Raw genomic sequence first — 57671 nt, 5'->3', positions numbered from 1 at the left:
CACCAACAAAGCCTCACCCATTTCATTCGCCGCGCCCGCCAGCTCGCTCAAGATGAGCACGCCATCCTCCTGCGCCCGGCTCGCGACATATTCCTTTGCCACCAGGTTCATGCCATCACGCAACGGTGTGATCAACGCGGCATCCGCTGCTTCATATAATGCACAGAGCTCATCAAAGGCCAGGTTGCTATATCTGTATATAATAGGCTGCCACGACAACGTTGAGTGTTTGCCGTTGATACTGCCCACTTGCTCTTCAATTAATTTCAAACGCTCGTTGTACTTGGAAATGATCTGCCGCGAAGGCACGACCACCAATACAAATACGACGCGCTCCTTCCATTCCGGATAAGCCTCCAGGAATTTCTCAAATCCCACCAGACGGTGCGTAACGCCTTTGGTATAATCCAGACGATCCACCGAAAATATGACCTTTTTATCCTGGAAGTTTTTACGAATCGTATCCCGTTGCTCGATCACGGCGGGCACATTGGCTGCATCGTGAAATTTCGTATAGTCGATCCCCAGCGGGAACAAGTCAGCTTTAATAATGCGATTATCTACTACGATGGAGCGGAACTGGTGATCGTGCCCCGCTACCATACGTACCGTCTTCAAAAAGTGCTGGACATATTCATGCGTATGAAACCCAACCAGATCCGCGCCTAACATACCGCGAATGATTTTCTCCTTCCAGGTGCGGTGTAACATCCGGAAGATCTCATACGAAGGAAAAGGTATGTGTAAAAAGAATCCAATGGAGATGTCAGGCAGTTTCTGACGGATCATGTCCGGTAATAACAGCAACTGATAATCGTGGATCCATAACGTATCACCGGGTTGCAAGAAGGAGAGAAGCATATCGGCGAATGCCTGGTTTACGGCTTCATACGCCTGAAAAGTTTCATCATCATACTCCACGTAAGAAGGAAAATAGTGAAACAGCGGCCAGAGAGTGGCGTTGCAAAAGCCGTTATAAAACTTATTATAGGTTTTTTTCTCAATGAAGATCGGGTCGATCTCAAAGGTCGCTTCGGTATTCTCTTGTGCCTTGAATTTTTTCCAACGCTTTTCGGGGAAATCCGCAGCCCCCACCCAGCGCTTTTCAATAGCACCACCCTTGCGGGCTTCTTCTTCAAAATAGCTTTTCAGGGCCGTTACCAGACCACCATCACTTTGCCGGAGGGTAACTTTACCCTCACTCTCCTGCACTTGGTATGGCAGGCGATTGGATACAACGATGAGTCTCTTCATAGGTTAAATATTTTACCGCTCCGAGTTTATACAGCCGAAATAAGCTGGCGAAGCAGACGGGTTAACTACTTACAGGAGGTTTTCAACCATGCGTGTGATGGGCTACTCCTGCATTTACACCGGCGAACAGACCGGTCAAACATAAATAGTTTTTAAAAGATCGTACCTACTTGGGGTAAAATACGTGTAGCGGACTCAACAATGCGGTTTCCAAAAAGGTCACCGCATAGTGAGTCGATGATTTTTGTGGAGAAAAATACACGCTGCCGGGCAATAGACCAGCCAGCAATTGATGAGATGGATAGGAATAACGTGGCACAAATCAGCGTGTGGCCACTACGTTGGACCTATTGCGGTTGTCGCAGTTTATGAATAGCCGTTTTTAAAGCACTGGATGCGCTGCGTACAGAGGTCTGCCAATCCATCGCTGCCTGCCCATCCGCGCCGTCCGATATATACTTCAGACACAAGAATGGAATCTGTTCTTTCATTGCCACCCAGGCCAGGGCATACGCCTCCATGTCGATTACATCATACGCCGTAGCAGCGTGATCCACTTCAAAGCTATCGCCACTGCCGCAAATACCTTCAGGCAAGCCCGGCGCAGTCAATCCGTAATGCAATACTGCAGGCTGATCGGTAAACGGTGTGGTATACTTCTCAAATCCCAGCGCCGTCACATCCATATCGCGTTGAATAAACTGCGTACAGCACACCACCGTACCCCGCGCGTGTAGCTGACTCCCCGCCGACCCCAGGTTGATGATGATGCTCGGCCTCCGCACGGCGATCTGTCGCATGAGACTAAAAGCAGCATTCAGCTTACCAACACCGACAAACAGAGGCTCAAACTCAGTAAACTCGTGAGTGGCTTCTTCCTGAATGGCAAAAGCAAACAGCGGGGTATGTGTTAACAGGTCGTACATGACAGGGTTAAGCTAATAAAAAAAGCCACTCGATTGAGTGGCTTTTTTGTGGGAGCTGAGGGGTTCGAACCCCCGACCCTCTGCTTGTAAGGCAGATGCTCTGAACCAGCTGAGCTAAGCTCCCATATTTTGGGACTGCAAAGGTAGTAGAGGAACGGATTTTTCCAAAGCAGGAGACACAGCTAAGTGAAAAAAAATTGAAAAATCTTTCTGGCTAATATGCCGGCCTCAAAACAAGCTTCTAATTATCATTTACTTAGGTGAATTTCTGCCGAGCTTAAAAAGCATAAAAAATCCCGAAGGGATATCCTTCGGGATTATGGGCCATGCTATAGAGCTCTGATTCCTATGGATTCGGCGCGGTTTCTTTGCGCAGGGAATTGATCCAGGTGGCAATCTTAAGGGCTTCGGCCTTCGGTACCTGTGGCATCGGTGCCATAGGCGTCTCGTGTTCGGGCCAGTTCTTCGGCTCGGGATTATAGATCAGCTGTACGATGCGCTCGTTGCTGTACTTACGCTTCGCCACATCGGCAAAGGAGGGGCCCACCTGGCGCTTGTTGACCTGGTGACAGGCGGTACACGTGTTCTTCACCAGCAGCGGTTCGATCTCAGCATATGTGGGAGCTTTCTTAGAAGCGGTAGCGGCTGTCGCGGCCGTTGTTTTAGCCGGAGTCGTTTTAGCGGGGGCTGCCGCAGCAGACTTTTTCGTGCTGTATTGACCCGGAGTCAGACGTGCGCCGTCGGGAATGTTGTTGAGGGTATAGAACGCCGTGGCATGCAATACCGGCAAGCCGTCTTGCGAGCGGATGCCCGGCAAGGTGAGCTCATGCAGGTAATACTGACGCAGATTGTCGATCACCAGTCGCACGGTCATCGCGTCATCAGATACTTTAACACCTTTAATGGCCAGCTTCTCGTCGTTGATTGTCGGGCTGCCGTATACAGAATGATACTTATAGATAAAGCTGCGGCCTTCGTATGACGACAGGTCTTCAGCTTTTGCTTTGTCAACCGGTTTGGTAAACTCGATCTCGAAGCCATCCGGCATTGCGCGCACAGTCTTCATTTCCATCGGCACAGCGCCCATCCAGAGCAAGCGTTGGAAGCCAGAAGTTGTGGTGCCGGCAGAGCCCCAGCCCCGGTTTGTTTCACCTACAAAGAGCGAGCCGTCGTGGCCCCAGTTCATGCGCAAGACACCTGACTGAAAGCCAGAACGGAAGTCAAAAGCCACGCCCTGGAACTCGCCCTTTACTTTCTCCATCACCACCCGCATGATCTTGCTTTGGCCCTGGTCGCCTACAAAGATCTGACCGGCAAAAGGACCGAAGCCACCTGCCGTTTCGTCGCGGAGGATTTCAGAGTTAGAGATACCCAGCACACCGTGTGGCAGCCATACTGCCGGCAGGCGTACTTCCGGGAATTGTTTCTTAACCTCGAAAAGAAGGTTGGGATTCTTTTCGTCAGCAATGTTTTCAGGCTTTACCGCCTGACCGTTCTGGCGAATGCGGCGCTCGTCGAGCTTGGCAAAGAACTGATCCGCAGTGAGCTTAACCGGCGAGTTGGGTTGGCCTGTCCAACGAAGGCCGGCGGGGTGACCCGTAAAGCTTCCTTTGGTTACGTGGAAGATGGCGCCTGAACCTTGCCAGTCGCCCTGGTTGTCGTCGTAAAAAAGCTCGCCGTCGATCATGCCCAACCCACAGGGTGAGCGCATGCCCGTAGCCCAGGGTTCCATCGTGCCGTTCGGAAGAATGTGCATCGTCCATCCACGCCCCGGCTGGCGGCTTTCGCCACGCCACCACTCTTCGTCGCCAAAGGCTACGTTACCCGTCACGAAGAAGCTACCGTCAGGCGCGATCTTTGGACCGAAAGAATATTCATGATAGTGGCCGGAGAGTGGCCACGCATAGATTGTTTCGTAGACGTCGGCTTTGCCGTCGCCGTCGGTGTCGACCAGCTTGGTGAGCTCACCGCGTTGGGCAGCATAGAGGGCGTTGTCTTTATACGCAAGCCCCAGTGGCTCGTGCAGGCCGGTAGCGAAGAGGGTATAGCTGGGCACACGGCCGTCGACCATGGCAGCATTTTCAATCACCCATACATCGCCGCGGCGTGTAGACAGGGCAACACGTCCGTCGGGCAGCGTGGCTACGCCACCGACTTCGAGCAGTATACCTTCCGGAGTGGGAATGGTGATGATCTTATAATAATCGTCTTCTGTGGGGGCTTTTACTTGTGCCTCCGCCAGCAGGAGGCTACAACCCGCCAGGCCCAAAAGGAATAATTTCTTTATCAGCTTGTTCATGATGATCGTGCGATTTACCAAATGACAGAATATTTTACCGTGTTACCGGTTACAGGTACAACCAGCTCTTTCTTACCGCCAACTTCGCGGATGGTAGCTTGCCCCGTAGGTTTTACATAGTACTGCTTATCGTCGATGGCATAGCTGCCGTCGGGCAACGACAGGATACTGCTGCCTTCCGCCAGCTTGTAGTATAAACCGGTTTGAGTACCGCGATCTTTGATCGTCACTTCGTGCGTGAGGATACGCTCATTGTCTTCGGGGTATACTTTGTCACTTACTTCCAGGCCCTTGTACAGGAACTTAAATACCGGGCGGCCCGTGGCAGGGTCTACGGTATAACCTTTCGAGCGATATTCGTTGGCTGTTTCGGGGAAGGCGTCATTCGCATTAGGCAGGAAGGCCAGCGGCTGGCCGATGAATAAATATTGGACAGCGCCCAGCGGACGGAACGAGCCGTCGCCACGGTCATGCCACATAGGAGTAGCGTCTACGAAGTCACCGCGCCATACAGCGGCCAGGTTGCCCGAGCCCAGGTCGTATACATAGTTAATGCCGCCAGGTTCACCTACGCCGATGGTGTGGGTGAGGCGTTTGCTGCGACGGCCATCGAAATTGATAAAGGCACGGAGCAGCTTAGGCTGTGATCCGACAGCGATCAGGATCGGAGTGGTGGGCTCGTCGTCCGGCGGAAACGAGTTATAGGCATTCAGGGTCACAGGATATGTGCCATCCGTTTGTACGGTCAGGCCGAGGCGGGGGGGCATCCACGAAGCATCTTTGAAGTTAGCAATTACAAACGGATACGAACCGGCCTTCAGGGTAACGGAACCTTCGTTCCAGCCGCCTGCATCAGGGCGTTGCACGTCGACAAGGGTTTCGTCGTTAACGGTAAATACAACGCCACCGGTATAGCCCAGGCGGAAAGTGTATTTGCCGTCGGTCGGCACCGTAACTTTACCGGTATAGACAATACCGTAGCCGTTCTCGTCGTCCAGTACATCGCACGTGAGTGACGGCGAAGTGCCGGTCTTTACCGGTTTAGCAGTGGCGAATTCTGATACAGCCTTGAAGTTGCCTTTGTAGGCTTTGAAAGCGACGTCGCTAACCGCCGCCGCACCTTCTTTCATCAGCTTGTAGCGGACGTTGCGGAAGGCCACGGCACCGTGGTCGCCCTGAATCATGATGGGCCCCTTGGCCGTCTCGTTGTTTTCAACGGGGCCACCGGTGGGCAGCGGCACTTCTACGTTGTCATGTATTTTAACGCCGTTCAATTCAACGGATACAAAACGAGCGTTAGCAATTTTCTTACCATTGGTATCGAACTTCGGCGCACGGAAAGAGATTTTCAGCGTCTGCCACAGCCCGGGAGCCTTAGAGGGGTTGCTGAGCGGGGCTTTGCCGAGGTATATTTTGCCGGGCTCGTTTTCCCAGTTACGGTAGATGCCGCCAATGTCGGAGTACTTGGCGCTCTTCGCTCCCCAACTGTCAAACAGCTGTACTTCGTAGCGTCCCTGCAGGTATAGGCCCGAGTTGGAGCCTTTGGGAAGCATAACTTCCAGTGACAATTCAATGTCGCCGTGCTCGAAGTTGGTGACCAGATTATCTTTTTTGGTGTTGTCGTTCAGATTCAACAAGATGCCTTTGCCGGCGGTAAAGCGTACCGCTTGTGGGGCAGCGGCCACAACTTCTTCTTTCTTGCCTTTTTTCTTTTTGCCGGTTTCGGCAGCCGGGGCGGCGTCTTCGTGGTGTACGTCAACGGTGCGGTCGATGACCACGTCGCCGACAATCTGCCAGTTACCCGCCTGGGTTTTGAATGCCGACATGTCGTCGAGCTTCAGCGTTTCCATTCCGTCGCGCTGCTGGGCGAAGGCCACTGAGCACGACAGCATCGTGAACGCCGCGAAAATGTTTGTGCGTAGGTACATTAAGGTTAGAATTTTTTGAAATGAAAGGTCCGAATATGCGAGGATAAGTTTGTATTCACAAAGAATGTTTGATCAAGGGTTTGGCAACCGGCTGGCGGGTTCCATCACACCAGACAAAGAAATGCCCCGAAACCCTAACAAATACTCTCCAAAAGCGAAAAAAGATCATCAAATCAGTCGGTATGCAGAATAAAGGATATTCTTTTTCAATCTGACCGGGTAGCGTTACTTTTGGAAGCACGATTAGAAACCATGAGTCTCCTTGAAAAAATAAAATCACTGTCGCAAGCGCACAGTGCCCAAACCGTAGCCATCCGCCGTCACATACACGCCAACCCGGAGCTCTCCTATCAGGAAGTAAACACAGTGAAGTATGTGGAGGAACAACTACGTTCGTTTGGCATCACCAGCATTACACGCATGGCGGGCACCGGCCTGGTGGCCGAAGTTGCGGGTAAGAACCCTACACGCAAGACCATCGCCCTGCGCGCCGACATGGATGCGCTGCCCATTGTAGAAGCAAACGACGTGCCCTATAAATCCACTAACCCGGGGGTGATGCACGCCTGCGGACACGATGTACATACTTCTTCACTGCTGGGCACGGCCCGCATTCTGAACGAAGTAAAAGATCAGTTTGAAGGTACCGTACGTCTTTTGTTCCAACCCGGAGAAGAAAAAAATCCGGGGGGAGCTTCCTATATGATTCGCGATGGTGCGCTGGAAAATCCCCGGCCGGCCGGCATCATCGGCCAACACGTATTCCCCCTGCTGCCAGCCGGTAAGATCGGCTTCCGCGAAGGTATGTATATGGCAAGCGCTGACGAGATTTACCTGCGGGTGATTGGCAAGGGTGGTCACGGTGCCGCGCCGGAGCTGGCCATAGACCCGATCGTGATTGCCTCGCATATCATCATTGCCCTGCAGCAAATCATCAGCCGCAACGCCAGCCCCAAGCAACCTACCGTACTCACCTTCGGTGACATCGTGGGCAAGGGAGCGACGAACATTATTCCCGATGAAGTACGGATCGCCGGTACCTTCCGGGCCATGAATGAAACGTGGCGCGCGTCGGGCTTGCAGAAGATCCAGAAAATGGCCGAGAGCCTGGCGGAAGGCATGGGCGGACGTTGCGAGGTAGAGATCTCCCACGGTTATCCATACCTGGAAAACAACCCTGAACTTACCCGTCGGTTGCGGGCCGCCGCCGAGGCCTATGTGGGCCAGGAAAATGTACACGACATCGACATTACCCTGGGGGCGGAAGACTTTGCCTACTATTCACAGGTGATCCCGGCGTCGTTCTACCGGCTGGGTACACGTAACGATGCGAAGGGCCTTACTTCGTACGTGCATACACCCACCTTTAACATTGATGAAGACGCCCTGGCCATTGGTCCCGGCTTAATGGCTTGGATGGCCATAAACGAACTGGTGGGCTAAGCCGCCTGGCGTGCGTGTATGTTAAAACTATATTAATTATTTGGGCGACACAGTATAGATACCTGCGCCACGATGTATTTTTACACCTACTGTAAACAACTCTTTGGAAACTGCGCTACCGACTGATCCTGGAAAAAAGATTCGTGACAACGTCTGGATCGTACTGTCCATTATCGGTGCGCTTTTGCTTTTCATCTTTGCCCTCGACCTGATGGTATCATCGTTGCAGCACCTCAGCCGCAACGTTACCGAAACCATTCTGCTGGCCACCGCCAATCCGTTCACTGCGCTTTTCATCGGCCTGCTGATAACGGCCATGCTGCAAAGCAGCTCCACTACCACCTCGCTGGTGGTAGCCCTGGTTGCTTCGGGGGCAATCACCCTGCAGAGCGCGATTCCGATTATCATGGGCGCCAACATTGGAACGACCATTACCAGCACTATTGTGGCGCTGGGCTTTATCAATCGTCGCAAGGAGTTTAAGCGTGCCGTGGCGGCGGGTACCTATCATGACTTCTTTAATATCCTGACAACGGTCGTACTCTTCCCGCTGGAGTATTATTACGGGTTTCTGTCGGGTATTTCTGCCTGGCTGGCGCAACGTTTCTTTACGCCAACGGCACATCCCGTGGAAGAGGCCATCAAACCGGCGGGAAGTATTTTCGGGCCTGTGGTACGGCCGTTGCTGGAACTTATACCGAGTCCGTTTGTGCTAGCCCTGCTGGCGGTGATTATGTTGTTCTGCTCCATCCTGATCTTCCGTAAGCTGATCTCCGATTTACTCAAGGCCAAGTCGCCGGAAGTATTCAGCCGGTTCTTTTTCAAAAATCAGCTCAAGTCGTTTGGCTGGGGGCTGTTGACAACGGCAGCCATTCGTTCCAGTACCATTACTACTTCGGTGGTAGTGCCTATTGTCGCCAAAAAGATCGCCACGCTGCGGCAAGCGGCGCCGTTCATTATGGGGGCCAACGTTGGTACAACTATTACAGCATTTATTGCGGCGGCATTGAATGCCAATACGTCCAGCGCCATCAGCATTGCCATTGCACACTTCCTTTTCAACTTCATTGGCGTACTATTGTTCTTCCCTATTCCCGTGTTGCGCCGGTTGCCGATGGAGCTTGCCAGCGGTTTGGGCAAGCTTACGCTGAAGTATCGTTTAGTAGGGTTTGTATACTTGTTGCTCACCTTCTTCTTTATACCGTTCTCGCTGATCTACTTCAACCGCGATGCGACCGAGAGTCTGCACCTGACATACGCCGCCACGGCGCCCGGCGAGCCGAAAGTATATTACCGTGTGGTAACGCAAATGAACAAACGCACGCAGAGCGGCGAGTGGGTACGGTATGAAGGCAATGCCGAGACGATTACCGACCAGGAGCCGTCGCTTATCTATCCGGTATATGTGAAGAATGCCACCCTCTTTGTGGGCGACCAGATGTTCTTGTTTAATCGGCCTGGTTTCTGCTGGGACGGCGAGGACGGGCAAGGAAAATACCGTGTGTGCATTGACCAGGTGTTACAGCATATGGCATTAGCAGATATTTCGTTCGACTCTGTTTATGTGTACAAACAGCACTACGTGGAAGGCAGCAAAGCCCGGTCTGACCACCGTTATTATTACAGCGCGGCGCATAAAATTCTACTCCAACACGAGGAATTAGTTACGCCCGACAGCGCCGTGGTGCGCGAAAAGCTGCTGAAGTTTGAGCCTCAATAGCGGTCTTTAATTCCAATCTTCTCTCTATATTGCGGTAAACTGGATACAGTGTGCTGAAGGAATCGATTTTGAAGATGTTGAAACTGGATAACCTCATTAGTAACGTCACCGGCTATGTAGAGACGCGTATCGAGCTGATGAAACTGGAGGTGAAAGAAGACCTGGCAAAAGCCATTGCCAAGATGGCCCTGTTTATTATCATCGGTTTTATTGTCACGCTTTTTGTCCTGCTGATCAGTATGGCTGTAGCCTATAAGATCGGCGAGTCTCTCGGCAACTTTGGCGGCTTTGCCATGGTAGCGGGATTTTATTTTATACTGGCCCTGGCCCTGATCCTGGGCCGGGATACTGTTCGTGATACCCTGGAAAAACGATTATCAGAAAACTTGAAGCAAAAGAAAAAGTAGCGTATGGAACTGCTGGAATCGAATGACATGAAGAGCGAGCTGCTCAAGAAATCAGCCAAACATCGTGCGCAGTTGGAGGAGGAGGTAAAACTCATCTCCGAACGCACTAGCAAGGTGGTGATCAATACGCTCGTCATAGGCGGCACATTGGCTCTCTCCTACTTGTTGGTACGGCAGCTGGCGGGCGGTGGTAAAAGCAAGAGCAGACGCCGCAAGGTCGTGCACGCCAAGCCGGTACGCGTGATCCAATCCAATGGGCACGAGCCCATCGAAGAAGTGAGCTACGAGTCCGCGGTGCCCGGCATCGTGACGCAGATCGGTACAGCCCTGGCAAGCCAGGCTACCGTCTTTCTGCTGGGCCTTGCAAAAGAAAAGCTCGCCGAGTATTTACATTCTTCTACAGAAGATAAGAAGGAAACAAAAGAATGAGCGTTCTCACGTCCCTGCACGAGCGCCGGCAGCGTGGGAAAAAATCCATCGCCGTGCTGGTCGACCCTGACAAAATAGAAGACCCCGCGCGGCTTACGCAATTGATCAACCTGGCCAGCGAAAACTGCGTCGACTATTTTTTTGTCGGTGGCAGCCTGGTCACGACCAGTAACCTGGCACAGATCGTGCGGCAGATCAAAGACCTTGTAAAAATCCCCGTTGTACTCTTTCCAGGCAACTCAATGCAAATTGAGCCCACCGCAGATGCATTATTGTTTTTGTCACTTATCTCCGGTCGCAATCCCGAGCTGCTCATCGGCCAGCACGTGGTCGCAGCGCCCATCATTCGCAATACAAAACTGGAAGTGATCCCGACAGGGTATATGCTGGTCAACAGCGGCCGCATTACTTCGGCTGCCTATATCAGTAACACCATGCCCATTCCCGACGACAAGTATTCACTTGCGGCCTGCACGGCCATGGCGGGTGAAATGCTGGGCTTGCAAGCCATGTATATGGATGCAGGCAGTGGTGCCGAAAAAGAGATTAGCGTCAAGATGATCGCCGCCGTGCGCAAAGCAATACAAATACCCTTAATTGTGGGCGGTGGGATCAACACCAGTCAGAAAGCCCTGCGGGCATTGGAAGCTGGCGCGGATATGGTCGTGATCGGTAATGCGCTGGAAAAAGATCCTGAGTTACTGATCGGCATTGCCGACAAAGTATACGAGTGGAATCAGGGCTAACACCCTGGACTATTGCTCAAACTCCAACCGAAAGCCCACGCCATGATAGTTTACGATCCGAACACTGGGATCTTCTTTCAGGTATTTGCGTAGCTTGGAAATGAACACATCCATACTGCGGCCCATAAAGTAGTCGTCGTCTCCCCACACATGTTTTAAAATCTCCTCGCGTTTTAACACGCGCGTGCGATGCTGATACAGCAACTGTAACACTTCAGCCTCTTTCTGTGTCAGGGTTTTTTCAGTATCGTGTAGCCGTAGCGTATAGGTCGTGTAATCAAAATGATACCGGCCCAGGGAGAACGTACGCTCGGGGGCAGGCATAGGCTCGCTGGTGCGGCGCAGGAATACCTCCATGCGATACAGTAACTCTTCGAGGTTGAAGGGTTTGGTGATATAATCGTCGGCGCCGGTTTGAAAGCCGGTCAGCTTGTCTAAGGTCATCGACTTGGCCGTGAGGAAGAGAATGGGGATTTCCTTGTCGCTTTCGCGCACGGTACGGGCAAGCGCAAAGCCGTCCTTCTTCGGTAGCATGACATCGAAAATGCAGAGATTAAAATTGCCTGTCAGGAAGGACCGCTCGCCGGCTTCACCATCCGTGCACAGCGTAACAGTATACCCCCGCATTGTCAGGTTGTCTTTGATGACAAAGCCCAAACTGGGATCGTCTTCCACAAGCAGTATTTTCTTTTCGGCTATCATGCAGTACGGTTTGGTGGCGTTCGGTTAAGCAGGGATAAACACCCGGAATACACTGCCCTTGTCGAGCTCGCTGTGCAGGGTTACATATCCATCATGGGCTTCAACGATCGTCTTCACATAGCTTAACCCTAAGCCAAAGCCCTTTACGTCGTGTACATTGCCGGTAGGAACACGGTAAAATTTCTGAAATACACGCTTGTGATTCTCATGCCCAATGCCGATACCATTGTCCTGGACTTCGATCAACACACCCTTGTTATAGTCGGTGGTCGAAACAGTAATCAGCGGTATATCGCGGCAATACTTGATGGCATTGTCCAGCAGGTTGGTCAGCACGTTCGTAATGTGTAAGCGGTCGGCCTGTAGCTCATGAATGGTGGCGTGAAACGCCGTGCTGACAGCGCCCTGCTTTTCGCGCAGGGTCATCGACGCATTGTGGATGGCGTCACCGATGATCTGGTGCACGTTTACCGTTTCTTTCTGTAGGGCGATGTCGCCCTTGTCCAGGCGGGCCACTTGCAGCACGCGCTCGACTTGTTGCTTGAGCCGCAGATTTTCTTTTTCGATGATCGAGGCATAGTTCAGCAGTCGCTCGGGCTGATGTACAATGCCAGGATCTTTTAAGACTTGAGTCGATAGCGCGATAGTAGAGATCGGTGTCTTAAACTCGTGCGTCATATTATTGATAAAATCCTTCTGGATCTCTGACAGCCGCTTTTGCTTGAGGATAATGAAAATAGTATAGCTAAAGAAAATAAGCACAACCAGGAGCACCGCGGTGGAGAATGACCAGATGCCCATTTGGTTTAGCAGGTGGGCGCCGCGGTTAGGAAATTGCACACCGAAATAATAGCCGTGGTTGGCCCACTCGGGTAAATTGCGGTCAGTAATTTTACTCTTGGCAGTCTTGAGCGGTATATAATTTCCATAGAGCATACATTCGCTCAAACAATCATAGACGCCATATTCAAAGTCGATAATGATATTGCGTCGCTCAAATTCCGTGCGTAGCAGGAACTCCAGCAGACGTGCATCCAGTTGATTGTTGACCGATACGACAAAATAGTTGGAAGAGAGTTGCTTCACCGGGTTGATCGCCGGCGCGGGTGTGTTGTTGATATCGTATACCTGCTGGGCGACATTATAGAGGGCAGTTGTTACCGAGCGCTCAAACTCGGCTTCCTTCAGGTTGAAGGCACGGCGCACCCAATAGATCTGCGTGATCGTAATGCCCACGATCGAAAGCGTGGCCAGAATGACGATAAGGCGTATGGTCGAGTTTCTCACGGTTCAGAAAGGTACGATATTGTTTCCCCCGGTGCTGTTAGATTAACAAGTCATTAACATTTTTTAGGCATCGTTTAACACCGTTTCGCGAACGGTATGCGCAGTTTTGTATCGTTCGAACAGCAATACTTTTACAAACTTTTAAACCGCATTACAACGTATGAGAAAAACTGCTTTTATCCTGGTCGGCGCTTTTTTCGCGCTGGCAGCTTTGACCCAAACCCGTGCCGCGCACGTAACAGGCGTAACCGACTTTTTCGGAACACCTGCATTTAACTGGGTAGCCACCACCTTCAACTTTGGTAAGATCAAAGTCAACAAGCCGGTCAACCACACCTTTACATTTACCAATACCGGAAGCGAGCCGTTGGTAATCACCTCCGTAAAAGCCTCTTGCGGTTGCACCGTAGCGGAGTACTCCAAAGACCCGATTCCGGTAAACGGAGAAGGTTTTGTGAAGGCCACCTACAATGCCGCCAACAAAGGTGTTTTTAACAAGACCGTCACCATCATTGCCAATACGGAGCAAAGCGAGGTAGTGTTGACCATAAAAGGCGAAGTGGTCGATTAAACCATTAAACCGCAACCACCCAATAGGGTGCGCAGGAAGTGGAGGAGTGCCTCGCTTTCTGCCCCCTTTCTTATTCCGTAAACGTTTTCGGAAAGAAAATCTGCAATATATTGACCCTCTAGCCCCCTCACGGCAGTATTTGATAACTTTGTTGGCGTTCAAAAACTAGCTAATGGCAAGTGAGTTCAATAAGACTGTTTCTACACGGTACCACATGTACAACAGTCTTTTCCTTAACCTTCCCTACACGGGCATTTACCGGACCGGTACACTGCTCCCCCTGTTGCAACAAGCCTGTGAAACTGGATTCGAAAAGGGCAAGGACCCCCTTTCAATCATTAAGAAGTTCTTTGCAGACTTTACACCTCAGGCCTCGCGCGAAGAGCAGTTCAACCTGCTGTTCAACCTGATTCAATACGTAGAGCGTCAGGTGGTATTGTTCGACTCGATCGAAGATGCCGCCTTTGACGAGATAAACGACCTGCATGGCAAGGGTACGCTCTCAGCCTTGATGTTGCGGGCGCAGTCAGAAGGTGTCGAGGAGGCGTTGCGCCAAAAGCTGGAAGACTTCAGCGTGCGTGTGGTGCTGACAGCGCACCCTACCCAGTTCTATCCCGGCAGTGTACTGGCCATCATCAACGACCTGGAGCTCGCCATTCGCGAGAACCGTTTGGAAGACATCAACCTGTTGCTGCGGCAACTGGGCAAGACCGCCTTTATTAATAAAGAAAAGCCTACGCCGTTCGACGAGGCCGCCAGCTTGTCCTGGTTCCTGGAAAATGTATTCTATCCGGTAATCCCCGGCATCGTCCATAAGATAATGACGGGTCTGAGTGTAAAGCTGGAAGAGTGGAATAACTTCGACCTGATCAAGATCGGCTTCTGGCCCGGTGGCGACCGCGATGGCAACCCGTTTGTTACACACGAAACGACCATTCAGGTTGCGCAGCACTTGCAAGAAACGCTCTTGAAGTGTTACCACCGCGACCTGCGTTGGCTGAAACGCCGTCTCACCTTCAAAGGTGTAGACCATATCATTGCCCGTGCTGAAAGTAAAGTATACCCCATTGCCTATGGCAACGGCTATGGCGAGATCTATCATCACCCCGACGAGCTGTTGAACGATCTGTTTGAAGCACGCGAGGTATTGATCAACGATCATCGCGGCCTGTTCCTGGAACTGCTCGACTCCTTTATTCTGAAAGTAAAGATCTTCGGTTTTTACTTTGCCAGCATGGACATCCGTCAGGACAGCCGCAAACACGCCCAGGTGTGGGAAGCCTGTCTGGCCAAGCTGCAGTCGAAGAATAAGAAGCTCAAGAACTTTGATAAGCTGAGCGAGCGTGAGAAGATCGATACGATCCTCTCGCTCAACTTCAAACCGGCGTCACTCAAATTCGACGATGACTTTGTAACCGAACTGATCGAAAGCATTAGCGTGATCGGCCAAATACAAGAGCAGAACGGTGTAGAAGGATGCCACCGCTATGTAATCAGCAACTGTCAATCAGCACTGGACGTTATCCGCGTCTATCAGCTGGCGAAGCTAATACTCGGCAAAGAAGAAGAATTAACGCTGGACATTGTGCCGCTCTTCGAGACGATCGAAGACCTGGCCAACTGCGAGTCCGTCATGAAGACGTTGTACAGTATACCGGAATACCGCGAGCACCTGGAGCGCCGCGGCAAGAAGCAGACCATCATGCTCGGCTTCTCCGACGGTACGAAAGACGGTGGCTACTTACGCGCCAACTGGTCTATCTTCAAAGCAAAAGAAAACCTGACCCGCATTGCACGTGAGGAAGGATTTATCGCGGTGTTCTTCGACGGACGTGGCGGTCCCCCGGCACGCGGTGGTGGCAATACCCACGACTTCTATGCTTCTTTGGGCGATACTATTGAAGACAAAGAAGTACAGATTACCATACAAGGACAGACCATCAGCTCGAACTTTGGCAAAGCGGTTTCGTGCCGATACAACCTGGAACAACTGCTGTCGGCCGGTATAGAGAATTCGGTCTTCCAAACACTGGATCCGCTGCAAGAGAAAGAGAAAGCATTGCTCGACTCGCTCGCAGACGAAGGTCACCAGGCCTACCGGGAGCTGAAACAGCACCCCAAGTTTGTGCCATACCTGGAGAAGATCACGCCGCTGGTATACTTTGGCGATACCAATATTGGTTCGCGCCCCGTGAAGCGTAACTCCGGTAGCTTGAAGTTTGAAGACCTGCGCGCCATTCCATTTGTAAGCTCGTGGGCGCAGATGAAACAGAACATCCCGGGATTCTACGGTGTCGGTGCCGCTATACGCGAACTCAAGTCGCAAGGCAAACTGCGCGAATTGAAGATCCTTTTTAAAGAATCGTTGTTCTTCCGCACGCTGTTAAGCAACAGCATGATGTCACTTACCAAATCTTATTACCCAGCCACGGCCTACCTGGCGAAGGACAAAGACTTTGGTGAATTTTGGAAGAAAATGCACAACGAGTATAAGCTCTCGCGCGAAATGATCCTGGAAGTGTCAGGCCTGACGGAGCTGATGGAGAACACACCCGTAAACCGCGACTCGGTAAAACTACGCGAGCGTATTGTCCTTCCGTTGATAACGGTTCAGCAATACGCATTGCAGAACCTGCGCGACCTCGAAGATCGTGACAAACCGTTTGAAAAACACCTACGGAAACTGGTACTACGCTGCATGTTCGGCATCATCAACGCCGCCCGTAACTCGGCTTAATAAAAAAGGGTAGTCCTCCACGAACTGCCCTTTGTAGAACTATAAAAAGAAAGGGGCTCGACGCCCCTTTTCTTTTGCTTATTCTTCTTTTTCTTTTTTCTCTTTCGAAGAGGAAGATTTTGTCTTCTTCACTTTGATGGTAAGCAGATCGCCTTTGCCATCGTAATCGGCCATGATCGTACCACCTTCTTCGACTTCGCCTTTGAGGATTTCCTCGGCTACCGGGTCTTCCAGGTATTTCTGGATCGCTCGGTTCAGGGGACGGGCGCCGAATTGTTGGTCGTAGCCTTTCTCCGCCAGGAAGTCCTTGGCTTTATCGCTCAGCTCAACGTTATAACCCAGCTGGGTGATGCGGTTGAACAGCTTCGCCAGCGTAAGGTCGATGATCTTGTGGATGTGCTCGCGTTGCAGCGTGTTGAACACAATCACGTCGTCCAGACGGTTGAGGAACTCAGGGCTGAAAGCACGTTTCAACGCGTTGGCAATCGTCAACTTCATGTGCTCCTCTTCGCTTTCACGTTTGGCAGCAGTCGAGAAGCCGATGCCGGTTCCGAAATCCTTCAGGTCACGCACACCGATGTTGGAGGTCATGATGATGATGGTATTGCGGAAGTCTACACGACGGCCCAGACCATCGGTCAGGATACCATCGTCGAGTACTTGCAGCAGGATGTTGAATACATCCGGGTGAGCTTTTTCGATCTCGTCCAGCAATATGACAGAGTAAGGCTTGCGGCGTACTTTCTCCGTCAGCTGGCCACCTTCTTCGTAGCCTACGTAGCCGGGAGGGGCGCCCACAAGGCGTGATACAGAGAATTTCTCCATATACTCACTCATGTCGATCCGCACCAGGGCGTCGTCCTTATCGAAGAGGTATGTTGCCAGCACTTTGGCAAGCTCGGTTTTACCAACACCGGTAGGACCCAGGAAGATAAAAGAGCCAATCGGCTTCTTCGGATCTTTCAAGCCTACGCGTGTGCGTTGAATGGCTTTTACGAGCTTCCGGATAGCCTCTTCCTGACCGATCACTTTGCCAGCCAGCTCTTCGCCCATGTTCAGCAACTTGTTGCTTTCTTTCTGAGCGATACGCTTCGTGGGAATGCCGGTCATCATGGCAATCACGTCGGCCACGTTGTCTTCGTTTACCGTATATTTTTCAGTACGGGTCTTCTCTTCCCACTTTGCTTTGGCGATATCGAGCTGTTCGATCAGCTTCTTCTCGCGGTCGCGCAATTGGGCGGCTTCTTCGTACTTCTGGCTTTTTACGACGCGGTTCTTTTCTTTCTTAACATCTTCGATAGCCTCTTCAAACTTCACGATGTCTTCCGGCACGTGAATGTTGTTGATGTGCACACGGGCACCGGCTTCGTCGAGTACGTCGATCGCTTTGTCCGGCAGGTACCGGTCGCTGATGTAGCGGTCGGAAAGTTTTACGCAGGCATCGATCGCCTCTTTGGTATAGATTACGTGGTGATGTTCTTCGTATTTCTCCTTGATGTTATCGAGGATCTGGATGGTTTCCTCTATCGAAGTAGAGTCGACCATAACCATCTGGAAGCGGCGCGCCAGGGCTCCATCCTTTTCGATGTACTGACGGTACTCGTCCAGGGTTGTTGCGCCAATGCATTGGATCTCACCACGGGCCAGGGCGGGTTTAAACATGTTGGAAGCATCCAGCGAACCAGATGCGCCACCAGCACCCACAATGGTGTGCAGCTCGTCAATGAAGAGGATCACGTCGGGTGATTTCTCCAGCTCGTTCATGACGGCTTTCATACGTTCTTCAAACTGGCCGCGGTATTTGGTACCAGCCACCAGCGATGCCAGGTCGAGGGTTACAACACGTTTGCCAAACAGCACACGTGATACCTTCTTCTGGATGATGCGCAGCGCGAGGCCTTCGGCAATCGCCGTCTTACCCACGCCGGGCTCACCGATCAGGATCGGATTGTTTTTCTTTCGACGCGAGAGGATCTGTGCCACACGCTCGATCTCTTTCTCGCGGCCTACGATAGGATCGAGTTTGTTATCTTCTGCCAGACGGGTGAGGTCACGGCCGAAGTTGTCGAGTACAGGCGTGCGAGATTTCTCGGTTCCTTTTTTCTCTTTGCCAGCGGCGCCTTGGCTGCCACCGCCAAAGATTTTGGATGAATCGTCATCCGGATCGTCCGTGTCTTGTGAAGCCATCGGACCTTCGTTTTGGTACTCCAGCATTTCTTTTACAGTCTCGTAGTTTACGTCAAACTTATTTAAGATCTGGGTCCCCAGGTTATCATGGTCACGCAGGATCGACAGCAGGAGATGCTCGGTACCGATCAGTTGAGCCTTGAAGATTTTAGCTTCGAGGTACGTGATCTTGAGCACTTTTTCTGACGCCTTTGTGAGGGGGATGTTTGCCAGGTTTTTGATCTGGTGCGTTGCTGTGCCTTTGGAAATTTTTTCAATCTCGTTTCGGAGCTCATCCATCGGTACACCCAGCTTCTTCAGTACGCCTACCGCTACGCCTTCGCCTTCGCGGATCATACCCAGAATAAGATGTTCAGTACCTATGTAGTCATGCCCTAAACGCAATGCTTCTTCCCGGCTCAGTGAAATCACTTCTTTAACGCGGTTGGAAAATTTAGCCTCCATAGAGAGAAAGTCAATGATGATTAGTGTAAATGTAAAGTTTTTTGCGAGTTCAACACCATTCGGATTGTGAAGAATTAATACTGTGTAAGAAACACCGGGGAAATCAGATTTGTTCATTTCCGCATTGCGGAAGCCTGAACACGTCTACCTGCTTCGGGCCCTTCACAAAAGATTAGGTCGACAAGACTCATGTTCTCTACAAACGCATTGCCAAATACTTGCGTATAGGAACTCGGACGAAAAAAGTTGGACAAATTATCCTGTTTCTTGCTGCTAATCTGTGAACGTAAGTCAGTTGTGTCGAATTGGGTCGTTGTTTCATACGACAGACTTTCCGTGACAGGAATTCCCCATTTAAGCCATTTCAGACACAATGACAGAAAACGAACGTTCAGATCATATAAAAATTCTTGTTTGCTGTAAAGTACCTTTTCAAGATCATCTGCATAATGCTCAAAAAAAGGCGCCTTGCCATAAGCCGACTGGATGGTTCGCCAATGATTGTTGACCCACTTCTGACTGTAGTCTATCCGTATGTCGGTAATAAGTGTTTTGTTGTGTTTGGTAGTAACGGGTACGATCAATGTCGCCACTCCTTGCGACGTGTTAACATGACAACGGTTCCGGTAGGTTTGTTTAACATAATGTTCGTGTCGTTCGAGTACGATACTCTTCGCATGTGCGAGCGCTGCGAAGTAAGCAACCGACGGAAGGTAATGTACTTCTATTAGCGCTTTCAAAATACCTCGAGGTAAGCCACAATAAAAGGAGCGGAGATCAGCAAGCCATCGAAGCGGTCGAGGAAGCCGCCGTGCCCCGGCAAAGTACTGCCCGAGTCCTTGATCTCGATGCTGCGTTTCAGCAGCGACTCGACCAGGTCACCAAAGGTACCTCCTATAACAATGATGACACCGACGACCATCCACTGCGTAAAAGTAAGTGTGTGCAGATACTGCGACATGATGAAGGCAAAGACCATGGCGAGAGCCGCGCCGCCAAAGAAACCTTCCCACGACTTTTTAGGCGAGATGCGCTCGAACAATTTACGCTTACCAAAGAACGTCCCGGCAAAGTAAGCACCGGTGTCGCTTGCCCACAAGATGAACAGGCAACCTAGGATGATCTCAAAATTATACCCGTTGTCTTGCAACACCGCGATGTTGAGGAGAGTGAACGGTACGGCCACGTAAAAAATACCGAGAAAAGTAAAGGCGATATTCGTGAAAGGCTTGCGCTCAAACTTCTTGTAAAGCTTGATCATGTATACACACGAGATGAGCGGAAAGATGAGAAAGTAGTATCGCGGAGAGAGGAGATTCTTTTCAATAAAGAACGACAGCACAAAAATGAGAATGCCGCACAAGGTGCCAAAGGTTTTTTGCGGGGCGAGTCCGTCGAGACCGGCAAGCTTGTAGAACTCCAGCAGCGAGAAAAGACAGATGATGAAAAACACGGCAAAGTAGGTCCACTCGCTATACCATACGGCGGCGATAATACCGCCAGAGCCCAGCAAGCCAGTGATGATTCGTTGTGTAAGGTTACTATACTTGGATATGGTCACGCAGCGGTGTGGTTAGATCGATTGCAAAAGTGCAAATTCCTGGGAACTTTAGAGCGAGGTGGCAGGATCATCTTCCGGACGTGCCTGCCCCAGGCCCCGCTCGCGGTAGAACTTCCAAAATAAAAAGCCGAGCATGCCCGTCGCGGCGGTGCTGATTGCAACGATGTGCCAGGGGGCCGCTTCGGTACTTTCGACGTCGATATCCAGGGCGCCTTGCTGATAAAAATACAACGCCACGACCATCATGCCGTTGTTGAACAAATGGGCGAGCATAGACATGGTCAGGCTGCCTGACCAGTAATAGAGATAGCCAAACAGCGCGCCCAGCAGCATGCGGGGTATAAACCCAAAAAACTGCATGTGTATGGCGCTAAAGATCGCAGCGGAAATCCATACAGAGACGTGAATATTGCGCGTGGCCCGGTAGAACTCCCGTTGGATGATACCGCGGAACACCAGTTCCTCACCAATCCCGGGCAGAATGGACACCACGACTACCGCCAATATCAGTTGCCAGACGGAGTCAAACTTTGTTAAGAATTCCGTCTGCTCGCGCAGCTTGTCTTCCAGCGCCTTGAGCGTCTCTCCAAAGCTTCCGGGAAAGCTAATGTTCTGGTTCCATTCGATGAAAATGGAATTCACACCGGTGAAAACAAAGACTAAAGCAATCGTGATCAACGCAGTTTGCGGAAAGATCGCGCCGTTGAAGAGCCCGGCAGCGTACTGTCGGCTTCGTAAAATGCGGATCAATATGACGGGAATAACAATGAGCCCAAAAAACGTAGCACAGCCCTGCATAATAAACAGTGGCACTTTCATTTCTGGGTGTCCGACCGGGTTTTGCAGAGCTTGGGTCATTTCCAGAAAGCTGCCGGGATAAAATGGCATGGCCACAAAAAAGCCGATCAGCGGTCCGACGATCTGAAAACCCAGAAATACGGAAACCAACACGAGGAGGATGGTGGTTAACGGTGAGGATTGACGTCTGGCTATTTCCGGCTCCATGATTTATAGTTAAATTTGCGGGCTAATATGGCGAAAATCGGTCAAATAGAGCTGGGAGAGTTTCCTTTGTTGCTTGCACCCATGGAGGATGTGAGCGATCCGCCGTTTCGGGCGGTATGTAAGGAAAATGGGGCGGACCTCATGTACACGGAATTTATTTCGTCGGAGGGCCTGATTCGCGATGCCGCCAAAAGCCGGCAGAAACTGGATATTTTTGAATACGAGCGGCCCATCGGCATTCAGCTGTTTGGCGGCGACATTGGCAACATGGTGCAATCCGCCGAAATTGCCGCTGCCGCACGTCCTGACCTCATCGATATTAACTACGGCTGCCCTGTAAAAGCGGTTGCCTGCCGCGGTGCCGGCGCGGCCCTCCTGCAAGACATTCCCAAGATGGTCAGGATGACCGCCGAGATCGTTAAGTGCACGTCGCTGCCGGTAACGGTAAAAACGCGGCTGGGCTGGGACGAGTCGACCAAAAACATTCTGGAAGTAGCCGAGCGTCTGCAAGACATTGGCATCCAGGCCCTGAGTGTACACGGCCGCACACGCGTGCAGATGTACAAAGGCGAAGCCGACTGGACACTCATCGGCAAGATCAAAGAAAACCCGCGCATCCATATTCCCATCTTTGGCAACGGCGACATCGACTCGCCCGAAAAGGCACTGGAGTATAAAAATCGGTACGGTGTGGATGGCGTGATGATCGGCCGGGCCGCCATTGGCTACCCATGGATCTTCCGCGAGATCAAAGAATATCTGCGCACCGGCCAGATGGCCCCGCCGCCCACCATGGCGGAGCGCGTACAGGCCACCAAAAAACACTTCGAATTCTCCATTCGCTGGAAAGGCGACCGTTTGGGCGTATTTGAAATGCGTCGCCACTATACCAACTATTTTAAAAGCATTCCCGATTTTAAACCGTTTAGAATGCGTCTGGTGGAGGCACCTACCGAAGCCGACGTGATGGCAATTCTGGACGAGGTCGCCGATACCTATGCGTCGGTCGAGGTATAACAAAAGCAAGAGACAGGTTTTATTTCCTTTCCACTTGACGAACCTTTCGCGAAGCAAAACCGTATTCTTACTTTCTACCTTTCATTATGCCTGATTCTAATCGCCGCACGGCCCTACTGATCTTTATCACGTTAACGCTCATCTGGGGTACATCCTTTATTCTGATCAAACAAGGTCTGAAAGTTTTCTCACCCGACGAAGTGGGCGCACTACGCGTGGTGGCCGCCTCCTTATTCCTGCTGCCACTGGCACTTACCCGGCTGAAAGAATTAAAGAGCAGTAGTCACTACGGTAAGCTCTTCGCCTCGGGCATGCTCGGCGTTTTTATACCCTCCTTTCTCTTTGCCACGGCACAGACGCACATGGAAAGCTCCGTCGCGGGTGTACTCAACACGTTGACACCTATCTTTACCATGATTATTGGCGCCATTCTTTTTAACCAGCGCTTTAGCGCCACGGCCATTGCCGGCATCGTGCTGGGATTTGGCGGCGCGGTGTTGTTAAGCATGTCACGCGCCGGGGGTACCATCGGTGGTGTGAACCTGTATGCGTTACTGATTGTAGCGGCCTGCTTCTGCTATGGTTCGAATCTCAACCTGATCAAATTTAAAATAACAGACCTGAGCGCCCTGACGATCACCAGCGTGGCACTGTTGTTAGTGGGGCCGGTGGCGATCATATACCTGCTGGGGTTTACGGATTTTTTGCCCAAGCTGACGACGCAACCAGGAGCCTGGCAGGCATTTGGATTTGTCGTGCTGCTCGGGTTGATGAGCACTGCCGTAGCGATGTTTTTATTTAACAAACTGGTGAAGGTAAGCACGCCGTTGTTTGCCAGCTCCGTGACGTACGCTATTCCTCTGGTGGCCGTACTGTGGGGCGTGCTCGATCACGAAAAACTTTCGTGGGGACACCTGGCCGGCATGATTACCATCATTGCGGGCGTATACCTGGCCAACCGCAAGTAAAAACCAAAAATACTTCTACTTTTGCGGCGGTAATTTACTCCGCCAACATGTCACTTCAGAACGATCTCCTGCTGCGTGCAGCCAATGGCTTGAAGACCGAACGCACACCGGTGTGGCTTATGCGCCAGGCCGGACGCATCCTGCCGGAATACCGCCAGGTGCGGGCTTCTGTAAAAGATTTCAAAGCCCTAGTAAAATCACCGGAGCTCGCCACCGAAGTCACCATTCAACCCGTAGACATTCTGAAGGTCGACGCGGCCATCATTTTTTCCGACATCCTGGTGGTGCCCGAAGCCATGGGTCTGTCGTATGAGATGGAAGAAAACAAAGGGCCTGTGTTTCCGAACAAGATTACGTCGCCGGCCGACCTGGCAACGGTACACGTAGCAGAAGCCGGCGAGCTGCAATACGTGTTGGATGCCATTGCGCTCACCAAACGCGAGCTGAACGGCCGCGTGCCACTGATCGGTTTTGCGGGCGCACCCTGGACCATCTTTTCGTACATGATCGAAGGCCGCGGCAGCAAAACATTCAGTGCCGCCAAAAAAGTCCTGTATGCCGACCCCACCTTTGCCCACAAGCTGTTGGACATGATTACCGAAACTACCATCAAATACCTGCAGGCACAAGTGAAAGCTGGGGCTGACTTGATCCAGATCTTTGACTCCTGGGCGGGTATTCTCAGCCCCGTGCAATACGAAGAATTTTCACTGCCCTATATCACCCGCATCTGCGATGCCATCACCGATGTGCCGAAGACGGTTTTTGCCAAGGGGGCATTTTTTGCCCGTGTCCAAATGAATAAGCTGAACTGCCATGTAGTGGGCCTGGACTGGAACATGGATGTGGCAGAGTCCCGGGCACTGATGCCCACCAAAGTGCTGCAAGGCAACCTGGACCCGTGTGCGCTGTACGGCTCTACGCAAGATGTAAAACGCGAGACCATTAAAATGCTGGAAGCGTTTGGCCCGCATAAGCACATCGCTAACCTGGGCCACGGCCTGTATCCGGACACGACGGTGGACAATGTGCGGTGTTTTATCGACACCATCCAGGAATACCGTTTTTCACACTAGTTTTCAGCGAAGGAATGCCACGGCATTCCTTCCGTTCTCAACCGGAATATCTTTATCTTTGGAAAAGGGGTAGTCACAACCCGGGGAGCGAGGCGATTGTAGGTTACTATTCCCAGCGTGAAGCTATTATTGTTGTAATTGTCGGTTAGTGCTTTCTATATGCGGATTCTAAGTATTTGCTTGCTTTGCTGTACGCTCGCGGTCCTGGCCCAGGCACAGGTAAAACCTGTGCAGCAATTTTCCTGGCCCGAAGGCATCCGCGCCGATGACTATATACCGGGCAAAGCCCTGGTAAAGGTGCGTTCCGAATACAAAGCTGTTTTTCAAAACCCTGCTGGCCGCATGTCGTTAGGAGGCTCCATTCGCCCCTTGGTTCCACCCAATGCCCCCATCAAAAACAAACGCGCCCATGCACAAGCGTTTATGCCTGCCGTTGACATTCAACAATATTTCGAAATAACCTTTGATGCCAACCGGCCGGTAGATGAATTTATCAACGAGCTCTATGCCACAGGATATATAGATGTGGCCGAGCCGGTATACCGGCAGAAGATCCTGGACATGCCTGCGGGACCCTTCACCCCAGACGACGTAGAGCGGAGCGCCCAATATTACCTGACCAACATCCGCGCGTACGAGGCCTGGGGCATTACCCAGGGCAGTGACGACATCATCATCGCCATTGTCGACTCGGGCGTAGACACCAGCCATCCCGACCTGGCCCCCAAACTATATATAAACGAAGCCGACCCGGTCGACGGAGTAGACAATGATCACAATGGTTATATCGACGACTATCGCGGCTGGGACTTCTCGGGTCCGGTACGTATCAGCGAACGCGACCCCGGCTTTATCGGCGACAACGATCCGACCGTGCCCAAAGCCGGCGTCGGTTTTAGTCATGGTACGCAGGTAGGCGGTGTAGCCGCGGCCGCGACAAATAATGCAATTGGCATCTCGGGTGTGGGGTTTAATGCCAAACTGCTTTTCACAAAGCATTATGCCGATAACCAGGCCAGTACCGAAAAAGAATACGATACCGACACCTTTCAGGGCATAGTATATGCAGCCCGGCAAGGTGCACGGATCATCAACTGCTCATGGGGCTCGTATGCCCGCAGCCAGATATCCCAGGACCTTATTAACTACGTCACCAAAGACCTTGGGTGCCTGGTGGTGGCCGCCGGCGGCAACAGATGGGAAGAAAGGTTCGTCTACCCTGCCTCGTATGACAATGTTCTTTCCGTAGCAGCCCTGCGTGAGAACAATGTCATTGCTTATACCTACAACAAAGCGATAGATCTTTCGGCACCGGGTATTGCTATACGCACAACTGACTTTGGTGGTGGTTATATCACCATTGACGGCAGCTCATTTTCCGCGCCCATGACCTGTGGTGCCGCGGCCCTGGTAGCGAGCATATTTCCGGAATACAATGGCCCACAGTTGGGAGAGCAGTTGCGTGTCACGGCCGACAGATCTTTGTATACGGTCGGCGTCAATGCCGAAGCGAGGTATAAAAACAGATTGGGCATGGGCTCGCTGGATGTCTACGCATCGCTCACACGAACCTCACCCTCGCTACGGGTGCTAAAGTACGACCTGCTGGACCAGGAGGGCAACGTTGCCGAGCCAGGGGACAATGCGCGACTATATTTTGATATCGCCAATTACTTGCAAAGTACTTCAGCAACATTGGAGATCACGATCACGACGGCAGATGCCAGCGTCAATATCACCCGCGGTAAGATTACCCCCGGTGTGATCATCGGTGGTAAGACCGTGCGAAATAATTCAACACCGTTTGAGCTGACATTGAATTCCAATTTAGCCGAAGGCCAGAGCATCGACTTGTTGGTGACATTCTCGGACGGCGACTATCAGGACTACCAATATATTTCATTCGTGCCCAACCTGCCGTACCGTACGATGGAAGAAAATCAGATCAAGACATCCATTGCCTCCGCCGGACGCATCGGGTATGCCGACACAGGCAACTCGCAGGGCGGTATAGGCTTCACCTATAACGGCAAATCTATGCTCTATGAGATGGGCCTGATCCTGGGCAGCTCCGCTGGCGACATTCTTAACAGTGTACGCGGCGAGGGCAACAATCAATACGATCAGGACTTTGTGTCTACCAGCCAGATCCGCAAGACCGTGCCGGGCGAAGACGCTGACGCCGAGATCAACGGCAGCTTTTCCGATACCAACGTAGCGAGCGAGCAACATGTGCGGGTGAGCTACCGCACCCAGGTGTGGCGCGGTACGCCCTACGACAAGTTTGTAGTGGTGGAATATACCCTCACCAACGCGCAGGCTACGCCGATGACTGATTTCTACGTGGGCCTGTTTGCCGACTGGGACGTAAGCCCAGGCGGTGGCCAGGACGCAGCAGGTTGGGATGCGGACGCGCGCGTGGGCTATGTACATCCCAAGGCTTCTTCCTCACAGCCGCATGCTGGCATTCAAGTGTTGAACGGTACCCCTAACTATTACGCAATCGACAATGACCCCAGCCTGGCGGGCAATCCGTTTGGGATATACGACGGGTTTACCGACGCCGAGAAATTTACCGCAATCTCAAGCGACCGCACCGCCGCCGGCGCGACGGGTGCCGGCGCCGACGTGAGCCACGTTGTGTCGGCTGGCCCCTACACCCTGGCGCAAGGAGAAAGTGTTAAAGTAGCGTTTGCACTGCACGGCGCGTCGAATCTCACCGACCTGCTGGCATCGGCGAACGCAGCAGATGAGCTCTACAACGAAGTATTGCAAATACCACTGCCCTTGGTATTACCGACCGAAGTTTGTACAGGCTGTAACGCCACGCTCGTGGCGACCGGCGGCAGCGACTATAACTGGTATAAAGACCGATATGGCGGAGCGCCGCTGGCGACCGGACCGGAGTTCACAATGACATCGGTCCAAAATGATACCATTGTATATGTCTCCAATGTCAGTGGTGGACATGAAAGCCTGCGTATACCTGTTCAGATCAGGGTGAAAGGAGCAACGTCATCAGAAGGAGAGCTCGATCGCCGCGTGATCGTATTTCCCGTACCCGTTGTGAACGGCAAGCTCACCGTAACGGTACGCGATATAGATGCCCGCGAGTTTTCGCTGACAGTACTAAACGCCCAGGGAGCCGAAATGACCCATATATACCTCGGCAGCCTACACGATCAATTCAGCCACACCATCAGCACCATTGGCTATCCCGCCGGCGTATACCTTGTCAAACTGCAGCTCGACAATGACGTCATCGTGCGACGGGTCGTCATCCGATAACATCCACGTGCATAAAAAAAAGGAAGGTACTCGTAAATGAATACCTTCCTTTTTTTATTGCCGTTGCAAGTTGATGTTCACATCTTCGACCGGTTCAACTCCGGGATACGATCAAACATCTTGATCGACTGCAAAAAGATTTCATTCGTTTCATTAAATACCGGATAGAAACCATCGTTGCCCCACAGCTTGCGCGCAATCTGTGATTTGATGTGCACCTGGAAGAGTTTCTTCTTCATACGCAGCTCTTTGTTGTCAGGCTTAACCTTGTTGCGCTCGCCCACGCGTACCAGCTCGTTGACCATGGCATCGGTCACGACGAAATTTTTCAAGAAGCTCTCGAAGCCTTTCTTCTCCAATGTCGCACGGTGGTCTTCGGCAAAACCGAATGTATACTCCTGAATGGACGTGGAGGTATACAGCTCGTTCAGGTAATGACTGTTGAGTGAGGTATCGAGTGGTACGAAGTAATCAGGCATGATGCCACCCCCACCGTACACGGTGCGGCCGTTTTGAGTGATGTACTTCAGCGAGTCGTTAAACTTGATGCTGTCGGAGTGGAAGAACTCGCCGTGGTTGTAGCGGCTGACGATGTCGAGCGCATACTCGTCTTCATCCTGGTAAGGCTTCTGAATGGAGCGGCCGCTCGGCGTGTAATAGCGGCTTACCGTCAGGCGCAGCTCCGAGCCGTCGCTCAGGTCGTAGGGTGATTGCACCAGTCCCTTACCAAAGCTACGGCGGCCTACGATCAGCGCACGGTCGTTGTCTTGTAAGGCGCCGGAAAGGATTTCAGAAGCCGAGGCGCTGCCTTCGTTTACCAGCACGATCAGGTCGCCGCTTTCAAAATCACCGCGGGCCGTAGAAAGTGCCTCGGAGTTGTTCTTTTTGTCTTTGCCCTTGGTGAACACGATCTTTTTGCCGGCCGCCAGGAAATCGTCTGCCATGTCGATGGCAATGTTCATGTACCCACCGGGGTTGCCCTGCAGGTCAAGCACAAGCTTCTTCATGCCCTTTTCGCGTAGGGCAGCCATCGCCGTGTGGAACTCTTCGTACGTCGTGGCGGCAAAACGGTTCACCTTAATATAGCCGATCTCGTGGTCGACCATGTAGGAAACGTCTACCGAGTATTGGGGAATTTTGTCGCGGATGATCTTGTAGTCGATCTCCTTGTCGCGGCGCAGAATGGTGACAGTCACTTCGGTGCCACGGGGGCCTTTTAGGGCCTTCATAACGTCAGGAGAGCTCACGCCCACGCCGGCCAGGTTCTTATTGTCCACGCGGATGATTTTGTCGCCCGACTGAATGCCCAGCGCTTCCGAAGGGCCGCCGCTCAGGGGTGATACCACAACGATGGTGTCGCGGAAGATGTTAAATTCCACGCCGATGCCGTCAAAATTGCCGCGCAGGTCCTCGTTTGCGGCGATACGGTCTTTCGCCGGTATATACGACGAATGGGGGTCAAGCCGGTGCAGCATTTGCTGGATGGCGTCGTCCACCAGGTTGCTGGTATTGATGGTGTCTACATATTCGTCGTTGATCTGCGTCAACACTTCCCGCAGCTTTTGCACATCGTCTCCCACCTCTCCCGAGCTATTCTTGGTGCTAAAGCTGGTACCCACAAAAATCCCCGCGGCCAGGCCCAGACAGAGCACTAGCGGCAGACTGATATGGTTTTTTGAATTCCGATTCTCACTCATGACAGCAATAATAAAATAAAATCTGTAACGAAAGATGAAAATAAAGGTTCAAACCAAATCACCCCGGTGCCAGTAGGAATTTGTGGAGGTTTAGGTGGGCGGACGCCGATATTTCGTCGGCTGGCAAGGCTTTTGCAGATTGAACGCTAACCCAAACGTCTTCTGACTTTTCTCAGCTTTTCTTCCCCGGGAATTGGCTAACTATGGGGGATTTTTCGCTTATATTTACTAGGATCATGAACAAGGCAGCACTAAAAGATACGCGCATTTCAGACTTAGTTGATCAGAACTATGTACATGCGTACGTGCTTTTTTATTTTGGCATTCGTTTCTACGAATATTCTGAGCTCACACTTGGCCAGGTATGCCAGAAACAGGGCTTGCGGGTGGAGCAGGTGATCCGCGAGCTGGAGTCGCCCACGTACCTGCGCGAGGCCGACCTGCCCCTGGTGTCGTATCCCATCGACCTCATCATCGAATATCTCAAGCATTCACACTTCCTGTTTGTAAAACACAAGCTTCCCTACATTGCCCGGCTGGTGGAAAGCTTCAAAGCGCACCACGAAGACTACCTGGTAGTAGAACGCGACCTGAAGTTTGTCTTCCCGCTCTTTGTGGAGGATTTCATTGAACATATCTACGAAGAGGAGGACACACTCTTCCACTATATCCTGACACTGGAACGCGCCTCGAAGGGTACCCACGTGCCGCCCAGGCTATACTACCTGCTGGAGAAAAACTCGGTGCAGAAGTTTGCCATGGAGCACGACGTCCACGACGACGAGATGGAAGGCATCCGCAAGATCACCCGCGACTATGCTGTGGACAAAGACACGCCGCTCCACATTAAAGTCATGTATAACGAGCTGCGCGACTTCGAGAAAAGCCTCATAACCCACGCCCGCATCGAAAACGATATACTCTTTCCCAAAGCCATGGCCATTGAGAACCGGGTAAAGAAACTCTTCTTTGACAAAATCAAGTATAACTGACAGGGCCTGCCGCCTGCCGGCGGGGGTATTTCATGGGACGGATTCTGGCGATTGACTACGGAAAAAAGAGAACAGGGCTGGCAGTGACCGATCCCATGCGCATTATTGCCACCGCCCTGGAGACCGTACCTACTGAAGGACTTTTAGCCTACCTCCAGGCCTATCTGAAACGCGAGCCTGTCGACGAGTTTGTGATCGGCATGCCCAAAACCCTCAAGAACGAAGACTCCGAAACCGCCCCCCTGGTGCGGGCGTTTGTGGAGGAATTAAACAAAGCTTTCCCCGACAAGCCGGTCCACCCCGTGGACGAGCGCTTTACCAGCACAATAGCCCTGCGGGCCATGATCGACGGCGGCATGAAAAAGAAAGACCGCCAGGTAAAAGGCAACGTTGACAAGATCAGCGCAACCATCATTCTTCAGTCTTTCCTGGAAGCTCACCCGCGCTAAAACGTCCTATTTTTTTTAAATTCGCGCCATGATTTATCCCATTGTGATGTATGGCGATGTCGTGCTGCGCCAGAAGGCGAGCGAGATCGCACCCGGTACGGACCTGAAGCAGCTTATTGAAGACATGTATGAGACCATGCATGCCGCCAGCGGCATTGGTTTGGCCGCTCCGCAGATTGGCAAGAGTATTCGCCTGTTTGTGGTCGACGGCACCGTGCTGGAAGACGAACCGGGCATGGCCGATTTCAAAAAAGCTTTCATCAATCCCCAGATTCTGGAAGAGTGGGGTGAGCCGTGGGACTACGAAGAAGGCTGTTTGAGCATCCCCAACATCCGCGAGAAAGTCGCCCGCAAAGCCAGGCTGCGCATTCGGTACTTCGATGACCAGTGGAATCAGAAAGAAGAAGAGTACGACGGCATGCAGGCGCGCATCATCCAGCACGAGTATGACCACATCGAAGGGAAAATGTTTGTAGACTACCTGCCCGCACTCAAGAAGCGTTTGCTGAAAGGCAAGCTGACTGATATTTCAAAGGGTAAGGTCGACACCGAATACCGTATTGCCGCCCCGTTGAAGAGATAACGATACATGAGCACAATTCCGTCCAGGCTGCCCGATGTAGGGACTTCCATCTTTTCGGTCATGTCGAAGATGGCCCTCGAGCACGGGGCCATCAACCTGTCGCAAGGCTTTCCCGACTTTGCCATAGACGAAACCATTGTGCACCTGGTGCATCGCTATATGTTGGAGGGGCACAACCAGTATGCCCCCATGCCGGGAACCCCGGCGTTGCGGCAGATCATCGCCCAGGTCATTCGCGAAACATACGACCATACCGTTGACCCCGAAACCGAGATCACCATTACCCCCGGCGCGACGGAAGCCATCTTCGCCGCCATCGCCGCCTTTGTCGGCCCCGGCGATGAAGTCATCTTATTCGACCCCGCCTATGACTCATACGATCCGGCCATCCGCCTGAACGGCGGCATACCCGTACACCTATCGTTACAATACCCGACGTTTACCATTGACTGGGACATAGTCCGCACGCGCATTACCCCACGCACGCGCATGATCATGATCAACACGCCCCACAATCCCTGTGGCGTCACCCTGAGCAAAGAAGCCCTGCGCACCCTGGAGACCCTGGCCGAACAACACAACCTGCTCATACTGAGCGACGAGGTATACGAGCGCTTGATCTTTGACGGGCAACAGCATCAAAGTGTGCTGCGTTACCCCGCGCTGGCGGCGCGTAGCCTGGCAGTCTTCTCATTTGGCAAGACCTTCCACGCCACGGGCTGGAAAGTAGGCTACGTAGTAGCGCCCACTCCGCTCATGCACGAGGTGCGCAAAGCCCATCAATTCATAGCGTTTAGCGTAAACACCCCTGTGCAGCTGGCACTGGCCGAATACATGCAGGTACCCGACCGGTATTTGTCGCTGGCGGCCTTCTACCAGCAAAAACGCGACTTTTTTTTAGAGCATCTGCGCGGCTCGTCCTTTGAGCCCGTGGCATGCAAAGGCTCCTACTTTCAATTGCTCTCCTATAAAAATATTTCCCATCAGCCGGACACGGCCATGGCAGAAGAGCTGACAAAGAAATTTAAGGTAGCAGCCATCCCCGTATCGGTTTTCTACCAGGACCGGACGGACAACCATCTGCTGCGGTTCTGTTTCGCCAAGAAGGAAGAGACCCTGTCCAAAGCCTGTGAGATCTTGCGAAAGATTTGATCTTCTACAGCCAATCACACATTCAGACAACATCGACTTAACCGCCACTAGTCTCCGTGCTATAAGAACGGGCTTATATCGGACTATACTCGCACTTAACTCGGGCTTAACTCGGAGACATCCCCCGGGAATCCGGGAATATTTGCCCCCCGGTGCCGCATTTTGGCCCCGGCTTTACCGCACTTCGGCATGTAGACCCGCCTACCAAGACTGCAGTTTCCAGACCGTTGTGTATCAGCCGGAGATGGCTTTAATAGGGCTTTAGTAGCTCTTTAGTAGGAGGATGATAGGGCTTTGATACGGGTAATACCCCCCGTTGCGCAAATTGCCTGTTCATTCTCCTCTTAATTTGTTTTCTTTGCGGTCCCGAAAACTCTTACACGCATGCAGGACCTCAAAATCACGCTTATTCAGTCAGATACGCATTGGGAAGACATCAGTGCAAACCTCTCCATGTTTGAGGAGAAGATCTGGCGGATCAGCGGGGCGACCGATGTCATTGTGTTGCCGGAAATGTTTACAACCGGATTTACCATGGCCGCCAACCGCCATGCCGAGATGATGAACATGCGCACCTTTAAATGGATGCGCCAAATGGCCGACCAGACCGGAGCCCTGATTTTGGGTAGCTATATCGTTAACGTACATGACCGCTTTTACAACCGGTTGCTGTGGATGGAACCAGGCGGTCATTTTAAAACCTACGACAAGCGCCACCTGTTCCGGATGGAGAACGAGCACAAGACCTATAGCCCTGGCGAAAGCCTGCTGATCGGCACATGGAAAGGCTGGCGCATCTGCCCCCTCATTTGCTACGACTTGCGCTTCCCCGTGTGGAGCCGTAACCGCTACGATGCCACCACACGCAAACTGTCGTACGACGTGGCAATATATGTGGCCAACTGGCCTGTCACCCGCATTGACGCGTGGGACACACTGCTGCGGGCGCGGGCCATTGAAAATGTTAGCTATGTGGTGGGCGTAAACCGCATTGGTCTTGACGGCCAGGGCGTGGAGTACAACGGCCACTCGTCGGTGATCAGCCCGAAAGGCGGAGTGGTTTATACGAATGAAGGCACAGAAGCCATTCACACCGTCGAGTTGAGCGCCAATGCCCTGGAAGCCTTCCGCGACCGTTTCCCGTCTTACCTGGACGCCGACGACTTTACGCTCGAGTTCGAAGAATACGAAGACTCCGACTTAGACTAACACCGAATTTCCATCTACTTTTGCACCTCATTTTAAACACCCTGTAACCACCATGGCCAACCGGAAGATCACCCGCGCGTTAATTTCTGTTTTTTATAAAGATAACCTGGAGCCGATCGTGCACTTTCTAGGCAAGCAGGGTGTAGAGTTTGTCTCCACCGGCGGCACCCAGGAATTCATTGAAAAGCTGGGCTACGCCGTAACGCCGGTAGAAAAGCTGACGGGCTATCCGTCGATCTTTGGTGGTCGCGTAAAAACGCTGCACCCCGCCGTATTTGGCGGCATTCTTTTTCGCCGCGAGGACGACGGTGACAAAAAACAAGCACAAGAGTTTAACATCGGCCCGCTCGACCTGGTCATTGTAGACCTATATCCCTTTGAAGAGACCGTAACCAAAGGTGGCTCGGAAGATGATATCATAGAGAAAATAGACATCGGAGGCATCTCGTTGATCCGCGCAGCCGCGAAAAACTTCCAGGACGTACTGATCGTCTCCTCACGCAACCAGTATACCGACGTGCTGGAAGTGTTGCAGCAAACCAACGGTGCCCCCGCCCTGCAAGACCGCAAGCGCTTTGCCGCGATGGCCTTTGACGTCACCTCCCACTACGACACCGCCATCTTCCAATACTTCAACGGCGAATTTGCATTGCCCCGGTATAAAAAGAGCTTGTCGCAGGGGCGAGTCCTGCGCTATGGGGAAAATCCTCACCAGAAGGGCACATTCTACGGCGACTTCGACGGCCTGTTCGAACAACTCAACGGCAAAGAGCTTTCCTATAACAACCTGGTGGACGTAGACGCCGCCGTAAACCTCGTACAGGAATTCTCCGGCGAGACGGCCTTCGTCATCATCAAGCATACCAACGCCTGCGGCGTAGCCACGGCGCCCACTGTAAAAGAAGCATATCTTAAAGCCTTCCAGGCCGACACCACGTCAGCCTTTGGCGGCGTGCTGGCCACCACTACCACGATTGACCTGGCGGCAGCCGAAGAGATCAACAAATTGTTTTTTGAGATTCTCATCGCACCCGCCTATACCGACGACGCACTGGCACTGCTGCGCAGTAAAAAGAACCGGATGCTGTTACGGCAGAAGCAACAGCTGCAGGAGAAGCTGCAAAGCAAGACAATTCTGAACGGTGTGATCGAGCAAGACCTCGACTTGAGGACCGACGGCAAAGAAGACCTAAAGGTCGTTACCAAGGTAGCGCCCACCGCAGCCGAGGTCGACGCCCTGCTGTTCGCAAGCAAGATTTGTAAGCACACGAAGTCTAACACTATTATACTGGCGGTGGATGGTCAGCTGCTGGCGAGTGGCGTAGGGCAGACCTCCCGTGTTGACGCCCTGAAACAGGCCATTGAAAAAGCAGGTGTGTTTGGTTTCTCCCTAAAGGGCGCAGTCATGGCGTCAGACGCCTTTTTTCCGTTCCCCGACTGTGTGGAAATTGCTAACCAGCAAGGTATCCACGCGGTGATCCAACCCGGTGGCTCGGTAAAAGATCAGGACTCTGTCGACTTCTGTGATCAGCACGGCATGGCCATGGTCTTTACTGGCGTGCGACACTTCAAACACTAGCGTTGTGAACCCGGGTAAGTCCGGTAGGCTTTTAACTACCTTCCAGGTCTATCCCAATCTCTTCATCGATAAAATATGTACCGGCTCGCAAAAAACTTACATTTTTGAACCGGTACATATTTATTTGGTAAATTAAATGCAATTTTACAGGCCGCATCATCGGTTACTTCCGACTTTTTAGTTTAAACAAGGGAATAAGACATACATGGCATTTTTTGACTTCTTCACCAGCGACATCGCAATAGACCTGGGGACAGCAAACACCCTTATCATTTACAAAGACAAGATCGTCGTGGATGAACCCTCGATCATCGCACTTGACAAAGTGAACGCCAAGGTGTTGGCCATCGGCCGGGAGGCCATGCAGATGCATGAAAAAACGCATGATCACATCAAGACCATCCGCCCGTTAAAAGAAGGTGTGATCGCCGACTTCCAGGCGGCCGAGATGATGATCCGCGGGCTGATCAAAATGATCGACACCGGCAAACGTCTGTTTCCACCGTCATACCGCATGGTGATCTGTATCCCTTCCGGTATTACCGAAGTAGAGAAACGTGCAGTGCGCGACTCGGCAGAACATGCCGGCGCCAAAGAGGTATATATGATCTATGAACCGATCGCCGCGGCGATCGGAACCGGCATCGACATCGAACAGCCTATTGGTAATATGATCGTCGACATCGGTGGTGGAACAACGGATATCGCCGTGATCGCCCTGTCGGGTATCGTCTGCGACCAGTCCATCCGTGTGGCCGGCGATACCTTTAATCGTGATATTCTCGACTACATGCGCCGCCAGCACAACCTGCTCATCGGCGAGCGCTCGGCCGAAAAAGTGAAGATCGAAGTAGGCTCGGCCCTGACAGAGCTTGACGACGGACCGGACGATTACGAGATCCGCGGCCGCGACTTGATGACGGGTATTCCCAAGACCATCAAGATCTCTTATTCGGAAGTGGCCTTCGCCCTCGACAAGTCTGTATCTAAACTGGAAGAAGCTGTACTCAAAGCCCTGGAGACCTCTCCCCCCGAGCTTTCAGCCGATATTTATGAGCGTGGCATCTATCTGACCGGTGGTGGCGCCCTGCTGCGCGGGTTGGACAAACGCCTCGCGCTTAAGACCAAGTTGCCCATCCACGTAGCCGACGATCCGCTACGTGCCGTGGTACGCGGTACCGGCCAGGCACTGAAAAACCTCAATCAGTTCAGAGCTGTATTAATGACCTAGTCTTCTGAAGTGGAAGAAGCAGGAGTAACGAAGCCATGTGATTTGTTGACACGGTAATGGAAAGGCTATTTTATTTCATCTATCAATACCGGGCTTTCTTCACCTTCTTAGTGCTGGAAGTATTCTGTTTTTGGCTCGTGGTGAAAAACAACGAGTACCAGGGAACCCAGTTCTTCAATTCGTCCAATACGATTGTCGCCTCCGTGAACGGCTTCTCGCAAAGCGTCCGCGACTACTTCTTACTCAGTAATGTCAACGCGACACTGTCCGCCGAAAACGCCGGACTGCGCCGTGAGCTGGAGACCTATCATCAACAAACGTATTTGACCGACAGCGTTGCCGCGCCACCAGATTCGTCGCGCATCAAACGTTTTGATTTTGTCAGCGCCAAAGTCGTCAATAACCACGTAGACCTCACCAAAAACTTTATCACCATCAATAAGGGCCGCGACGCGGGCATCGAACCCGGCATGGCCGTGATCAGCCCGCTGGGAGCCGTCGGCAAAGTGAAGCTGGTGTCCGAACACTATGGTGTCGTGACCTCGTTGCTGCACATCGATGTAATGGTATCGTCGGTACTCAAGCGCACAGGCCACTTCGGTTCGGTGCAATGGGATGGCCGCGACCCTGGCATAATTCGCTTTAACTTTATACCGCGCCACGTAAAGCCCCTGGTAGGCGACACCGTGGTAACGTCCGGCTTTAACTCCGTCTTCCCCGAAGGCATCATGGTGGGCACCGTATCGGAAGTAAACCTCAGCAACGAGGCCCTGACATACGACCTGCGCGTGAAACTGTCGCAGGACTTCCGCAAGCTGTCGTTCCTGACCGTGGTGAAGAGCGTGTACAAGCGTGAGCAGGATTCTCTGGAACAGGTCGTAAACGCACTGGCGAAATGAGCAGGATCGGCATTCCCCAAGTCATAGCGTTTTTTGTGTACCTGTTGTACCAGGTAATGATTCTGCAGAACGTCGTGTTGTTTCACACCGCCTTCTGTTTCTTATACGTGGCGTATCTGTTGCTGCTGCCGGTAGAGACCAACCCGCTTGTACTGATGGGCATTGGCTTCCTCATGGGCTTTGCTGTCGACATGTTTTATGAAAGCATCGGCTTGCATGCCTTTGCGTGTGTTTTTGTAATGTACGTACGCAACTATTGGCTCAGTTCCATCACGCCGCAAGGTGGGTATGACAGCAACGTCACGCCGTCAATGGCACTGGGCGGCTTCCAATGGTTTGTCGTATATGCGTTGCCGCTGGTGTTCATTCACCACCTCATGCTGTTCTACATGGAAGCAGGTGGCTTTGGAATGTTCTGGTTCACGCTGTGGAAGACCATCGTGAGCACATTTTTTACCACACTGGTAATTTTAATTGCGCAGTTTTTGTTTCCTGGCAGAAGGCGCTAAGTCGTCCGGCTACGCACTGCTAAAATTGGAGTAACGACATGAACGAAGGCAGGAAGGAAATCATACAGTTTGTATTTGTACTGATAGGCTTTGTGTTCTTGATAAAGCTATTCTTTATCCAGATCGTCGAAGACAGCTACAAAAACCTCGCGGATGTAAACGCCATCCGCAAAGAGGTGCAATATCCTATTCGCGGTATTATCAAAGACCGCAACGGCAAGCTCATTGTATACAACAATCCCGAGTTTGACCTCATGATCATCTTGCGCGAGGTAAAGAATCTCGACAGCGCCCGCTTCTGCCAGGTGTTTGAGATCACCCAGGCGCAGTTGCAGAACCTCTTCAAAGGCTTTCACACGGAGATCAGAAACCGCAAAGCCAACGAGCTGCAGCCATACCCGTTCATCCGCCAGTTGTCGAATTATGACCTGGCGCGTATTCAGGATCATATCGACGAGTTTCGCGGTTTTTTTATTCAAGTGCGGACTACCCGTGCGTATGCCAGCGGTGCCGCTGCCAACGCTATCGGCTATGTGAGCGAGGTCTCCAAGCGCCAGCTGGACAATCAAAAGGAACACTTCTACCGTCAGGGCGACTATATCGGCAAGAGCGGTATTGAGGCATATTATGAACAGTACCTGCGGGGTACACGCGGCGTGAAATACCTCATGCGCAACAAAGATGGCGTAATCAAGGGTGCTTACGAAGACGGTAAATACGATACACTGTCTGTACCGGGCCAGGATCTGACGTCTACAATCGACCTGACGCTACAAGAGTATGGCGAGTTTCTGCTGAAGGGAAAGTCCGGCAGTATTATTGCCATCGAGCCCGCAACAGGCGAAATTCTGTCTATGGTGTCGGGCCCGTCCTATGATCCGAACCTGCTTACCGGTAAAAACTATAGCCAGAACTTTGTGCTCATCAGCAACGACAGCCTCAAGCCGTTGTTCAACCGCCCGCTTATGGCGCAGTATCGTCCGGGTTCTATTTTTAAAGTCGCTCAGGCGATGGTAGCGTTACAGGAAGGAGTTATCACTCCGGAGACGCGCATCCGCTGCGATCGCTCGATCATCAATTGCCACGGTGCCCATACTAACGAAGATCTGCGCGGGGCAATTGCCAATTCTTGTAACCCGTATTTCCGCGAAGTGCTGCGGAGGATGCTGCAGAAGGGCAAAGCCAACAACCCTTTTGACGATACGCGCATTGGCCTGGAAGAGTGGGACAAACATATCATGAGCTTTGGCTTTGGCAAACGCCTGGGCATAGACCTGCCCAACGAGAAGCGTGGCCTGGTGCCAAGCCCGGCGTACTATGACCGCGCCTATACAGGCCGGCCGTGGAAGTTCTCCAACATTTACTCCATCGCCATCGGTGAGGGAGAGAACCTGGTCGTGCCGTTGCAGATGGCCAACTTTGCCGCAACGATCGCCAACAAAGGATATTATGTCACGCCGCACCTGGTAAAGTCAATTGGTAATAGCGGCGTGTCGCTGCCGCAGTATACCGAACGACACTACACTACCATTGACTCCGCTAACTTTCGTATCGCCGCCGATGCTATGCAAGAGGTGGTGGAGTCGGGTACCGCGCAGTATCGCGCCAAGCTAAAAGACATCGTGGTGTGTGGCAAGACCGGTACCGTGCAGAACGAACCAAAGTCTGACCACTCGGTATTTATCGCGTATGCACCCGCGGTGAACCCGAAGATCGCAATATCTGTATATGTGGAATATTCCGGTCAGGGTGCACGCGCAGCGGCCTCCATCGCCAGCCTCATGATCGAGAAATACCTGTTGGGTGGAACGCAGCGCCCCAACATTGAAGACTACGTGCTGAAAGGTAAATTCGAATAACACCATCGCTTAACGGAACGATACCGTGAGAAGAGAAAGAGAAGAGATCATAACCAACAAGATTGACTGGGTCACGGTGATGATCTATGGTGTCATGGTGTTTTGGGGCTGGCTGAATATTTACTCCGCTACGTACGACGAGCATCAGTCCATCTTCGACTTCTCGATCAACTCGGGCCGGCAGTTGATGTTTATCGTCACCTCTATTTTCCTGATCCTGGCGATCCTCATCATCGACATGCGCTTCTACGAGGCCTTCGCCTATATCATATATGGACTCATCATGTTCTTGCTGCTGCTGGTGCCCTTCATTGGTAAGGAAGTAGGGGGTAACCGTGCATGGTTGGGCTTTGGTTCCTTTGGCGTGCAACCGTCGGAGTTCGCGAAGTTCGCCACAGCGCTCGCGCTCGCGAAGTTTATGGGCACGATCGGGTTTCGCCTGGACAACAACATCCGAAACCAGGCAGCTTCCTTCGCGTTCATCGGTGGCCCCATTATTCTCATTTTGATGCAGAAGGATTATGGTACCGCCATGGTGTTTTTGGTGTTCCTCCTTGTCTTTTATCGTGAAGGTATGTCGCCCTTCCTGCTACTGGTAGGTCTGGGGGTATCGGTCATCTTTATTCTTACACTGCTGGTAGAGAACAACTGGTATTTGTTCGGCGCCATCGGCGCAGCGTGGGCCCTGGTGATCTTTATGAACCGCCGCAAGAAAATAAAACGCATGGCCGTCATCACGATTGGCGCCGCGGTACTCGTCGTGACCATCATGAGCGTGGAGTTCATTTTTGCCAACCTGCTGGAACCTCACCACCAACGCCGGGTGATGGTATTGTTGAATCCCGATCTCGATCAGTTAGGCGCGGGATACCACGTGTACCAATCTAAAGTGGCGATTGGTTCCGGAGGTGTTATTGGCAAAGGCTTCTTGAAAGGCACACAAACCAAGCTCAAATTTGTACCCGAGCAGTATACCGATTTCATCTTTTGTACCATTGGTGAGGAGTACGGCTGGCTTGGCAGCCTGATCATGGTTGGACTCTTCATGTCGTTGCTCTTCCGGGTCGTGTTCCTGGCCGAGCGACAGAAAAATCGCTTTGCCCGTGTGTATGGCTACTCCGTGGCATGCATATTTTTCTTTCACTTTGCGACCAACATTGCCATGACGATCGGTCTCTTTCCGGTAATCGGTATACCCCTGCCGTTCTTTAGCTACGGAGGTTCGTCGCTGTGGGCGTTTACGGCGCTGCTGTTTATTCTGTTAAAGCTCGACGCGCACCGCATGCATGTACTGCAACGGTTGTAAATAGCCGGCCGGGAACAAAAAAAGACTGCCGGTGGGCAGTCTCTTCGGGTTATGGGTTGATTGATTGGCTAACGTGTCGTCATTAAACAGTCATGATCTCGGCCTCTTTCTTTTTCATGAGGGCGTCGATCTTATTGGTGAAGTCGTCGGTCATCTTCTGCACTTTCTCCTCGGCGTTCTTGACGTCGTCTTCCGATACACCTTTGATCTTCTTCAGCATTTCGTTGGTTTCCTTGCGGACGCTGCGAAGGCTCACTTTGCCGGCCTCGCATTCCTGGCTCACTTGTTTTACCAGTACCTTTCTGCGCTCTTCCGTCAGCATGGGTACGTTGATGATAACCTGCTGGCCATCGTTCTGCGGGTTGAGGCCCAGGTTTGCATTCATGATAGAACGCTCAATCTCCACGATCATGCCGCGTTCCCACGGCTTGATAAAGATGGTACGGGCATCGGGTGTAGTCACAGAAGCCACCTGATTCAGGGGCGATGTTGCGCCGTAGTAGGCAACCTGAATGCCATCCAGCATATTGGGGCTGGCTTTTCCCGCACGGATTTTGGTCAGCTCATGACCTACGTGCGTCAATGCTTTGTTCATGGATTCCTGGGCATCGTCCAGGTATAGTTCGATCTCTTCCATACAAATTTCGACTTGGGCTATAAATATAATGACTCGGCGTCAAATACACACGGCCCGCGAGACCTGCTTTCTTAGCTGATCAGCGTGCCGGCTTCTTCGCCTTTTACTACGGTTAACAGATTGCCCTTTTTATTCATATCAAAAACAATGATCGGCAGGTTGTTCTCTTTGCAGAGCGTGAACGCCGTCATGTCCATGATGTTGAGATTCTTTTCATATGCTTCCTGAAAAGAGAGCGTGCTGTAGCGCGTCGCGTCCGGAAATTTCTCGGGATCTGCGGTGTATACACCGTCTACGCGTGTGCCTTTCAGCACCACGTTGGCTTGTACTTCCACCGCGCGCAGGGCAGCGGTCGAGTCGGTGGTGAAATAAGGATTGCCAATGCCGGCACCGAAGATGACGATGCGACCTTTTTCCAGGTGACGAATGGCACGGCGGCGAATAAAAGGCTCGCACACCTGCTCCATCTTAATGCCGGACATCAGGCGCGTGTACATGCCGTGACGCTCCAGCGCGCTTTGCAGGGCCATGGCGTTGATGACCGTTGCCAACATACCCATGTAATCACCTTGCACGCGATCGATGCCAAGAGCTTCTGCCTGACCTCCGCGAAAGATGTTACCACCGCCAATCACAATAGCGATTTCCACACCCTGGTCTTTCAGGGCTCGTATTTCGCCGCAGTATTGCTCGAGAACATTGGGGTCGACGTTGGTATTCTTCGACGATCCTTGTAGGGCTTCACCGCTGAGTTTGAGGAGGATACGCTTGTACTTCATTCGTAGGATTTAGGATTGCCTGGCCAAAACGGCCGCAATATATTCCATTTGGGGTGGATTTGGAAAATCAATCCTGGAATTCGATCAGCACCTGGTTCTTCTCCACACTGTCGCCCTTCTTGATTTTAAGCGTTTTTACGATGCCTTCCCCCGGCGACTTGAGAATGTTTTCCATTTTCATGGCTTCGAGAATCAGCAGCGGGTCGTTCAGCTTCACCGTATCACCCTGTTTCACTTTCAGGTCGATGATAAGCCCCGGCATGGGTGCACGCAACGAATTGATCTTACCAGCAGTCGCGCTGCTCATACCCATCTTCTCTAACAGCAGATCGAACTTGTCTTTCACCTCGACCGTGTAGGGCTTGTTGTTGATCTTAAACGTAAACGTCTTGGTGGCCGTGTCGGCTTTTACGACCTCGGCACGATAGCTTTTGTTTTCGAGCAGAATGTGAAAGTAACCGTCGCCCATCGACAGAATGTCAGGCTGCAACGCCGCACCGTTGACGGTGTAGCCGTCTTCGGTCTCCGCAATGTCGAGTGACCGCTTGTTGATAATCGCTTTGTAGGCTGACGAGGAGGAGGTTGTAGACATTAGGAGGAGTGTTACCTATCCGAAAGATACGGGCTGCACCTGCGTGGGGAAAGTTTTTTTGCAAAATCAATTCGTACACTATTACCTTTGTCCCAGCCCTGGTGAAAAAGCCGGGGAGGGGGGTGCCTTAATATAACGGGCTGAGATCATACCCAATGAACCTGATGCCGGTAATGCGGCCGAAGGGAAGGCAAGGTTAAACGTAAGCAGGCGCATTCCCCTGTGCGCTGCAGGTTTAAACCAATATTTTTACCATGTTCAAGCATGTAATGATGGCAGCCGCAGTGCTGTTGTCTCTCTGCGCGCAGGCGCAACGCTATGCTGTCTACGGCACCGTCCGCGACAGCAAAAATCAAGAGTCCGTCGTCGGCGCAACGCTGCAACTCTCAGAACTGTCGTTCTATACCACCACCGACGCCGCGGGCCGTTTCCGGTTCGACCGAGTACCCACCGGTGAGTATACCGTCACGCTCCGTTCGCTGGGATATACTTCGCGCACCGAGAAGATTTCTGTCGCCGCCGACCAGGAACTGACGCTGTCGCTCGATCCCTCGTATACCCTTACCGATGAAGTGGTGGTATTATCGACACGGGCCGATCGCAAAACGCCGACCACCTTTACCAACGTGAGCAAAGACGAGCTGGCCCGCCAGAACTTCGGTCAGGATCTTCCCCTCTTGCTCAACTGGACACCGTCGCTCGTCACGACGTCCAACGCCGGTGCCGGTGTGGGCTATACCGGCCTGCGCATTCGCGGCAGCGACGCCACACGCATCAACGTAACCATCAACGGCATACCGTACAACGACAGCGAGTCGCAAGGCACGTTCTGGGTAGATATACCCGACGTGGCATCGTCCACGCAAAGCATCCAGGTACAACGCGGTGTCGGAACGTCTACCAACGGCGCCGGTTCGTTCGGCGGTACCGTAAACTTGCAGACACTCTCGCTGCAACCCGATCCCTATGCAGAAGTAATGGTTGCCGCGGGCTCTTTCAATACGCAGCGCTATACCGCCAAAGCCGGAACCGGTCTGATCAACAACCACTGGGCGTTTGATGCTAAAGTGTCGAAAATCCTTTCCGATGGATATATAGACCGCGCCGAGTCGGATCTTTCCTCCTACTACATCAGCGGCGGCTACTACGGCAAGAAGACCGTGATCAAAGCCATTACCTTCGGCGGCCACGAGCGCACATACCAGGCGTGGAACGGCATCGATGCAGAAACCATGAAGACCAACCGCACCTTCAACTCGTGCGGCGCCCTGTACGACGAAAACTGGAACGTGATCGGCTACTACAATGACCAGGTGGATGAATATCGCCAGGACCACTATCAGTTGCACCTCACACAACAGCTCAACGATGCGTGGAACGTAAACGCCTCCCTGCACTATACGTATGGTCGTGGTTACTACGAACAATACCAGCAAGGAACATCGTTTGCCGACCTGGGTCTGTCCGACATCGTACTGGGCGACACGACGCTGACGTATGGCGACTTCGTGACACGCAAATGGTTGAATAACAAATTCTACGGCGGCACCTTCTCGCTGAACTACGACCAGGGCAAAACCTCCTTTATACTCGGCGGCGCCTTTAATCAATACGGCGATGCCCGGCACTACGGCAAGATTCTGTGGGGACAGTATATGGGCAACGTGCCCACCGGCTATAAATATTACGACGGCGACGCGGAGAAGAATGACTTTAACATCTATGCCAAATGGAACTACGACGTGCTCGAAAACCTCAACGTCTTTGTCGACCTGCAATACCGCACGGTGGACTATAAGACATCAGGTCTTGAAGACGGCATGTTTTCCTATGACATCCAGGACTCCTTTCACTTCTTTAACCCAAAGGCCGGAATAAGCTACACGGTGTCGGAGCGGGATGTGCTCTACAGTTCGTATGCTATCGCCAACCGCGAGCCAAACCGCACCGATTACCTGGGTGGCACTGAAAAGCCCAAACACGAGCGCCTCGGCAACCTCGAAATGGGCTGGCGCCGCCAGGCCCCGCGTTACAGCCTGGAAGCGAACTACTACCTCATGAACTACACCGACCAGTTGGTCCTAACGGGCCGCCTGGATAACGTAGGCAACCCCATCCGCGCCAACGTGGGCAAAAGCTACCGCACCGGCATTGAGCTGTCCGGCGGCATCAAGCTGACCGAACGCCTGGCGTGGCAGGCCAACGCCACCTGGAGTGTAAACCGGAACCAGGACTACGTAGTCGATCCCAACAACGTGACCGAAAAGAAAACCACGGCCATCATTCTTTCTCCCGGGTGGATCGCCGGCAGCCAGTTGACATGGAATGCCTTCCGGAATTTTCAGGCAACATGGCTGGCCAAATACGTAGGCAAACAATACCTCGACAATACCGAAAGCGAGACACTGACGCTCGACAGTTATTTCACAAACGACGTACGATTTAACTATCGCCTGCCGCTGCACCAGGTCAAGCGCTGCGAGGTAAGCCTGCTGGTCAACAATGTGTTTGATGTAGAATATTCCTCCGATGGCTATGCGTATGATGGAGTAGCCTACTATTTCCCCCAGGCAGGCACTAACTTTATGGCAATGTTAACGGTTGGATTCTAGCGACCGTATGGCGGGTCACAAGACTGGTTTTTATGCCGGTCGTGGCTTTTGGCCGCGGGGAAATATAATAAATGACAACCTGTTGCTATTTTTACCGTGAACGGTATCTATGGCAACAGGTCGTCCATTTCGTACATTTTTGGAATCGCTGCTCAAGCTCACCCGCTTTAGCAACCTGGTTATCATTGGCCTGGCCCAATATTGTACTGCCGGCTTCCTGATTGCCACCACTACACTCAACGACGGCTCCCTGTTCATCCTGGCCACTTCCACCGTGCTGATCGCCGCCGCCGGCTATATCATCAACGACTACTACGACGTCAAGATCGACTACATCAACAAACCCGGCCGGGTTGTGATCGGCAAAAGCATCACTCGCCGGTATGCCATTCTGTTTCATGTTGTACTCTCCAGCGCGGGTGTACTGCTTGGGTTGCTACTGTCGTGGAAGATCGGCGCGGTAAATCTGGTGACGGTCTTTCTGCTATGGCTCTATTCCAATAATCTGAAACGACTACCCTTCATCGGCAACTTTGTGGTAGCCTTCCTGACCGGCCTGTCCATCTTCATCGTCGACCTTTACTACCACACAGGCAGTGCCCTGATTATTATCTACGCCAGCTTTGCATTCTTCATGACGCTCGTACGCGAGATCATCAAAGACATGGAAGACCTGAAAGGTGACGTCACGTTTGGATGCAAGACTCTGCCCATCATGCTGGGGCTTCGCCGCACGAAGTTTGTTATTTATCTCATTCTGTTCCTGTTCAGCGCAACGGTGGTGATCTTAAATTATTTCTATCAGGTGTTGCCGCTACAGTACTATGCAATCTTCCTGTTTGTCCCGCTGTTGTGGCTATTGTACCGGCTTATCCGCGCCGATACCATTCGCGATTTTGCGCGGCTCAGTGCATTTTGCAAAGTGATCATGCTCATGGGAATTCTGAGCATGAGCCTGCACGGTGGATAATCCTTTAAAGACAGGTAGACATCGTTATGGATACAATTTTATACTGCCGTAACGTGTCCAGCAATTCCCGCTGTTTTTTGGAATCTTTCTCCCGTATCACCGACTGTATTATTTTTTTATAATCCATACGCTTGTCATATGCCAGGTATCTGTGGGGATGACAGTCATCAGGATGTGGACTATCGATCGTAGCAACTACTGGTTGTTTCATCCACGTCGTGTCGGTCGAAAGGATTTTTGATTCTACCAAATCGGGCTCGAACGTGCGACAGTCAACCGTTCGTATGAGCTCCAGCGAACGTATGTCACTCAGTTTTATATCCTGTTTTTCCCGTGAGCGATAAAGAGCCTTCGCAGGTCCATAAGGACTTTGAAAATCAAGTGTATAAACGAAATCGAAAACTTCAAGATCATCTCTATTCCATTTGCCCGGGATGTCCGTCTGGATTCTGTCTTTAAAAAAGCGGGGCTCCTGCTTAAACTTCTGGAACAATGCCGAGTGCGGGCCCTCATAGGGTGCCAGGAAATATCCCGTAAACGCAGTGTCCGTCAGGGTTATGCGGGCATAGCAAAAATGAATAAGGGGATAATCCTCCGCTCGGCAAGTGGTTGATGTAACGACGGTAACGAGTATGAACAGTGAGAGACGTGACCACATAGCGGGAAAGTATAAATGATATCGGGTGATTCGCAACGCGTGCGGCTAAAACAGCCCCCGCGCTTTTAGCTCCAGGTACTTATTGATCGTATTCACCGTCAGATTCTCCGGCGCCGTCAGCAACGCCTGTATGCCGTGCCGGCTCAATTCCTTCACGATAAGCTTTTTGTCATACGCAAACTTCTCGGCAATAACCTTGTGGTATATACCACGCACGTCAACCGCATGTGCCGTGGTCATAGCTTTCAATTCGGTATTCTCAAAAAAGACTACGACCAACAAATGCTGTTGAGCCAGGCTCTTTAAGAAAGGCAGCTGCCGGTGCAGGCTATGAATAGATTCGAAGTTTGTAAACAAAAGCAGCAAGCTGCGCTGGTTTACTTTGCGGCGTACATGCGTATATAAGGCCGAGAAGTCCGACTCGCGGTAAGCAGTCTTCTGGTTGTACAACACCTCGAGTATCTGCGACATTTGATTGTTCTTACGTCCCGCCGGCAGCGTCGTGCCGATCGTATCCTGAAACGTAATGAGTCCGGCCTTATCTGATTTTTTGATCGCAATGTTGGAGATCACCAGGCTGGCATTGATAGCATAATCCAACAGGCTCATCCCCTCAAACGGCATTTGCATCACACGGCCCTTGTCGATCAGGCAGTACATCTGCTGCGACCGCTCATCTTGATAGTGATTCACCATCAGGTGCTGACGGCGTGCGCTGGCCTTCCAGTTGATGTTGCGGAAGTCGTCACCACTCACATATTCCTTGATCAGCTCGAACTCGGTGTTCTGGCCAATGCGGCGGATCTTTTTGATGCCGGCTTCCGTCAGCCGGTTAGAGATGGCCATCAACTCGTACTTGCGCATTTGCAGGTACGAAGGATATACCGGCACCATGGCATCGTCCGAAAATTTATACCGGCGACGAAGGAAGCCGATGGGTGAGCTGACAAAGATGTTGACCGTGCCGAAAGAATACTCGCCGCGCTTTACCGGGCGTAGCGAATACTGCAAAGTCTTGCTCTGCCCCGGCGGCATAGAAAGCGCAAAGTGCAGGTCGCGGCGCTGGAACTGGTGCGGGATCTCGTCGATGATGGTGATGTCCGCTATAAAAGGATAATAATTCTCTACCCGAATGCGGATCTCGTTATGATCACCGTTCGACAGCTTCTCGGGAGTAATGCGATGCCCGTGCAGGCCCTTGCGCAAGCGGAAGAGCAATAGGGTATCCGTAAGGATTACCGCCAGCAACAGCAAGAAGGCAACCTGGGGGATCACGATGGGCCACTCCAGCACAAAGCTGAGAATGAACAGCATCACCACTGTTCCCGTGGCAATAAAAAGCCGGTTGGTTAAATATAGTGGACGGATAAACTTCACTAGCGTGGTACTTCGATTTTATCGACGATTTGTCTTACCACCTCGTCTGTCGTCACACCTTCCATCTCCTTGTCGGGCGTAAGCACCAGGCGGTGCCGCAACACTGGCAGAGCGATATACTTGATATCTTCCGGGGTTACAAAGTCGCGGCCGTTAATGGCAGCATAGGCCTTGGCACTGTTAAGGATCGCGATCGACGCCCGCGGTGAAGCCCCCAGGAAGAGCGCCGGGTTATTACGCGTCTCGTGCATAATGCTGGCAATATAGTGCACCAGGTTCTCTTCGATATGTACTTGCTGCACCGACTCACGCACCTGCCGGATTTGATCTACAGTCAACACTGCATTCACCTCGTCCAGCGCCAGGTGGCCACGACGGCGGTGGTGATTTGCGAGAATAGTAACCTCTTGTAACAGTTCGGGATAACCCACCGTAATCTTAAACAGAAACCGGTCCAGCTGCGCTTCCGGCAAACGGTAGGTGCCTTCATGCTCCACCGGGTTTTGTGTAGCGACAACCAGGTAGGGATACTCCAGCGGATACGTCGTACCATCGATCGTAACCTGCCGCTCTTCCATCACTTCGAACAACGCCGCCTGGGTCTTGGCCGGGGCGCGGTTGATCTCGTCAATCAGTACAATATTCGAGAAGATCGGGCCCGCTTTAAATTCAAACTCGGTCTTTTTAACATTGAAGACGGAAGTACCCAGCACATCCGACGGCATCAGGTCGGGCGTAAACTGAATGCGCGAGAACTTCACCGATATGATCCGCGACAGCAGTTTGGCGGTTAACGTCTTGGCTACCCCCGGTACGCCTTCGATCAGCACGTGACCGTCAGCCAGGATGGCCGTGATGAGCAGGTCGATCATCGCTTCCTGCCCCACGATCACTTTGCCAATCTCTTCGCGAATGCGTGTTACGCTGGCGTTGAGGGCGCTAAGGTCTACGCGGCTTTCAAATGCTTTTTCTTCCATAATGTTGTGTGTTATAGCGAGGAGAGAGTGAATTTTTCAATACGGTCATTCAGGTCGATCAGGCGGTCCAGCGCCACGTCGGGCTTCGACTGGATCAGGCGAATAACATTCACCAACGCGCGAACATCCTCGGCCGGCTTGCCCGACTTGCGAATGAGGGCTTCCGTAAAGGCATTGTCCAGCTTGGTGGTAGAAAGCCAGTAACGCGTCCTTACCTGCTCGAGCCAATACATAATAAGCTTTTCAGCAATATCCTTGTGGTCGCCATGCTGATAATATAGGTCGCCGATGGTATGGACAAACTCCAGTGTGGTATTGGCCACCGGCTTAATGATCGGAATCGTGCGTTGCCGGCGTTTGGCCTCAAACAAAATGAAGAGCAACAACGCCAGAATCGTAATAAAATACGCCCACCGCAGCGTCGGTGTCATCAGGATATAACGCAGTGGAGTCCGGGCTTCCATACGCCCCAGCTCGTAAAACTCCGTCCACAGCAGATCGTTGTCCGGTAAGTACGAAAGCGTCGTGGCGGCAAAACGATTGTTTTCACCAGACAACATATAGGCGTTGGTAAAGATCATCGGCGTGCTGTTGAGAATGATTTTGCCCTTGCCCCAGGGTATCGTTACCGTCACGATCATGCCCAGGTCGTTTACAGCAGCCACGCGCATGTCCAGAGAATCGTTTGTGACAGCAATCCGTTCACCCATGTTTTTACGCGGATAGAGATAATGCGTGGTATCGGGTAAGCCTGCATTGGAAAAGCGCAGGTGGGTGCTGTCCGTCGCGTCGGTGATATACTGCGTATGGCCGTCTTCGTAAAAATAATTCGTGATCTCAATCCCGAGAGTATCCGGCAGCTTGCCATACATTCCTCCCGTGGAAATCAGTGCATGGCCGCCCAGGGCCACGTTTTTCAACAGCGCCTTTACCTCCTCGTCGCCGGGCGAGAAGGACGAAGCAACAATCAGCAGGTTTACCGGTTTTTGTACGCTGTCGTAGAGCTCATACAACGTCTCGTTGTTTTGCCGGATATCGCGATCGGCAAACTGATCGTGCACCAGGGTGTTGAGCGCATGGCCGCCAAACGGGATCTTATGTTTATGGTAATACGTCACGCGCCAATCCAGTTGCCGCGGGGCCAGCAGGTTAAAGGCCACGTAGACCAGAACGGCACCGCCGAGGTAAAAGATATATTTCCAGTCTTTTTTCAACGCACGTTGGTTTTCCAGGTGTTGAAGATACTGTTTACGCGCTGGTAGTGCTCGCCCGTAATGGCGAAGTTACCATACCATGCGTTCTCGAAATAAAAGTTCAGCTCGCGAAAGCCAACCTTCAGCTCGGACACCGACAGCTCACGCAGGTAGTCGTGGTTGGTCTTGCCCGGCTCCCAGTGAATGTGTTGCCGGTCCGAGAGCAGCTTGAGACTATACAAAAACGTTAACCGAATGGCCAGGCGATACGCATGCTCGGCCAACGCATCGGTAATCAGCTTTTCAAAGTCCATATCGTGAATGTTCTCTTCCAGCACCGTATGGTGCAATGTGGCCCGGCTCCTGGAACGAAGCATGTTAAGGGCGTCAATTTTGAGAAGCCGTAGAATGACATACGTCAAAATACCCACGCCCAGGATGCTGACGATTACATTGCCCCAATCCGTCGACTCGCCCATAAAGAACAACCAGCGAAGAATCGCCACCAACCACATCATCAACCTGTCCCACAATCCCACCACGGCCGGGCTATCTTGCCCGTAGTCCATTTCGGGATCTTCCTGCATCTGCTGCAGCTTGGACGGGTCCATGGCACGGGCTTCTATCGTGGTGCTGTCGTTCGGTGGAACGACCTCCGGCACTTTCTTCTCGTCTTCACCTGCAACAACCGCGTCCACCAACGTGTCTATGGCAGTCTGCGGCGCCTGGTCTTGTGCATAAGCACCGACCGTGAGTGTCAGCAAGAAAAGAAAGAAAAACGATCTAGTAATGTTCATCGGTTTGTTTGGGTGCACTTGTTTCCCCAAAAGTCTCCAGGTTGTTCAGCAAACCCCGCGCTTCCTTAAGCTCTACCAGGTTATAATATTGAAACGCCAATCCCAACAACGGGAGAGCGTAAAGCATGATATTGCAAATAAAATAAAGGATGAAGAACACAGACCCCACGGCGTTCCACACAGACGAGGGCTCCTGGAACTCGGCACTGTCAACCTCGTGCAGGAAAGAAAGCGCCAGAATGATATACCACGGAATCAGAAAGACACCCGAGATCACCGACTGGATCAGCGTATTCAGCGCGCCCACACCAAACGTGCTCCACACCTTGCCCTTTACCAGGTAGACAAGCCGTTGCAGGCCATCGAAGAAGCTCACGGGCTCTGCGGCCCGGATAATAAAGATCATTGACAGGTTCATGCCGAGCAACCCGGCCCCTACATAGAAACCCAGTACAAAGAAAATCGTCAGGAAAGGGCTAATGGTCGCGGCCACCCCCATCACCAGCATCAGCGGGATGGAAAGTATCATAAACGTGATCATGGTCAGGAAGAAGTACGACGTCACCGTGCCAAAATACCGGCCGAAGTTTTGGCGCACATAGCTCCATACCTCACTTACTTCGATCTGGTTGCTGCCCTTCTCCCGGTACAGCCGCATGTAGCCATAAACGCAAGCGATGGTAATCACGCCGCCGATCCACAAAAAAACCAGGATACCGACCACTTGCAACAGGAACGTAATCGACGTAAAGTAGTCCTCGATGTTTTCAACACCGGAGCCGTAAGCATTGCCACGCGATGCCTTGCTAAAGCCCAGGATGCGGTTAAAGAAGTCATTGAAAAAGACGGCCCCGATAGCCACCGGCGGTCCCGCGATAAAGAGCAAGCACCGCGACAAAGACTTGAAGTTCTGCCGAACGAACTCAAACACGACACTCATCTTCTGACTGAAGTCGCGCTCTTTCTGATACTCAATCAACGTGAAGTTTTCCATGTTTGGCAAGACGATAAGGATGATAAACAAAATAGAACAACATGATAAAGGCGGAAAGGCCAATAATCAGAATCTTCAGGCCCCAATGCATAAAAGCATAGCGGGTAATAAACGACTCGATAAAACCGGCCACGATAAAGAACGGTACCAGCCCTACCGCAATCTTCACTCCACGCAAGGCGCCGCGCTTAAATGATGCAATGCGCGAATATGTACCCGGGAACAATACACTATTGCCCACGACAAGGCCCGCGCCGCCGGCAATGACGATAGACGTTAGTTCAATCGTGCCGTGCAGCATCACCACCGGCGCACCCTGCGCCAGCTGTTGCTCCGTATAAAAGAAAGTTAGGAACGTACCGACCATCAGGCCATTGTAAAACAACAGCAGCCCGGTTAGGATGGAAGACACCGCACCCGCCGCAAACGCCCGGAGGGCCACCATAATGTTGTTGAAGGTAATGCGAAAGAACATGTCACTCTCATTGCCACCTTCGTATACCGCAGTGGGGTTACCGTTGTGAATGTTCTCGAGCGTCATATTCACATAGTAGTCACCCAGGATCAAGCGCGTAAAAGTGTCGTCGTATAACGTCGAGACGACACCCACCACACCGGCGATCAGAAAGATCAGCAGTGCATACAGCATTTGCTTTCGGCTGGCGTATACCGCCGAAGGGATCTCGTGTGTCCAGAAAGTACGGAAGCGGCTCCGGTCTTCTTTTTTATTCTTGTAAATCTCCAGGTGGATCTTGGAAGCCAGGTTGTTGAGGTACGTTGTCACACGGCTGTCCGGGTACTGCGTGCGGGCAAAGGAAAGATCGTCGGTGATCTGAATGAAGACTTCGGCCAGCTTGTCGGGCGTAGATGCCGCCTGTGCGGACAGTGTTCTCTCAAACTCCTGCCACCGCGCCTGGTTTCGTTTTACAAATGCAGCCTCTCTCACAGGTGTATGCTCCGCTCATGCGGATGCCAAAAATGCACAATTTCTAAACGGCATACACGCATTTGCCGTTGCGCAGGGGCGAAATATTTTTACCACTTATGGCCGCGCGGCCGCCAGCGCCGCGTTCCACACACGGAACGTATTTTTGCTGCAGATCTTCTCGATGTCCTCCGGCGAGTAACCCCGTTTCAACAAAACATACAACAGGTTCGGATACTTGGAAACATCCTCCAGGCCGGTAGGCAGATCGCCGTCCACACCGTCGAAGTCCGAGCCCAGCCCTACGTGGTCAATGCCCGCCAGCTTTACAACGTGGTCGATGTGGTTGGCCACCATCTCCACATCGGTATTCAGCGAAGGGTTGTCCTGGCGGAACTGCTCGATGATCGGCTTCGCCAGCGAGTCGGTATACTTCAGATTCCTCGCCTCCAGCAAGGCCGCCAGCTTCTCACGGTTCTCCTGGTTACGCTTCACCACGGCAGAATCGAGAAAGGCATTGTAAAAGTTGATGTGGATCACGCCGCCGTGCTCACCCATTTTCCCGATCATATCGTCGGTCATGTCGCGTCGTACGGTCGGTGCAAAGAAACGGCACGCCGAGTGCGAGGCAATGCACGGCACCTTCGTCAGGGCCAGCACCTGGTAGAATGTGCTGTCGTCTACGTGTGAAATGTCAACCATAATGCCCAGGCGGTTCATCTCCTTCACCACGTCGCGGCCAAAAGGACTCAGGCCATTCCACGTGTGGGTGGTGTCCCCCGACGAGTCACAGATCTGGTTGTCTTTACTATGCGAGAGGGTGATATAACGAATGCCGCGTTTATAAAAATGCTCCAGGTTCTTCAGGTCGTTGCCGATAGGGCCACCGTTCTCCATGCCCATCGGCAACGAGATTTTGCCCGCGCGGGTGTTGGCTTCCACCTCGGCAGGCGCACCGGCAAAGGCAAACTTGTCCGACAGCGAGTCGGTAATGCCCGTCACCATGCTGATCACCGAGTCGGCGTACGCCTTGCCGTGGTCAGGCAGCTGCTGGTACGAGGCTGGAATATAGATTGACATAAAGGGCGCGTCCAGGCCACCCTTGCGGGCCCGCTCATAATCAAAGTCGCCGGTATTGGATTGAATGGGAACGCCCAGGAACTCACGCTCCAGTCGGAAGTGCCGCACATTGAGTCGGTACGGTAAATCCACGTGGCCATCCGTCAAAATAAAGACCTGCGCCAGGGAGTCGGCCGCCCGGCGTACCTTCTCTTCGGGCAGGGTGGTGTAGTCGACAGGGCCCGGCCGGCATCCGGCCGTCAGCACCGCCAGCAGGATCGTTACAAGAGCGAGATCTTTGCGCATCGTCAGATTTCCTATTTGCATTATCTTTACAACGGAAAAGTTATCGAATTTCCTTCCTGATGCAAACTGTAAGTGTACGGACAACGCAAAATGTTTTTATTCAATACCCCGTTGCTTCCCTGGGCGACCGCATGGCAGCCGGCTTGATCGACACCGTCATCGTCGTCGCCTACATCGTGCTGGTGGCCTATGGCATGAGCCTCGTCGAGATCGACTCGGCTGCCCTGGGCATCTCGGTGTTGGTTATTCCCTCCATACTCTATCACCTCCTGTTTGAGATCTTTATGGATGGCCAGAGCCCCGGTAAACGGCAAATGAAGATCAAGGTCGTTCGCACCGACGGCACGCCCGCCACCATTGGCAACTACCTGCTGCGGTGGCTGCTGCGCCTGATCGAAGTGCAGGCCGCGCAAGGCATGATTGCTGTCATCACCATCGCCTGGAACGGCCGCGGCCAACGCCTGGGCGATATTGCCGCAGGCACCACGGTGGTGAAGCTGGTCAAGCAGAAAGACGTGACCGCCGCCGAGATCTTTACCCTGGCCACAGAGGACTACGTGCCGCAGTTCCCCGGCGTGATCATGCTCTCCGACCGCGATGCCGAGTTGATACAGCAAGCGCTGGAAGTATATCGCCGTCACGACAACCTGCAGCCCGCCATGATCGTCACCGAAAAGATCAAGACCCGGTTGGGCATACAGACCGACATGACCTTCGAGGCATTTCTGACCACGATTCTCAAAGACTACAGCCAACTGACCGCCGGCAAGTGAGTACACACGAAACACTTCCCACATACACACGCGCACAGTTGGCCTTGCGCAACGGGCAGGACAAGCCGCAGGTATGGGTGGCGTACAAGGGTCTCATTTACGACGTGGGGCGCTCACGCCTGTGGCGGGACGGCAAGCACTACGAACATTGGGCGGGACAAGACCTCACCGACGAGCTCAAGGATGCGCCACACACAGATTCCGTTTTCGAAAAATTTACCGTAACCGGACGTTTATTGCCATAACCGGACAGACAGAGCAATAAAAGATTGTAAATTTCATCAGACACACGAACACATTTCGTTGTGTTCTTTTTTGTTGTTGTTTACTCTTTTAGTTTTGCCAGGTTGAAAAACGGCATTTCCGGATTTCAACTGATTTACTTTGCCAAACCAGTACCACGCGACATGATTCTTATAGCCGACAGCGGAGGCTCCAAAATCGATTGGAGATTTATTCAAAACGACGGATCGATTGGCCAGGCCAACACGCCGGGATTCAATCCGTATTATCAACCCATCGAAGACCTGAAAAAGAACGTGCAGGACGTGCTGTTGCCGAAGATCAACCAACAACAGGGCGACGTCAGCAAGATCTTTTTCTATGGCGCCGGTGTATCGTCGGTAAAGAATCAGCTTACCATCAAGAGCGCGTTCCTCGAGTTCTTCCCCGAAGCACAGATCGAAATCGGTTGGGACTTGCTCGCCGCCGCCCGTGCACTGTGTGGACATGAAGCCGGCATTGCCTGTATCATGGGCACCGGTTCAAACTCCTGCCTCTACGATGGTACCGCCATTGTCGACAACGTCGCCAACCTGGGCTGGATTCTGGCCGACGAAGGATCGGGTGCTCACCTGGGCCGCCAGTTCCTGGTAGACTACCTGCGCAACAAATTGCCAAAAACACTGGCCGCGCAGTTCCATGAGCGCTTCCCGCTGACCCGCGAAGAGTTCCTCGAGAAAGTATACCAGCAAGAGCGCCCCAGCGCTTTCCTGGCAAGCTTCACCAAGTTCCTCTTCCAACACTTGAAAGAATCGTATTGCTACGACCTGGTATACCGCAGCTTCTCCGAGTTCTATGAGAACAATGTGATGCAGTACAAAAACTACCAGGACCTCAAAGTGCACTTCACCGGCTCCATCGCCTTCTACTTCAGCGACGTGCTGCGCCAGGTGGCCAACGACAAAGGCATCACAGTAAAGAATATCCTGGAAGGCCCCATTGCCGGCCTGACCCTGTACCACCAGAACGAATCAAACTAACATACACGTGGCCGCTACCACCGAATCCTCATCCGACTACGACAACCTCGAACAGATGAGCGTGCGTGAGCTGCTCGAAAACATCAACCGCGAGGACCAGACGGTACCCCATGCCGTACAGAAGGTCATCCCGCAGATAGAAGCCCTGGTGAACGTCATCGTCGAGCGCATGCAGCCAGGCGGCCGCCTGTTCTACATCGGCGCCGGCACGAGTGGCCGATTGGGCGTAGTCGATGCATCGGAGATTCCGCCCACCTTCGGCGTGCCGCACGGGCACGTTATTGGTATAATAGCCGGTGG

The 57671-nt window shown here is 52.3% G+C and carries 49 protein-coding genes and 1 tRNA gene (2 of these 50 cut by a window edge); 28 read left to right on the top strand and 22 right to left on the bottom strand.

Annotated elements, in window-relative coordinates; translation table 11 throughout:
* The 5 genes from KK062_RS00715 to KK062_RS00695 form a co-directional block, all read right to left on the bottom strand.
* Positions 1-1254: the 5' portion of a bifunctional alpha,alpha-trehalose-phosphate synthase (UDP-forming)/trehalose-phosphatase gene (locus KK062_RS00715; RefSeq protein WP_254082310.1), read on the bottom strand. 948 nt of this gene lie to the left of the window's left edge; the window shows 1254 of its 2202 coding nt (coding positions 1-1254); the start codon lies at positions 1252-1254; its stop codon lies beyond the left edge, outside the window.
* A 347-nt stretch (positions 1255-1601) separates the two neighbouring features.
* Positions 1602-2180 carry a 5'-methylthioadenosine/S-adenosylhomocysteine nucleosidase family protein gene (locus KK062_RS00710; RefSeq protein WP_254082309.1) on the bottom strand — a complete coding sequence of 193 codons (579 nt, stop codon included), beginning with the start codon at positions 2178-2180 and terminating at the stop codon, positions 1602-1604.
* Between the two features lie 49 nt (positions 2181-2229).
* Positions 2230-2304 (bottom strand) — tRNA-Val (locus KK062_RS00705).
* A gap of 222 nt (positions 2305-2526) precedes the next feature.
* On the bottom strand, positions 2527-4479 hold the full coding sequence (locus KK062_RS00700; RefSeq protein WP_254082308.1) for a DUF7133 domain-containing protein: 1953 nt from the start codon (positions 4477-4479) through the stop codon (positions 2527-2529).
* Positions 4480-4493: 14 nt separating this feature from the next.
* Complete coding sequence (locus KK062_RS00695) at positions 4494-6407, bottom strand: 3-keto-alpha-glucoside-1,2-lyase-like domain-containing protein (protein ID WP_254082307.1); 1914 nt, start codon at positions 6405-6407, stop codon at positions 4494-4496.
* A 252-nt stretch (positions 6408-6659) separates the two neighbouring features.
* On the opposite strand from KK062_RS00695, the gene KK062_RS00690 reads away from it, so the two are divergent.
* The 5 genes from KK062_RS00690 (at position 6660) to KK062_RS00670 (ending at position 11152) form a co-directional block, all read left to right on the top strand.
* Positions 6660-7850 (top strand): M20 metallopeptidase family protein, encoded by a 1191-nt coding sequence (locus KK062_RS00690; RefSeq protein WP_254082306.1) that lies wholly within the window; start codon positions 6660-6662, stop codon positions 7848-7850.
* 103 nt (positions 7851-7953) lie between these two features.
* Positions 7954-9570 (top strand): Na/Pi symporter, encoded by a 1617-nt coding sequence (locus tag KK062_RS00685; RefSeq protein WP_254082305.1) that lies wholly within the window; start codon positions 7954-7956, stop codon positions 9568-9570.
* 50 nt (positions 9571-9620) lie between these two features.
* Positions 9621-9977: a phage holin family protein gene (locus tag KK062_RS00680; RefSeq protein ID WP_254082304.1), complete on the top strand. Its 357-nt coding sequence runs from the start codon at positions 9621-9623 to the stop codon at positions 9975-9977.
* Between the two features lie 3 nt (positions 9978-9980).
* The gene (locus KK062_RS00675) at positions 9981-10406 is read left to right on the top strand and encodes a hypothetical protein (RefSeq protein ID WP_254082303.1); all 426 of its coding nucleotides are present in this window, start codon (positions 9981-9983) and stop codon (positions 10404-10406) included.
* A complete protein-coding gene (locus tag KK062_RS00670) occupies positions 10403-11152 on the top strand; it encodes a phosphoglycerol geranylgeranyltransferase (RefSeq protein ID WP_254082302.1) in 750 nt (249 codons plus the stop codon). The genes KK062_RS00675 and KK062_RS00670 overlap by 4 nt, the downstream gene beginning before the upstream one ends.
* Positions 11153-11161: 9 nt before the next feature.
* Here the strand turns inward: KK062_RS00670 and KK062_RS00665 are convergent, their stop codons facing one another.
* Both KK062_RS00665 and KK062_RS30880 read right to left on the bottom strand, forming a co-directional pair.
* Positions 11162-11854 carry a response regulator transcription factor gene (locus KK062_RS00665; protein ID WP_254082301.1) on the bottom strand — a complete coding sequence of 231 codons (693 nt, stop codon included), beginning with the start codon at positions 11852-11854 and terminating at the stop codon, positions 11162-11164.
* A gap of 24 nt (positions 11855-11878) precedes the next feature.
* Positions 11879-13141, bottom strand: coding sequence for a sensor histidine kinase (locus KK062_RS30880; RefSeq protein ID WP_254082300.1), 1263 nt, complete (start codon positions 13139-13141; stop codon positions 11879-11881).
* Between the two features lie 160 nt (positions 13142-13301).
* Between KK062_RS30880 and KK062_RS00655 the strand changes: the two genes are divergently transcribed.
* Both KK062_RS00655 and KK062_RS00650 read left to right on the top strand, forming a co-directional pair.
* Positions 13302-13712: a DUF1573 domain-containing protein gene (locus tag KK062_RS00655; RefSeq protein WP_254082299.1), complete on the top strand. Its 411-nt coding sequence runs from the start codon at positions 13302-13304 to the stop codon at positions 13710-13712.
* A gap of 172 nt (positions 13713-13884) precedes the next feature.
* On the top strand, positions 13885-16449 hold the full coding sequence (locus KK062_RS00650) for a phosphoenolpyruvate carboxylase (protein WP_254082298.1): 2565 nt from the start codon (positions 13885-13887) through the stop codon (positions 16447-16449).
* A 78-nt stretch (positions 16450-16527) separates the two neighbouring features.
* Here KK062_RS00650 and KK062_RS00645 read toward each other — a convergent pair whose 3' ends face one another.
* The 4 genes from KK062_RS00645 to KK062_RS00630 form a co-directional block, all read right to left on the bottom strand.
* Entirely contained in the window at positions 16528-19080 is a 2553-nt protein-coding gene (locus KK062_RS00645; protein WP_254082297.1) for an ATP-dependent Clp protease ATP-binding subunit, read from the bottom strand.
* A gap of 113 nt (positions 19081-19193) precedes the next feature.
* A complete protein-coding gene (locus KK062_RS00640) occupies positions 19194-19820 on the bottom strand; it encodes a WbqC family protein (RefSeq protein WP_254082296.1) in 627 nt (208 codons plus the stop codon).
* A complete protein-coding gene (locus KK062_RS00635; RefSeq protein WP_254082876.1) occupies positions 19817-20635 on the bottom strand; it encodes a phosphatidate cytidylyltransferase in 819 nt (272 codons plus the stop codon). The genes KK062_RS00640 and KK062_RS00635 overlap by 4 nt, the downstream gene beginning before the upstream one ends.
* A gap of 54 nt (positions 20636-20689) precedes the next feature.
* A complete protein-coding gene (locus KK062_RS00630; RefSeq protein ID WP_254082295.1) occupies positions 20690-21646 on the bottom strand; it encodes a CPBP family intramembrane glutamic endopeptidase in 957 nt (318 codons plus the stop codon).
* A 27-nt stretch (positions 21647-21673) separates the two neighbouring features.
* Here KK062_RS00630 and dusB point away from each other — a divergent pair, with 27 nt between their 5' ends.
* The 4 genes from dusB (at position 21674) to KK062_RS00610 (ending at position 27995) form a co-directional block, all read left to right on the top strand.
* Complete coding sequence (dusB, locus tag KK062_RS00625; protein WP_254082294.1) at positions 21674-22663, top strand: tRNA dihydrouridine synthase DusB; 990 nt, start codon at positions 21674-21676, stop codon at positions 22661-22663.
* An 86-nt stretch (positions 22664-22749) separates the two neighbouring features.
* Positions 22750-23631, top strand: a complete 882-nt coding sequence (locus KK062_RS00620) for a DMT family transporter (protein ID WP_254082293.1) — start codon at positions 22750-22752, stop codon at positions 23629-23631.
* A gap of 47 nt (positions 23632-23678) precedes the next feature.
* Positions 23679-24707, top strand: coding sequence for a uroporphyrinogen decarboxylase (gene hemE, locus KK062_RS00615; RefSeq protein WP_254082292.1), 1029 nt, complete (start codon positions 23679-23681; stop codon positions 24705-24707).
* A 159-nt stretch (positions 24708-24866) separates the two neighbouring features.
* Positions 24867-27995, top strand: a complete 3129-nt coding sequence (locus KK062_RS00610) for a S8 family serine peptidase (protein ID WP_254082291.1) — start codon at positions 24867-24869, stop codon at positions 27993-27995.
* A 77-nt stretch (positions 27996-28072) separates the two neighbouring features.
* On the opposite strand, the gene KK062_RS00605 is transcribed toward KK062_RS00610, so the two are convergent.
* Positions 28073-29692, bottom strand: coding sequence for a S41 family peptidase (locus KK062_RS00605; protein ID WP_254082290.1), 1620 nt, complete (start codon positions 29690-29692; stop codon positions 28073-28075).
* Between the two features lie 236 nt (positions 29693-29928).
* On the opposite strand from KK062_RS00605, the gene KK062_RS00600 reads away from it, so the two are divergent.
* The 11 genes from KK062_RS00600 (at position 29929) to rodA (ending at position 41460) form a co-directional block, all read left to right on the top strand.
* Complete coding sequence (locus KK062_RS00600) at positions 29929-30684, top strand: iron-sulfur cluster repair di-iron protein (RefSeq protein ID WP_254082289.1); 756 nt, start codon at positions 29929-29931, stop codon at positions 30682-30684.
* 32 nt (positions 30685-30716) lie between these two features.
* Complete coding sequence (gene ruvX, locus KK062_RS00595) at positions 30717-31133, top strand: Holliday junction resolvase RuvX (RefSeq protein ID WP_254082288.1); 417 nt, start codon at positions 30717-30719, stop codon at positions 31131-31133.
* A 28-nt stretch (positions 31134-31161) separates the two neighbouring features.
* Complete coding sequence (def, locus tag KK062_RS00590; RefSeq protein ID WP_254082287.1) at positions 31162-31716, top strand: peptide deformylase; 555 nt, start codon at positions 31162-31164, stop codon at positions 31714-31716.
* Positions 31717-31722: 6 nt separating this feature from the next.
* Positions 31723-32868, top strand: coding sequence for a methionine aminotransferase (locus KK062_RS00585; protein WP_254082286.1), 1146 nt, complete (start codon positions 31723-31725; stop codon positions 32866-32868).
* A gap of 384 nt (positions 32869-33252) precedes the next feature.
* Entirely contained in the window at positions 33253-34077 is an 825-nt protein-coding gene (locus KK062_RS00580; RefSeq protein ID WP_254082285.1) for an amidohydrolase, read from the top strand.
* 52 nt (positions 34078-34129) lie between these two features.
* Positions 34130-35656 (top strand): bifunctional phosphoribosylaminoimidazolecarboxamide formyltransferase/IMP cyclohydrolase, encoded by a 1527-nt coding sequence (purH, locus tag KK062_RS00575; RefSeq protein ID WP_254082284.1) that lies wholly within the window; start codon positions 34130-34132, stop codon positions 35654-35656.
* A 205-nt stretch (positions 35657-35861) separates the two neighbouring features.
* A complete protein-coding gene (locus tag KK062_RS00570; protein WP_254082283.1) occupies positions 35862-36887 on the top strand; it encodes a rod shape-determining protein in 1026 nt (341 codons plus the stop codon).
* Between the two features lie 56 nt (positions 36888-36943).
* Complete coding sequence (gene mreC / locus KK062_RS00565; RefSeq protein WP_254082282.1) at positions 36944-37786, top strand: rod shape-determining protein MreC; 843 nt, start codon at positions 36944-36946, stop codon at positions 37784-37786.
* A complete protein-coding gene (locus KK062_RS00560) occupies positions 37783-38295 on the top strand; it encodes a Rod shape-determining protein MreD (RefSeq protein WP_254082281.1) in 513 nt (170 codons plus the stop codon). Before mreC ends, KK062_RS00560 begins: the two co-directional genes overlap by 4 nt.
* Before the next feature lie 38 nt (positions 38296-38333).
* Positions 38334-40154, top strand: coding sequence for a penicillin-binding protein 2 (gene mrdA / locus KK062_RS00555; protein WP_254082280.1), 1821 nt, complete (start codon positions 38334-38336; stop codon positions 40152-40154).
* 25 nt (positions 40155-40179) lie between these two features.
* Entirely contained in the window at positions 40180-41460 is a 1281-nt protein-coding gene (gene rodA, locus KK062_RS00550; protein ID WP_254082279.1) for a rod shape-determining protein RodA, read from the top strand.
* Between the two features lie 82 nt (positions 41461-41542).
* Here the strand turns inward: rodA and frr are convergent, their stop codons facing one another.
* From frr to KK062_RS00535, 3 genes are all read right to left on the bottom strand, one after another.
* Positions 41543-42097, bottom strand: coding sequence for a ribosome recycling factor (gene frr, locus KK062_RS00545; protein ID WP_254082278.1), 555 nt, complete (start codon positions 42095-42097; stop codon positions 41543-41545).
* Between the two features lie 71 nt (positions 42098-42168).
* Positions 42169-42876 (bottom strand): UMP kinase, encoded by a 708-nt coding sequence (pyrH, locus tag KK062_RS00540; protein ID WP_254082277.1) that lies wholly within the window; start codon positions 42874-42876, stop codon positions 42169-42171.
* Between the two features lie 67 nt (positions 42877-42943).
* Positions 42944-43468: an acyl-CoA carboxylase biotin carboxyl carrier protein subunit gene (locus KK062_RS00535; protein WP_254082276.1), complete on the bottom strand. Its 525-nt coding sequence runs from the start codon at positions 43466-43468 to the stop codon at positions 42944-42946.
* A gap of 254 nt (positions 43469-43722) precedes the next feature.
* Between KK062_RS00535 and KK062_RS00530 the strand changes: the two genes are divergently transcribed.
* Both KK062_RS00530 and KK062_RS00525 read left to right on the top strand, forming a co-directional pair.
* Positions 43723-46080 carry a TonB-dependent receptor gene (locus KK062_RS00530; RefSeq protein ID WP_254082275.1) on the top strand — a complete coding sequence of 786 codons (2358 nt, stop codon included), beginning with the start codon at positions 43723-43725 and terminating at the stop codon, positions 46078-46080.
* 109 nt (positions 46081-46189) lie between these two features.
* Complete coding sequence (locus KK062_RS00525) at positions 46190-47050, top strand: geranylgeranylglycerol-phosphate geranylgeranyltransferase (protein WP_254082274.1); 861 nt, start codon at positions 46190-46192, stop codon at positions 47048-47050.
* Positions 47051-47753: 703 nt separating this feature from the next.
* Here KK062_RS00525 and KK062_RS00520 read toward each other — a convergent pair.
* The 7 genes from KK062_RS00520 to KK062_RS00490 form a co-directional block, all read right to left on the bottom strand.
* On the bottom strand, positions 47754-49085 hold the full coding sequence (locus KK062_RS00520) for a DUF58 domain-containing protein (protein WP_254082273.1): 1332 nt from the start codon (positions 49083-49085) through the stop codon (positions 47754-47756).
* Positions 49085-50062, bottom strand: coding sequence for an AAA family ATPase (locus KK062_RS00515; RefSeq protein ID WP_254082272.1), 978 nt, complete (start codon positions 50060-50062; stop codon positions 49085-49087). The genes KK062_RS00520 and KK062_RS00515 overlap by 1 nt, the downstream gene beginning before the upstream one ends.
* Positions 50063-50073: 11 nt before the next feature.
* Entirely contained in the window at positions 50074-51276 is a 1203-nt protein-coding gene (locus tag KK062_RS00510; RefSeq protein WP_254082271.1) for a DUF4350 domain-containing protein, read from the bottom strand.
* Positions 51273-52052: a DUF4129 domain-containing protein gene (locus KK062_RS00505; RefSeq protein WP_254082270.1), complete on the bottom strand. Its 780-nt coding sequence runs from the start codon at positions 52050-52052 to the stop codon at positions 51273-51275. Before KK062_RS00505 ends, KK062_RS00510 begins: the two co-directional genes overlap by 4 nt.
* Entirely contained in the window at positions 52039-53046 is a 1008-nt protein-coding gene (locus tag KK062_RS00500; RefSeq protein ID WP_254082269.1) for a hypothetical protein, read from the bottom strand. Before KK062_RS00500 ends, KK062_RS00505 begins: the two co-directional genes overlap by 14 nt.
* A complete protein-coding gene (locus tag KK062_RS00495) occupies positions 53024-53992 on the bottom strand; it encodes a stage II sporulation protein M (protein ID WP_254082268.1) in 969 nt (322 codons plus the stop codon). The genes KK062_RS00500 and KK062_RS00495 overlap by 23 nt, the downstream gene beginning before the upstream one ends.
* 96 nt (positions 53993-54088) lie before the next feature.
* Positions 54089-55357: a dipeptidase gene (locus tag KK062_RS00490; protein ID WP_254082267.1), complete on the bottom strand. Its 1269-nt coding sequence runs from the start codon at positions 55355-55357 to the stop codon at positions 54089-54091.
* A 38-nt stretch (positions 55358-55395) separates the two neighbouring features.
* On the opposite strand from KK062_RS00490, the gene KK062_RS00485 reads away from it, so the two are divergent.
* The 4 genes from KK062_RS00485 to murQ form a co-directional block, all read left to right on the top strand.
* Entirely contained in the window at positions 55396-56109 is a 714-nt protein-coding gene (locus KK062_RS00485; RefSeq protein WP_254082266.1) for an RDD family protein, read from the top strand.
* Positions 56106-56354, top strand: a complete 249-nt coding sequence (locus tag KK062_RS00480; RefSeq protein ID WP_254082265.1) for a cytochrome b5 domain-containing protein — start codon at positions 56106-56108, stop codon at positions 56352-56354. Before KK062_RS00485 ends, KK062_RS00480 begins: the two co-directional genes overlap by 4 nt.
* A gap of 162 nt (positions 56355-56516) precedes the next feature.
* A complete protein-coding gene (locus KK062_RS00475) occupies positions 56517-57371 on the top strand; it encodes an N-acetylglucosamine kinase (protein ID WP_254082264.1) in 855 nt (284 codons plus the stop codon).
* A 7-nt stretch (positions 57372-57378) separates the two neighbouring features.
* On the top strand, positions 57379-57671 hold the 5' portion of the coding sequence (gene murQ / locus KK062_RS00470) for an N-acetylmuramic acid 6-phosphate etherase (protein WP_254082263.1). The gene runs 511 nt beyond the window's last position; only the first 293 of its 804 coding nucleotides appear in the window; it begins with the start codon at positions 57379-57381; the stop codon falls past the right edge of the window.

It is taken from the genome of Dawidia cretensis, assembly GCF_018598175.1.
Lineage (GTDB): Bacteria > Bacteroidota > Bacteroidia > Cytophagales > Cyclobacteriaceae > Ohtaekwangia > Ohtaekwangia cretensis.
This window is presented reverse-complemented; position numbering and strand designations above follow the sequence as displayed.

Coding starts and splice junctions, on each gene's coding strand:
- KK062_RS00710 (WP_254082309.1), bottom strand. CDS start 2,180: ATGTACGACCTGTTAACACATACCCCGCTGTTTGCTTTTGCCATTCAG.
- KK062_RS00700 (WP_254082308.1), bottom strand. CDS start 4,479: ATGAACAAGCTGATAAAGAAATTATTCCTTTTGGGCCTGGCGGGTTGT.
- KK062_RS00695 (WP_254082307.1), bottom strand. CDS start 6,407: ATGTACCTACGCACAAACATTTTCGCGGCGTTCACGATGCTGTCGTGC.
- KK062_RS00690 (WP_254082306.1), top strand. CDS start 6,660: ATGAGTCTCCTTGAAAAAATAAAATCACTGTCGCAAGCGCACAGTGCC.
- KK062_RS00675 (WP_254082303.1), top strand. CDS start 9,981: ATGGAACTGCTGGAATCGAATGACATGAAGAGCGAGCTGCTCAAGAAA.
- KK062_RS00670 (WP_254082302.1), top strand. CDS start 10,403: ATGAGCGTTCTCACGTCCCTGCACGAGCGCCGGCAGCGTGGGAAAAAA.
- KK062_RS00665 (WP_254082301.1), bottom strand. CDS start 11,854: ATGATAGCCGAAAAGAAAATACTGCTTGTGGAAGACGATCCCAGTTTG.
- KK062_RS00655 (WP_254082299.1), top strand. CDS start 13,302: ATGAGAAAAACTGCTTTTATCCTGGTCGGCGCTTTTTTCGCGCTGGCA.
- KK062_RS00650 (WP_254082298.1), top strand. CDS start 13,885: ATGGCAAGTGAGTTCAATAAGACTGTTTCTACACGGTACCACATGTAC.
- KK062_RS00645 (WP_254082297.1), bottom strand. CDS start 19,080: ATGGAGGCTAAATTTTCCAACCGCGTTAAAGAAGTGATTTCACTGAGC.
- KK062_RS00630 (WP_254082295.1), bottom strand. CDS start 21,646: ATGGAGCCGGAAATAGCCAGACGTCAATCCTCACCGTTAACCACCATC.
- dusB (WP_254082294.1), top strand. CDS start 21,674: ATGGCGAAAATCGGTCAAATAGAGCTGGGAGAGTTTCCTTTGTTGCTT.
- KK062_RS00620 (WP_254082293.1), top strand. CDS start 22,750: ATGCCTGATTCTAATCGCCGCACGGCCCTACTGATCTTTATCACGTTA.
- hemE (WP_254082292.1), top strand. CDS start 23,679: ATGTCACTTCAGAACGATCTCCTGCTGCGTGCAGCCAATGGCTTGAAG.
- KK062_RS00610 (WP_254082291.1), top strand. CDS start 24,867: ATGCGGATTCTAAGTATTTGCTTGCTTTGCTGTACGCTCGCGGTCCTG.
- KK062_RS00605 (WP_254082290.1), bottom strand. CDS start 29,692: ATGAGTGAGAATCGGAATTCAAAAAACCATATCAGTCTGCCGCTAGTG.
- KK062_RS00600 (WP_254082289.1), top strand. CDS start 29,929: ATGAACAAGGCAGCACTAAAAGATACGCGCATTTCAGACTTAGTTGAT.
- ruvX (WP_254082288.1), top strand. CDS start 30,717: ATGGGACGGATTCTGGCGATTGACTACGGAAAAAAGAGAACAGGGCTG.
- def (WP_254082287.1), top strand. CDS start 31,162: ATGATTTATCCCATTGTGATGTATGGCGATGTCGTGCTGCGCCAGAAG.
- KK062_RS00585 (WP_254082286.1), top strand. CDS start 31,723: ATGAGCACAATTCCGTCCAGGCTGCCCGATGTAGGGACTTCCATCTTT.
- KK062_RS00580 (WP_254082285.1), top strand. CDS start 33,253: ATGCAGGACCTCAAAATCACGCTTATTCAGTCAGATACGCATTGGGAA.
- purH (WP_254082284.1), top strand. CDS start 34,130: ATGGCCAACCGGAAGATCACCCGCGCGTTAATTTCTGTTTTTTATAAA.
- KK062_RS00570 (WP_254082283.1), top strand. CDS start 35,862: ATGGCATTTTTTGACTTCTTCACCAGCGACATCGCAATAGACCTGGGG.
- mreC (WP_254082282.1), top strand. CDS start 36,944: ATGGAAAGGCTATTTTATTTCATCTATCAATACCGGGCTTTCTTCACC.
- KK062_RS00560 (WP_254082281.1), top strand. CDS start 37,783: ATGAGCAGGATCGGCATTCCCCAAGTCATAGCGTTTTTTGTGTACCTG.
- mrdA (WP_254082280.1), top strand. CDS start 38,334: ATGAACGAAGGCAGGAAGGAAATCATACAGTTTGTATTTGTACTGATA.
- frr (WP_254082278.1), bottom strand. CDS start 42,097: ATGGAAGAGATCGAACTATACCTGGACGATGCCCAGGAATCCATGAAC.
- pyrH (WP_254082277.1), bottom strand. CDS start 42,876: ATGAAGTACAAGCGTATCCTCCTCAAACTCAGCGGTGAAGCCCTACAA.
- KK062_RS00535 (WP_254082276.1), bottom strand. CDS start 43,468: ATGTCTACAACCTCCTCCTCGTCAGCCTACAAAGCGATTATCAACAAG.
- KK062_RS00530 (WP_254082275.1), top strand. CDS start 43,723: ATGTTCAAGCATGTAATGATGGCAGCCGCAGTGCTGTTGTCTCTCTGC.
- KK062_RS00525 (WP_254082274.1), top strand. CDS start 46,190: ATGGCAACAGGTCGTCCATTTCGTACATTTTTGGAATCGCTGCTCAAG.
- KK062_RS00515 (WP_254082272.1), bottom strand. CDS start 50,062: ATGGAAGAAAAAGCATTTGAAAGCCGCGTAGACCTTAGCGCCCTCAAC.
- KK062_RS00505 (WP_254082270.1), bottom strand. CDS start 52,052: ATGAACATTACTAGATCGTTTTTCTTTCTTTTCTTGCTGACACTCACG.
- KK062_RS00500 (WP_254082269.1), bottom strand. CDS start 53,046: ATGGAAAACTTCACGTTGATTGAGTATCAGAAAGAGCGCGACTTCAGT.
- KK062_RS00490 (WP_254082267.1), bottom strand. CDS start 55,357: ATGCAAATAGGAAATCTGACGATGCGCAAAGATCTCGCTCTTGTAACG.
- KK062_RS00485 (WP_254082266.1), top strand. CDS start 55,396: ATGCAAACTGTAAGTGTACGGACAACGCAAAATGTTTTTATTCAATAC.
- KK062_RS00475 (WP_254082264.1), top strand. CDS start 56,517: ATGATTCTTATAGCCGACAGCGGAGGCTCCAAAATCGATTGGAGATTT.